Below are 57,671 nucleotides of genomic sequence, written 5' to 3' on the forward strand. Positions count from 1 at the left end.
GCATGAGTAAAACAAGCAGTAAAATCAGAATATAAAATGCACGGTATGGATTTCGCCAGTTTTGCCAGAAGAAGAGTGGTTGATCAGACATTCAGAAGCAGGACAATGTAATAGAAAGGCGCAATATATTAATTCCGAAAGAAATAGCCATTGTTCCATAAGCTATGCCTATGTAGGATAATGACAGAAAAAGCAGCTTATTCTATTACTTTGGGTACCCTGAAATAATCGGCATCTTTTTTAGGTGCATTCAGCAAAGCCCGGTCATGCGGCAAGGGAGGTTTTGCTATATCTTCCCGCATCACATTTACTTCTTCCGACATATGCGTAAGTGGCTCTACATGGGTGGTATCAATCTCATTTAATTTTTCTACCCAGGTGAGTATTTCATTCACACTGTCCAGCATCTCTTTCTCAGAATCCGGGTTGAATTCTAGTCTGGCCAGATGGGCTATTTTCCGAAGCGTTTCTCTGTCTGCTTGCATAAATAAATAAAATGGTGGTGAGAGTAGTAAGAGATAAATGGCTATACAAAGCCATTCTGTTAACAAGTAAACTTATCAGGTATATAACTTATTGTATGTCAAGATTTAACTTTTTCTGCTTGCTCTGTGGCTTTTTCTTGAACAAAGGAATATTTCTTTAACTCATTGTCAATTACCTCATAGGTCATCTGTTTTAACACAGGCATATGCTCTATGGTCATGCCCTGGGTAGAAATAGGCGGATGCACAATAGCTTTAATTTCGTGCCGGCGGAACAACAAGCCACTGTCATCGGGTAGTACATACCAGTTATAGGGAAGGGTAATGGGTACAATAGGTACTTGCTTTTCAATAGCCATGCGGAAAGGACCATCCTTGAAGGGAGTCATCTGTGGTGGATTTTTGCTGACAATTCCGCCTTCCGGAAAAATCATGAGACTGCGGCCTTTATCCAGTGTTTCCAGGGCTTTGTGCATGGTTTTGTAGCTGCTCATCCGGCTGCTGCGGTCTACCGCAATATGCAACCTGGTAAACATATACCCAAATAACGGCAGCTTTGCCAGCGAACTCTTCCCGATAAAAGCATAATAGTGGTCCAGCACCACGCCCATTACGGCAATATCCAGAACAGATGTATGATTAGCACAAAATATATACTGTTGTTGCTTATTAAGCCTGGCCTGGTGAATAACATGAATGGGTAGAAAGCATAGGGGAAAAAATAGTTGCCCCCAGAGCCTGTTCAGATAATGTGCTTTCGGATGCCATTTTTCTTTTTGCAGAAACAGATAAAAAAATGGGTACAGCAGCAAAAACAAGCTTAAAAACCAAAAGTAGCACCAGAATGAATAAATTCTCCTCAGCAGGACCATATCCTTACAAAATTAGGTTTTTTCTCCTGCTGCGCAAAATTTCATTCTAAAAGATTAACGGCCGGCAAACCAAGTGAATGGATAACCAGCTGTAGAAAAGCAAAACAGATAGTGGAGAATTACTCACAAACTACTGGCTTATTTTTCTGCAACCTTCCTTAAAAAATACCCGTATAAGAATAATTGTAAAGTTTTACAGAACATTTTTTTCTCGTAAGCTTTCCAGTATATTTGTACGCAATAGTAATTTTTTTCGCAATTCAAATCCACTAATCGTAACCACTATGAATAACCAGAAAACGCTTTTGAGTTTTGTACTTGGTGCAGCTGCCGGTGTAGCAGCTGGTATGTTATTAGCTCCTTCTACAGGCAGCGATACCAGAAAAAAAATAGTAGACACCGCTAATTCATTAAAAAATGACTTAGGGGGCCAGTTCGGAGATACCATTAACAAATTCTCTGAAATTACTGACTCTGCACTAGCTACTATTACCAGCTACACAGGAAAAAAAGGTGGCAAAACCGGAACTACCGCAGGCCCTAACAAGACTACGACTACTACGTCTACTCCATCTCCAAACCCTACAGGACAATTATAAGATTCCTGTCTGAACCGAAAGAATTAAAAGCCTCCTATATGGAGGCTTTTTTTATTATCTGCCGCCTGCCACTACTTCCAGCATACTGTCGGGCTGCAAATAAGTGTTGGACAGGCGTAGCAAGTCTTGCGCCGTGGTATGCAGGATGTTTTCAATATAATGGTCGAAAAAGTCGTAGGTTAATCCTTCGAAATAAATGGTTTTGAAATTGTCGGCAATAGCAAAGGGAGAATTTAAGGAGCCGGCAAACGAACCGATCATATAATTTTTTACGGTTTGCAGTTCCTCCTCTCCTACTGGCTCTGTTTTTAATATTTCTATTTCCTTATAAATTTCATCTATTGTCAGGCCGGTAAACTCTTTTTTCACATCCGTACCAATCACTAAAAACCCTTCTTTGCGGAGTGTAACCAAGTTAGAGGAAATACCATAAGTAAAACCTTTTTCTTCCCGTATATTTTTCATGAGCCTGGAGCCAAAATAACCGCCAAACACTTCATTCAATACCAGCATCTTAAAATAATCCGGATGTTTGCGGGTAAACAGCCTTTTGCCCAGCCGGATACTGGATTGCAGGCTGCCTTCTTTTTCCAGGGTTTCTTTATTATTGGGTAAGGAAGGCACTACCGGATTTATGAAACTATTGTCCGGAAGTGGTGACGTTACTGGTACCTGCTCAAATGTATTTCTGACGAGTGCAAGTGTATGATCATCAATGTTTCCGCATAAAAGTATATCGCAAGCCTGGCTACGGATAGCAGACTGGTAATATTCCCGCAGCTGCGGTGCTTCTATGTGTGCAATATCCTGTTCGTACAAATTGCGTCCATAGGGGTGCATTTCACCAAAAAGTAACTCCCGGAACCTGGTTTGCGCCAGATAAGAGGTTTTTTCGGTGTTTACTTTTAAGTTCTGAGTAGTTATCTTTTTCAGATTCTGTAGTTCTTTCTCTGGAAATATAGAATCAATCACAATTTCCTGTAGTAAAGGCAGAAGTTTAGGCAGATGCTTTATAACCGTATACAAGGTAACATTTACCCTGTCTTGCCCATGGTTAAATTCAATGAAGGCCCCGTACTGATCCACATACTCATTAATTTGCCGGGCTGAACGTTTGGAAGTACCTTCATTCATCATTTTAATAGTAAAATACGAAGTACCTTTTCCGGTTTCGAACCAGTTACCAGCTTTAAAAATCAATTCAATCCGGATAACCGGCTGCTCTCCTGCATTAAGCCAGTGTAGCTGATAGCCGTTAGCCAGTGTCTGGCTTTGGACCTGGGGCAAATGTACTTTTTCGAGTGTCTGGAAAGCTGGTGGAATACTTCGGTTTAGCATGAGTGAGTTGGAGGTTTACTAGATATATACGCAGATAATGGCATAAAAGTACCAATAGCTCTGTACATTTCAGCAAAACTCAGCGACATTTTACCAAATAATTACTACAAAGGAAGCACTACGCTGAGAAAGCAAGAGGGCTGCATATAAAAAATACCAGTTGAATTCTACGTATTACTTGTTTAGGCGTATACCACTACTGTTTCTACGAGCTTATCGTGGGAAGTCTGGTAATTTTTTTCCCAGTAAAATTGAAAAAAGCCCAGTAACAACAAGGAAGCAGAAGAAGAATAACCGGAGAAACGTTCAAAACTGTTCCACAAGGTAATGGGTTCCCCATTTAACTTTACTACTTTTATGCGTGCCATCCGTTTGCCCGGCGTTTGCCCCTGCCACTTCCAGGTGAACATAGAGAAATAAAACATACCTCCCAGAAAACCTCCAATAAAGGTGAAGACATTATAAATATCTTTGAACGGATGAAACAGGGAAGCGCCCTGTACATACTTCTCCGACATTGCGCCATATTCAGTAGGAGAAAGTATCCCCATAATAATACCGGCCAATACGATCACTGACAGCACTATAGGCGCATAAATGATGAAATAAATATACCAGTTGAGGTGCTTGGTAAGGCGTGTCCGCAGGCTTTGTTCAACATTATATTTTTCCAGTTCCGTATCCAGTCTGTGCAAATTGTAGCGGATAAAAGCAGAACTACGGCTTAATGTTAGCCGGTAGCGCTTATTTACGAATAGAAATACACACAGCACTAGCACACTCAACCACAAATATTGGGTACAGGCCAACACAATCGCCCAGTCTATGGCATAGGCTACCGTTCTCCGCCCGAAAGATGCCAGCCTGATCCCTTGTAGTTTGGAATCTATCCGGGCATGATGTACATCAAAATACTTTTTCATAAGATGGTCTGAATCTGATCTGCTAGTTTACAATTTTTGTTGCAGGAATTCCAGAAAAAAAGCCACACCTTTTTAAGGTATGGCTTTCGTCTGTTAAACTAGTATGTTCCGGTAAAAGCAAATTACCAGGTCCGTGTTTTTAGTAGTTCGTCCATCTGTGCCCTGGTCATTTTTAATTTTCCCGGGTTGGCATCCAGCCACTTGGCAAAATCCGCTTCTATTTCTTTAGACCACCGGGTATCAATCTGTCCTGGAGTATATTTTCCCTCTTTCAGGCGCATATGGCCAAATTCGTCGCGTAAGGTAATTACTTCAGAGGTTTGCACCACGGTTTCTGCCAGGTGGGCAGGCACAAAGAGAATACCTCCTTTTTTGGCCAGTACAATATCGCCAGGCAATACCGTAGCAGGTCCTATTTGTATAGGCACGTTTACGCCCGTCAGCATGGTTTCTGCAATAAAAGAAGGGTGAAAGCCCCGCACAAAAGCATTGAAGCCTTCAATTTTAGATAGTCCTTCTAAGTCCCGCACGGCACCATCGAACACCACCCCGTTTTTAGATTTGGCATAAATAGAATTTCCTAAATTATCGCCAATAAGGGTTCCGTCGGCAATTTTCCCATAGGCATCGGCTACATAGATATCACCGGTGCTTAGCATATCTATGGGCCAGGAATTAGTGCCTCCAATCCGGCCTTCCTTTTTACCATTGGCTATTAGTTTATCTTCTACATCGGGCCTTTTGGGCATGTATTGGGCCGTAAGTGCCCGGCCTACCATTACCTGGTCTGGGTGAATCATTTGCCAGTCGCCGGCAAACTGATTGTTATAACCGGCACCTCTTACCACACTCCAGGCATTCTCCAGCGATACGTCTTTCATTCTTTCCAGAATATTATCCGGCACTTTGGGGCGGCCATCGGGAAACCGCTCGCCTTTCCATTGAGCAGTAAAGCCTGTAATAGACTCTTTGGGTAAGGCAACAGACTGTGCACGCAGGGAGGTTGAAAAAAGCAAAAAGAGAAATACTGTACTAAAAAAGGATAGTTGTTTCATTAACGGATGGTTCATGGTTAATTTATAATGCGGCTAAATTTTTACGCAAATTTACAGGAGTATCCCGAAAGGTAATATCAAGAATGCTTCCTGGTAGAAAAATCTGGCTGGTTTCAAGTAAAATATATCGTCTATCTATTATTGAACCTATCATGATTTTCTTTTGAGTATACCTTTCTAGCCCATTTTTATTCTTTTGCCAGATAAGCATCTACATCTTTCTGCGTGATGGCTAATTTTTTGGGATATTTGGCCACCCAGGCCCGGAATTCATTTTTTATTTTATCTGACCAGTCGCCATGTATTTCTCCGGATGGGTATTTGCCTTGCTGCAAAAGTACCCGTTCAAACTCATCGCGTAAAGCCACCATTTCAGAAGAGGAAACCAGGCCTTCTACCAGATGGGAAGGAATAAAAATTACGCCATATTTATTTGCCAGCACCACATCGCCCGGAAATACAGTAACCTCTCCTATACGGATGGGGGCATTAATAGAGGCAGGAGTCATATCTTTAATGTAGGAAGGATGCTGATCTTTCACCCATCCATTAAAGCCTTTGGTTTCAGATAGTTCCTGCATATCTCTTACTGATCCGTAGAAAATTACGCCTTTCCCTGTTTTCCCATAGATCGCATTTCCCAGGCTGGAACCAATTAAGGTACCATCTTTTACTTTGCCATAGCCATCGGCTACGTATACATCGCCTTTGGTTAATATATCAATGGGCCATATATTAATTCCGCCTTTCTGGGAGCGGCCTTCCGCTTTTCCTTGTGCCCGTACCAGGCTATCTAAATCTGGCCGTGAAGGCATAAACTGGGCAGTAACTACGCGACCAGTCATTACCTGATCAGATTGGATAATAATCCAGTCTTTTTCTACCTGGTTACGGTAACCTTTACGGTCCAGATAGCCCCAGGCTTGCTCCAGGGTAACATTCTGTAAACGTTCCAGCACAATATCCGGCACTTTTGGGCGGCCATCGGGAAACCGCTCGCCTTTCCAGTTGGATGTAAGAGCCGTAACATATTCCGGGGAGGAGCCTACCCGCTGTGCCTGGGCTATTACTCCGCTAAGTATAAAAGCAGCAACTAGTAATATTCTATTATTCATGCGTATATCATTTAGTAATCAAAAAAATGGTGATATTGTAGTTAGTATGTATCCCTTAAAGCGTGGCAATGGATCATCAGCCTATTTGCTCATCGCCTAAGCAGCACATTTACTCAAGTAGTAATCTTTTTTTCTTTTACCACATCTTTTTTCTCATCAACTTCCTCTTTGATTGGTTTGCCCCGCCACCAGGTTGCCAGCGAAGATCCGGTAATATTCATCAGTGGGCCGAATATAGCCGGAGCCAGCCCTACGGTGGCTACTTTACCCATTTGCAGGGCAATGGCTGAGGCTAACCCACCGTTTTGCATACCTACTTCTATAGCTACCGTACGGCACGAACGTTCGTCAAGGCCCACCAAACGGCTAAACCAATACCCAAGGAGATAGCCACAGGTATTGTGAATAAAAGCCACCAGTATTAAAACTAGTCCAATAGCTAACAGGCTATCGCGGCCGGCAGCCGTAATAATAGTGATAATGAAGGCTATTCCGATCATAGATACCAAGGGCATGGCATCGTCCAGCCATTTGGCTTTGCCACTGAGCAGTTTATTAAATAACAAACCTGCGCCAATTGGAATAATCACCATCTTTACAATATCCCACATCATGGCCCATACATCCACGGCTACAAATTCACCAGCCAGCAGTTTCATTAACAAAGGAGTCATTACAGGGGCCAGTAAGGTAGCAATGGCCGTAATAGTTACCGAAAGAGCCAGGTTCGCATTAGCCAGGTAAGACATCACATTAGAAGCCAGTCCGCTGGGAGCCGAGCCAATTAATATTATCCCGGCAGCAATTTCGGGAGGAAAATCAAACACATTGGCTAATATAAAACCTATGCCAGGCATGATGGAAAACTGGCAGATTAAGCCGACCATAACTGCTTTGGGCATTTTAATTACACCAGCAAAATCATTCAGGCTCATAGCTGTTCCCATCCCAAACATAATGATCTGCAAGAGAGGCACAATTAAAGTTTTTAGCTGAAACCCATTTAGTTCCACAAAATACGCAGGGTAAAACATAGCTACAGTAACGGCTGCAAAAATGGAAATAGTGTACGAAAACCCTTTGATGGCAGGAAACTTTCGAACCCCAATAGCCAGTAAAATAAAAAATAGTATACAGAAAGGCCCTACTTCCGTGCGGTATCCCATAGCCAGCATACCTAACACGACTGCCAGGCAAACCAGGGCAGCCACCAGGGCAACTGTATAAAGCTTGTTCGTTTCTTTCATAAAATAAAGGCTAAGCGGTAAAAAATTCCTGCGTTCTCTCCGAACCAACAGACAAAGTATAGAAAGGAATAATGAAATAAAAGATTTCTATGAAAATTTTGACCAGTACAAATAGATTATACAAAGAACGGCATGTCTTTGGTGGCATACTTTTTCATGCCTTCTTCATTGATTTCCACCCCGATACCTGGCTTTTCTGACAGCGGAATAAATCCGTCTTTTACCATCGGGCCATCGAATGTAACAATCTCTTTAAACATAGGGTCTTCGTGGAAATAAATCTGCCACTCCAGTATCAGGAAGTTTGGTACGGAAGCACATACATGGCTGGCAGCCATAGCCCCCAGGTAAGAGGCCACCATGTGCGGGGCAAAGGGCACATAATACAGATTAGCCAGATTGGCTATGCGCTGACCTTCACCTAAACCTCCGGCTTTTTGCAAGTCCGGCATAATAATATCCACGGCTCCAATCTCCAGCATCCGGCGGAAACCATAGGCCAGGTAATGATTTTCGCCTGCACAGATGGGTGTAGTGGTAGAATCGGTGATTAACTTATAGGCCTCCACGTTTTCTGCCGGAATGGGCTCTTCCAGGAACATCAGATTCAGAGGCTCCATCATTTTAGCTACCCGTTGCCCGGTGGTCATGTCGTAGCGGCCATGCATGTCTACACACATGTCAATTTTAGGTCCTATAGCCTCCCGTACAGCTGCCATCTGGTTATACATGCGTTCCAGTTCGCCGGGGCTGGCCGTCCAGTTATAGCGGTCGTATTTGTTCGGATCATTAAATTCATCTATATCATATTTTACAGCTGTAAAGCCCATTTTTACTGCTTCCTTAGCACTATCTGCAAAATGTTTGGGTGTTTTATCGATATCCCGGTAGGTGCCGGTATCGCAATATACGCGAACTCTGTCGCGGAACTTACCACCTAATAACTGGTAAACCGGCAGGCCTAGAGCTTTTCCGGCCAAGTCCCACAGAGCCGTTTCTACAGCAGAAAGCACGGCGATAAACATACCCGACTGGGCACCTTCAAAAAATCCGGAGCGGCGGATGTCTTCAAACAAGCGGTGCACATTTAGGGGGCTTTTATCTTTAATGCGCTGGCCAAACATTTTTACCAGATGATAAGTACCCGGTGTAGCATCTACTGCCTCTCCACAGCCCCAGATATTCTGGTTGGTATATATTTTCACAAACAAGCTATGGCCATTGCGTATGTATCCACATTTAATATCCGTGATTTTCAGGTTAGAAGGCGCAGAGGACATAGGAGTTCTTTCAATAGCATTCTCTAAGCCCTGGCCAAAGCTGCTACTGATCGCAGAAGCAGCCATTGCGGTGGCTAAAGCACTTTTTGTTAAAAAGGAACGGCGGTTATAATTAGTCATTGGGTATAAATTAAGGTCAAGGTTAAGAATAAGTGTATAAAATAATGAAGACGATTTTCTGCAAAGCTGATTACCAGGTGCGGGTTTTCAGCAGTTCCTGAATTTGTTCTTTAGGTACTGGCAGTTCGTTAATATGGGCATTAAGCCAGGCAGAAAAGTCTTTCTCTATTTCTGGCGACCACCTGGTATCTATCTGGCCGGGTGTGTATTTTTGCTCGCGGAGCCGCTGGTGCCCAAACATATCGCGTAACCTGACTACTTCTGACGTTTTTACTACCTGCTCTACCAAGTGAGGAGGAACAAAGGTAACGGCACCATCACGGCCCAAGACTACATCCCCTGGCAATACCATTACTTTGCCAATACGGGTAGGCCGGTTGATGCCTACCAGTGTAGTATTCAGGTTGCCTTCCTGGTTATGGTGCGATGGATGATAGCTGCGGAAGAAGGAAGTAAACGAGCCTAATTCTTTTAATCCGGCAATATCCCGTACGGCCCCTTCATACACAATGCCATTTCCGGTTTTAGCATAAATAGAATTGCCCAGGTTATCGCCAATCGTTGGGCCATCTTCGTGCATACCAAACTGGTCTACTACATATACATCGCCTTTCACCAGCATATCAATTGGCCATGAATTTTGAGATTTGATGCGGCCATCTTTGGTATGTCCTTTTTCATCGGTTACCCGGTGCACATCTGGCCGTCCTGGCATAAACGTAGCCGTCAGTGCCCTGCCTACCAGTACACTATCCGGATTGATGCATTGCCATCCTTCGGCATATTGGTATTTGTAGCCCTTGCCTTTCATGACGGCCCAGGCTTCTTCATGGGTTACTAATTTCATTCGTTTGATTAAATCATCCGGTACTTTGGGCCGGCCATCCGCAAACCGTTCGCCTTTCCACTCAGGTGTTAGAAAAAGCAGTTCTTCTTTGGATATTTGCTGGGCCGAAACAATAAAAGCTTGTATCAGCAGGAAAAAAAGTAAGCGTAAATGGATACTATAGTTCATGATAAGAAAGATTATTACGTAGGTATAGGTTGCTGTTCAATATCCTATTATAGATGCGTAGCATCTGATAAAAAATTCTATGGCCGGATGGCGGTGCCATTCCGTTTTCGTACCTGGGTCCAGTTGTTGAGTTGCTTATCAGGCAGAGGAAATTTGGCTGCCAGCTTTTCATTGATATCTACTCCCAGGCCTGGGGCTTCATTCACATACATATAGCCATTTTTTACATAAGGGCTACCAGGGAATATTTCTTTTAAGGTATCCGAAAAATTTACAGACTCCTGAATACCAAAATTCCAGACAGCAAAATCTATATGTGCATTGGCCGCATGGCCTACCGGAGAAACATCTCCTGGCCCATGCCAGGCAGTGAGTACATTATACCATTCGGCCAGGCGGGCTACTTTCATGGCAGGAGTAATACCGCCAATCTGGGAAATATGAATGCGGATAAAATCGTATAGCCGCTGTGAAATAGGCTCCAGCCATTCATGCGGACTATTAAAAAGTTCTCCCATGGCTATGGGCACCGCTGTTTGCTGACGCAACAATTTAAAGTACCCAATGTTCTCCGGAGAAAAAGGATCTTCAATAAAAAATGGGCGGTACGGTTCTAATGCTTTAATAACATTGATGGCCTCCATGGGCTGGATACGTTCATGAATGTCGTGCAGGATTTCCACATCATCGCCGCATTTTTTTCGAACTTCTTCAAACAACTTGGGCAATATGCGCAGGTATGGACGAACATCCATAAAGTTGTCGTCTTTGTGTCCAAAGCCGGCCTCTTTAAAATCCGGTTTTTGCGCCATATGTAAGGCTCCGTAGCCACCAGGCTGAATGCGTACATGCCGGAAACCCTGGTCCATAAATTTTTGCACATTATCCGCCACCTCTTCCGGCGATTTACCGTCTGCATGTGCATAACAATCTATGCCAAAGCGGCATTTACCACCTAAAAGCTGATAGACCGGCATGTTGGCCCGTTTTCCTTTAATGTCCCACAGGGCCTGGTCTAAGCCACTTAGTGCATTATTTAACACAGGACCATTGCGCCAGTAGGAACTAACGTAGGTGGTTTGCCACATGTCTTCAATATTATCTACATCTTTTCCCTGGCAAAAGTCATTGAGGTAATCGTTAATGGCAGAAACGACCGTATGTGCCCGTTGCCGGAAAGTAGCACAACCCAGGCCATACAAACCAGGCTCGGTGGTTTCTACTTTTACTACAATCAGTTCAATACCATGCGGACAGGTGGTAATGGCCTTTACACTTTTGATTTTAATAGGCGGCATCCCTTTCAGATACGAATGGTTTACTGTGCCATAGCCCGGACTTGCCGAACCCAACATGCCTGATAAACCAGCCACTGAACCCAAGCCTATTTTTTTTAATACGTCACGGCGGTTTTGTTGCTTTGTTGATTCCGGATCAATCATGAATGATGTAGAAAGGTGTAAAATTAATAGAGGATGGATGCAACCGGCCATTTCTTACTTGCTATGTTCCGGTCACATCCATTAGTTTGTTTACTGCTGTTATTTATCCCACCATACACGGGTGTCTAATCTATCCAACCCTTGACGGCTAACTGCTTCCTGATAATTACCAGAGTTTACTGAAAGTTCAGCATCCGGATAGGTAAGCCTGCGGATAAAATCTTCTGAATCAATGTCGTTGCGTAAAGGGTTGGGAGGTAAATTTGGAAAACCACTGCGGCGGAAATTGGCAAAGGCTTCAGGCCCATTCAAGAAAGAGGCAACCCAGTATTGGGTATTGATCTGTTCTAAAGCTTTGGCCGGGTCGAACGGATTTGCCGCCAGATACGCGTCTATGGAAGTAGCAGGAACGGCTGCATCAGCGTAAGCACTCAATTGTTCCATATGTGCTTTAATTCCATTGGTGTATAAAGCGGCGGCATCTCCTGTTACCCATCCACGTACTACCGCTTCTGCCAGCAGCAATTGTGTTTGTGCATAGGTCACCAGGAAATTAGGTGCGTCATTTCTACCCATTCTGTTTCTGTCTAACTGGGAGAAATCATAAAAACTAGCCAGACCTTTGGCCGTAACAACCGAAGCGATTGAGGCATTATCGTAGCCCATAGGCATCCCTATTTGTACCGTAGTATCTCTGTTAATTCTGGCGGCTACCTGTTCTGCACCATTTTTTGCCCCCACATACCTCACCGCAATAGAAGCCAGGCGGGGATCTTTGGCTGCTTTTAAATACTTTACAAAGGTTTCTGTCAGGTAATAGTTATTGGCTTCAGTAGAGTTTAACGTGTTCCCTACGGCATTCATGAAAGCTGCTGTATGACGGATGAACGCATTATCTGCATTAGATTGCATGACGCCAGCTGCAGCGGCTTTGGCTGCGTATGATTGGGCTTTAGCAGCATCTGCTTTAGTCAGGCGCATAGCTGCCCGCAGTAGCAGAGAATAGCCCAAACGCCTCCATTTAGTAATATCTCCGCCATATAATGCATCCTGTGTTTCCAGAGCCTTAGCAGCATCCAGTCCGGCAGAAGCCTGATCCAGTTCCGTTAAGATAGTTTCATAAATATCCTGCTGTGCATCATAGGAAGGGGTTACTACATTATTTAAAAAACCCTGGCCAGCTTCCGTAAACGGAATGTCGCCGTAGGTGTCTGTTAAGATCATGCCGGCATTTGCATGGATAATCCTGGCCATATTGTACAAATTAGAGCGTGCAGGATTATCACGTGTCTTGGCTATCACATCGGCTGTGTTTTTCAACACGTTCCTGTAATAGTTTTCCCACAGGCCACGTGTTACCGGACGGTTATCTTCATTAAAATTTCCTCCGGCAATAACGCCTGAGTTCGGCGACACAATTTGCTGTACTATGGCTAATTCGTAGGGAAGCGTAGTGCCCGGAGGGGCTGTATTCACGATGGCTGTGTTCAGCGAAAACAATGGATTAATAGCGGTAGCCAGGTTTTTATTGGTATTTAATTCGTCAAACCCATTGTCACATCCTGCCAGCATCCCTAAGGCAGTACACAAGCCTAAGATATATTTAGTTGTTTTTCTCATGGTTAATTCATTTAAATTATTGCAGACCAACTCTTCAGGTATAAATTATCTGGTAGCCTATTAAAATTTCACGTTCAGGTTAAAGCCCACACTGCGAGTAGTTGGCAGGCCAGAATGCTCCAAGCCAATCAGGTTATCAGAAGAAAAGCCAAAGGACTCGGGATCAATATTAGGCACCCATTTTTTAAGAATTGCTACGTTGTTGGCTACGGCATTTAACCGGACGCCCTTCACAAAGAAATTTTGTGGAAGCAGTTTTGTAAAATCATAGCCCAGTGTAACCTGACGAAGCTTCCAAAATCCGGCATTGTAGACAAATTCTCCTAACAGGTTGCTGGACCGTACAGTTTCATAAAAGGTTTGAACCGGTGTCTGAACTGCGTTTGTTTCTCCATTTGGATTTACCCCATCGCCTATTACATAGCCCTGTTCACGTCCCACCAGCGTACCTTTATGCAGGCCATGCCGCCATGCGTTAAAGTTGGTAGAAGAAATCATTTTATGGCCCAGTTTAAAATCAATCAGGAAGGATAGGCTAATTCCTTTATAATTGAACGTATTGGTAAAGCCTCCTACCCATTTTGGAATAGCGCTGCCAAAGGCGACCTGATTATCTGTGCGTATAGGACGTCCGGTAGTTGCATCAAAAACACGTTCACCATTTAAGGTTTTGTAGCCATAGGCATATAGCTGCCCGATTGGTTTTCCTACTTCCTGCCGCAGTTCGCCCTCAAAAATTCCCCTGCCCACCGTGATAATCGTATCGCCAGGGTTAGGTCCTAGTTTTAAGATTTTAGTTGTATTATAAGATCCATTGAAGGAAAAATCCCATTGGAAAGAAGCTGTTTTTACAGGAGTTACACTTAATAACATTTCAAGGCCACTGTTTTTACTTTCTCCCACATTGATCAGCCTACGCAGATAGCCGGAAGCATCTGATACTTGTACCTGTACAATCTGGTCGGTTGTAAGCTTATCATAATACGATACATCTAATCCAATGCGGTTTTCAAAAAACCGGAGGTCCAGACCAAACTCCTTTTCGGCTACCCGCATAGGCTTTAGGGCAGGATTGGGAACTGTTTCCGCAGGAATATTTCCAAGCGGCAACGATGCTAATCCAGCCGTATTAGGGAACAAATTAGCATTTATGTCATAGAAAAGAGCGTTGGAATACGGGCTTACATCCAGGTCACTGCCTACTTCCGCGTACCCTGCCCTGATCTTTCCAAATGATAGCCAGTTTGGAAGTCCGGCAAAGGCCTGGGAAAACACAAAGCTACCAGTAATAGAAGGATACAAGATACTCCGGTTAGCTGGAGATAAGGTAGAAAACCAGTCGTTACGGGCAGTCAGGTTTACAAACAATACATCATTATAGGAAACTTCCGCTGCCCCATATAAAGAGTTTACCTTTTTTTCAGTCAGGTCATAGAACGGATTTTTCTGCTGACCATTTCTTGCCGTATAGAGTCCCCGTACCACAAAATTTGTAACCCCTACACTGTTCTGGTCGGAACGCTGATACATCTGGTTTCCTCCAAAAGTGGCATCAATTCCGATCCTGCCAAAGCTACGGCTGGCCCCCAACAAGAAGTCGGCGTTGATTTCCCGGAAGCGGCGGGACTGCTGGGCATACTGCCCGTTCACAAAGCCTGCCGGAGGAGCGCCCAAAGAGGCCATTCCAGTGGGTATATTATAATCCTGGTCACGTGCAAAAAAATCTTGCCCGATTCTGCCTTGCAGGTATAACCAGTCAGTGAAATTGTACCGTGCTGTTATGTTACCAAAAACACGGTCGCGGCGGATGTTCTCAAACCGGTCGTAAGCAGCAAAATACGGATTTGTCCGGTTCCGGAACCTGGAATACACATATTCATCGCCATTGGCATCTTTCCGGTACCTCTCTAGTAAGTCTAAAGGCATGGAGTTAGCCAGGGTATAAATCGTAGTGGGAGTACTCAAATCCTGATCGGCAATGGAAGGAGGATTTTTGTTGTATTCATTCGAGTAATTGATGTTGCCTGAAATGGTGAGTTTAGTCAGCACATTTTGTGTAAAGCCCAGATTAATCGTTTTCCGGTTGAAATTCGAATTAGGCATAATACTCTTGGTATCCAAGTTAGAAAGAGAAAGGCTAAATCCCCCTTTTTCCCCGCCTGCAGAAAGGGTGACGGTGTTCGTCCAGGTATTACCTACTCTATAAAACTTTTTAATCCGGTCTCTTACGGGTTCATAAGGCACTTCTACGCCATCAAATAATACTTGTGTCATGCCTGGCTGGAAGCGTTCTCCAAAACTCCATACACCTGAAGTTGGGTTGGCTGCCGTTGGGCGTACGCCTCCTTCTCCTTGACCGTATTCATATTGAAAATCGGTAAAATCCAGAGGTGTATCTGTCGTAAAATTGGTATTGTATTCTACCCCAATGCCTTGCTGGGAACCTCTGCTTTTCGTGGTAATCATGATTACCCCATCTTTTGCCCGGGCTCCATACAAGGCTGCCGCCGGCCCGCCTTTCAGTACCGTCATCGATTCAATATCATCAGGATTTATACTGGATAGGCCATCTCCCCCATCTGATCTGGACGTGATACCACCGGCGCTGTTGTTATTATCAGAGCTATTGGGATTATACCCTTGATTTGGATTACTAATGGGTACGCCATTCACTACTATTAGCGGGCTATTTTGTCCACCGAATGAGGATTGGCCCCGGATACGGATTTTACTGGTTCCGGCAGGCCCCGTACCCAGCGAGGTAATATTTACACCTGCCATCTTGCCTTGCAGGGCATTCATGAAGTTGGGGGTACGGTTTACATTTATTTGTTCCGGCGTTACACTAGCCACAGCATAGCCTAATTTTTTAGTATCTTTCTTTATACCCAGTGCTGTTACCACTACTTCGCTCAACGATTTAATATCGGCTACCAAGGTAATATCAATCACTGTGCGGTTATTAATTGCCACTTCTTCACTGGTATAGCCTATATAGGAAAAGACCAGTGAGCCATTGCCATCCGGTGCCGTAATACTATACTGACCTTCTGCATTGGTTACGGCGCCTATAGAAGTTCCCTTTACCAGCACGTTTACTCCCGGCAGAGATTCTCCATTTTCCTGAGCTGTTACTTTCCCGGTTATGGTAATAGCTGCCGGAACCTGCTTTAAGGATACCAGCTGCATAATTGAACTGGTAGCGGCTGCACCACCGCTGGTTTGTGGCAATTGCCTAATTTCAGACACTTTGGCACCGCGGCTCGCAGGAAAAATGATGTAGATGCTTTTTTCTACTTTCTTGAATTTTAATCCTAAGGGTTGCAGCAGCGCATCGAGTGATTTATCGAAGTTTCCCTTAAAGTTTGCTTTTGCTTTTTCACTTACAAACAAATTTTGTACAACATCAGCGTCGTAATTGAAGCTTACCGAATACTGTGAAGAGATTTCGGATAACACATTTTTCAGGGATACAGTGTTTTCTGAATTGCCTGGCAAGAGCGTACCCTGCATAGCCTGGCTGAAGGCCAGCTCCTGGGCGGGTGCAATTGAAGGTAAACAGAGAAAACAAGCCCCCCAAAGTAGCCAGGCTAATTTCCGGCAAATTCTACTACAAGTGGTTACAGGTACTGTCATAGATTTAAGGTTAAGGGTTTAGAATAGGGTTTAACTGCTTTCCCTACAGGTTAGCAGGCAATGAGTCACTCGGATTTTATAAGTATAGTCTGGTTGTTTTTCTTCATCTGAATGTTCATAGACTGGCTAAGGATATCAAGGAGCAGGTTCATATCGTGGTTAGGTATTGCTCCTGTGAACCGCCGGTATTTCAAGGCTGGGTCGCTGAAAACAACTTCTACCCCGTAGGTATCTTCCAGCACCTGGGCAATTTCGCGCAGAGATTTTTCATTGAAAATCAGTTTATGGTTCCGCCATGCACTATGCTCTTCCGGATTTACCTGCTTCTTCACATATACTTTTTCGTCAGCCGTAAACTCTACCAGGTCTTTGGGTTGCATAGTTATGGTATCTTGTGCATTGTTTACCGGCTGTAACTGTACTTTGCCAGTATTGAGCACAACCTGCACTTTACCCCGGCGGTTGTTTACATTGAAGGTGGTTCCCAGCACTTCCACATGCAATTGATCGGTATGTACGGTAAACTTAGCATGGCCCCACTCTGGTTTTTTCCGTACCTGGAAGAAAGCCTCCCCGCTAAGCCATACTTCCCGGATATGGCTCTTTGCCCAGTTAGTTGTGTAACGCAGTGTAGAGTTGGCATTCAGGGTTACGACAGAGCCATCGGGCAAGGTAACGATGCGTGTTTGGCCATAGGCTGTATGGATGCTGGTTGCCTGGCGTGTTTGATAAAGTACCACCACCGCTACAAGCAGTATACCTACCAAAACGGCTGCTTTCCAATACATCTGCTGCCGGAATAAATGGGTAATCCGGGTATAGGCAGGTTTAGTAGGTTCGGGTATATGCTTTTGCCTCCTGATCTCCCGCAAAATACTGGCTTTTACCTCTTGCTGCTCCTGTATGGCTGGTTGTACTACATCAAATGACAAAAAGAGCACTAACTCTCTGGCATCCTCCAACGTGCTAATCTTCTCAGGATGCTGCTGCATAAACGCCTGCCAGAACTCATAGCAAGGTTGATCAGGATTTTCTACCCATTTCCGGAAGTAAGGGTCACTGACAAAATCTTCTACGGTATAGGCAGAATAATCCATGGATTGATGCTAAAGCTCTTTGTCTCTTTTGTATGCATAAGAGAAAGCTTTATAGCATTTACCCTCAAAAAATTATAAGTATTTTTATAGGCCGGATGGCTTACTGGCCATTGCTGAATGAATTGCAACTATCTGCAACAAAATGAACAGGAAAGATTTATGTTGGACTAGCCCTATTTTATGAAACCCTCTTGGTAGAAGGTATACAAGGCAGATTATGCCAAGTTTGGAATACTTAATTGCAAGGATGTGCCTTCTCCGGCTACACTGCTGATAGTGATAGTGCCGTTTAGGCGTTCGATGGTTTGTTTAACAATATACAGCCCTAAGCCGGAACCTTCCGACCGCTCTGTTCCTCTGACAAACATCTCAAACACATGGTCTAGATATTCTTGTTTTATGCCTATGCCGTTATCCTGAAAAGTGATGTTTGCCTGCTGTCCGGTAACGATGATATCAATTCTCAAGTAAGGTTGGCTGGCATAGGGATTCATGTATTTGATGGCATTGGAAAGTATATTATTAAACACAATTTCCATTCGCAAACTGTCTTGTTTAAAAGGTGGCCCACTTATCTGGATAAATTTCTCTACTTTGTCATAGTCTTTAATGAAATGTAGCCCCTGTAAGCACTGGCTGATCAGCTCCTGGAAATTAATGAATACAGGTTTGCTATCTATGCGGTTAATTTTTGAGAAGTTAAGCATTGATTTTACAAAGTCATCCAGTTTGTTTACCCGGTTCTCTATAAAATCCAGATGGCTTCTTACCTGCTCAACGTCAGTTTCATTTTTTATCAGAGAAAGCAATCCCAGGATAGAAACCAAAGGCGAACGCAGGTCGTGTGAGGTTTTATACACAATCTGGTCCAGTTCAAAATTACGCTCTTTCAGCTCATGAATGCTTCTTTTTAATTCTTCCTGATGATCGAGCAGCATGCCTTCCTGTATCTGGAGTTCGTTATTCTGGTTTTCAAGTTTGGTATTTAATAGTTTAAGTTTTTCTTCCTCTATTACTCTGTCTGTAATGTCTGTAAAAAAGATGGCCACCCCATCCTGCAAAGGAAAAATCCGGTTTTCGAACCACTTGTTATAAGGAGCATAATATTCTTTAAGCGTAATATGCTTTTTTTCCTTTACCGCTTTATAGTACGCCTCATAAAATGGTTGCCCGATCCCTTCCGGAAACTCCGTCCATATATGTTTGCCAATGAGGTATTCCTGGGTGCGGTTGAAGATGGCAGCTGCCTTTTTATTAACATAGGTGTAACGCCAGCTGGAATCCAGGGCTACAAATGCATCGGCCATACTCTCTAGTACATCCTGAAATTGAATGTAGGTTTTACTGGACAGCTTATGCAGCTGGGCCTGCAGTTGGATTTCTTTAAACATCACTATTCCGCCATCGGCGTACAACAGCGGAAAATAGGTGATCTCAAAAAACTCGTATGTCTGGTTATGCTGGAAATTGATGGTACTGATAGTAGAGCTGTTTCCCTGAAGGACATCATAGAAGAAAGTATTAAAATTCTCCTGAAAAAGGACTGGCATACAGCTATCGGTTACCTTACAGCCTACCACATCCTTAGCAGGTAACTGAAAAAACTGCTCCATCTTGTTATTCCAGGCAGTTACCTGAAAATCTGTATCAAACGCAAGTATGCCCTCGGGAGCACTGTTAATTAAAAGTTGATTTATTTCCAGATTCATACCTTTCTAGGAATAGCTGGTTTACATACTAGTCTACACCTATACAAGGTAAAAAATTTAACCTGCTAACCTACAGTTACTGGCTGGTTACTTCATAAAGCGGGAATACCTTATAGAAAAATACTTCTTAGATGAGGCGCTGTAGAGAACAGGCAGGCCTAATTAGATGGTGGCCAGTTTGCGGATACTTCCCTTTAATACGTCCAGGGCGCGGTAAATAAGGGTACGGGCATACTTTACTTCCTTCATAGAAAGTAATTCGGCTATGTGTTCGTAATCCATGTTTTCATAAAAGCGTAAAAACACCGCCTCTTTTTGCCTTTTGGTTAACGAGTCAAAAGCCTGCTGCAAACGTTCCTGGTTTTCTTTAGATATCTGGCTGGTAATCAGCAGGAATTCATGCGAAAAAGTTACTTCAAAATGGTACTCTTCATCGGGTTCCTGGCTATGGATATATTTTGTTTGCCGGCTTAGTTCTTTTATTAATCTTCTCCGCAAACAGGTAAACAAGTAGTATTTTACTGAAGTAACTGTACTTAGTCCGGATCTTTTATGCCATAGCTCTACAAACACATTCTGTATACAATCTTTCACCAAGGCTTTATCCTGGCAGATACGCATGCCATAATTATACAGCTTTGGAAAATATTGGTCATAAAGGTGCTCAAAAGCAGCTTCGCTGCCATTTTTCAGGGCGAGCCATGTCAGGGCATCTTCTTTGGAGGAATGGTTTGTATGCATATCATTTTTCTCCTAAGAGTATACAGGTTGTAATACTACCGGCAAATTAGTAAGCCAGCAACGCGGCCTGATACCTACAGGCTGCTTCTCTTTTTTGTGATTGGACGAGGCCTGTTATCTCTCCAAAAAATCACTGTTTTCCGCTGGCTAAATAGGCATTATAAAACAAATTATTATTATTAGGAATATTATAAAATTTAAAAATATAATACAAGAGATCAGTAGATTTATTTATAAAATGTTTGTCAAATTGGTGCAGCATGCCAAATAAGCACTATGAAAATATCTATTCGTTTTGAACAAAACGGCACATCCCTTCCACAGAAAAAAGGAAGAAACCATTTGTTATCAGGCTTCCGGGCTTAGCTAGTGGAGCACATAATTAGCAGGACTATAGCAGAAACTGCGTGAGAGATAATTAAAACTTCACTCAGCCATAATATTCAATTTATATTAGCAGGCTATTTTTAGGGTATAAATGGAGACATGATCTATAGCAATAATTCTTGTACCTAACCTTCCATAGCCATGAACATAGCTAGCAGCACCCGCCAGTTTTTTCAGGAAAGAGTATTTCTCCTCCGGCTTGCCATACGTTATGCACCACTTAAGCTGTATATCAGGCGTGTATTTCATTTATTTTAGTGCCTGTCAGTCAGCTATGCAAATTTTAAACAAGCCGTATGAAACTATTATATGCCCTGCAAGGCACCGGTAACGGACATTTGAGCCGGGCACGCGACATTATTCCTCTTCTGGATAAAAAAGCGGAACTGGATGTACTTATTAGTGGCACGCAGGCAGATATTTCTCTGGATTATCCGGTAAAATACCGATTAAACGGCTTAAGCTTTGTGTTTGGCAAAAAAGGCGGCGTAGACCTTAAACAAACCTTGCTGAGAGCCAACAGCCGCAAATTTATCAGTGAAATTACCAAACTACCTGTTAGCCAGTACGATCTGATTATTAATGATTTTGAGCCGGTATCTGCCTGGGCAGCTAAATTAACAGGTAAACCTTGTATTGGGCTGAGCCATCAGCGTGCAGTCCTTTCTCCTTTTGCTCCCAAACCTAAAGAAGATGATCTGGCAGGCAGGCTTATTCTAAAAAATTATGCGCCCGTGCCGGCTGGCTACGGGTTTCATTTTGAAGCATACGACCCAACTATCTATACGCCAGTTATCCGCCAGCAAATCCGCAAGGCACTCATTCAAGACAAAGGGCATTATACCGTTTATTTACCTGCCTATGACGATGGCCGTTTGTTTAATTTTTTAAGCCGTTTTAAGCAGGTCCGATGGGAAGTATTTTCAAAACATAATAAGTCGGCATTTACACTTGGCAATGTATCGGTGCGGCCTTTGAACAATACCGCCTTTATTGAAAGCATGGCAGCTAGCCGGGGTATTCTGTGTGGTGCCGGTTTTGAAACACCAGCTGAAGCCTTATATCTGCGGAAAAAATTGTTGGTTATTCCCATGAAGAATCAATACGAGCAGCAATGCAATGCAGCCGCCCTGAAAAAAATGGGCGTACCGGTGATAAAAAAACTTCATGTCAAATATACAGATGCTATCTATGAATGGCTGGAGAGTCAGACAATTATAGAGGTAAATTATCCGGATATTACTCAACAAGTTATTGATACTATTTTGCATACCCACCTGCCACTTTCTACCCCTGCTCTACCAGAGTACCTCTGGGATAAACCGCTACGTATAAAGCCTGTATAGTTACCTCCAGCATGATTGACCGAACGCAGGGTTCTGCAGAGCCTATACCAGAAAGCATACTACACAAAAAGCAATTTGGCACCGATTTTATATGGGGAGTTTCCACAGCGGCCTATCAGGTAGAAGGAGCCTACCAGACAGATGGTAAAGGACTCTCTATCTGGGATGTTTTCAGTAATAAAAAAGGCAATACCTATCTTAACCAGCATGGCAACACCGCCTGCAATTTTTATCACTGCTACCAGGACGACCTGCAGCTTATGCGGGCCCTACATATTGCTAACTTCCGCTTCTCCATTGCCTGGTCAAGGATAATGCCTGGCGGTGTGCATCCTGTTAACCCTAAAGGAATAGATTTCTATCAATACCTGATTGACCACTGTCTGGAGTTAGGCATTGAACCATGGGTAACGCTCTATCACTGGGATTTGCCGCAGGCTCTGGAGCTAAAAGGCGGATGGACAAACCGGGATGTAGTAAATTGGTTTAGCGAATATGTAGAGGTTTGCATCAAACATTTTGGTGACCGGGTAAAGCACTGGATGGTATTGAATGAACCTATGGTATTTACCGGGGCAGGGCATTTCCTGGGAATTCATGCACCAGGCAGACGATGGATGAAAAATTTTATTCCGGCGGTGCATCATGCTACGCTTTGCCAGGCAGCAGGTGCCCGCATACTGAAAGAGTGGCAGCCCAAAGCACAGGTAGGTACTACCTTTTCTGCATCCTACATAGAACCTCACCGCAACACTGAAAAAGACCAGAATGCCGCCATCCGGATAGATGCCTTGCTGAACCGCCTGTTTCTGGAACCTGCGCTTGGCCTGGGATACCCTGTAAAAGAGCTACCCTTTCTGCAACGGATAGAAAAATACATGAAACCTGGCGATGAAAAGTTGCTCTCCTTTGATTTTGATTTTATTGGCCTGCAAGTATACACCCGTGAAATCGTATCGCATACCTGGCTTATGCCCTTCATCCAGGCCGATCTTGTGAAAGCTACTAAACGGAGTGTACCTACTACAGTAATGAACTGGGAAGTGTATCCGGAATCTATCTACCAGATGCTGAAACAATATGCCAGATATGGTTTGAAAAAAATTATTGTAACTGAAAATGGCGCTGCTTTTACGGATGTAGTCCAGGGTGGCCAGGTACATGACAAACAAAGACTTAACTATTTACAAGATCACATTCGCCAGGTCCTCTGGGCTAAACAAGAAGGTGTGCCGGTTGACGGTTATTTTGTGTGGACCTTTACCGATAATTTTGAATGGGCTATGGGATATCATCCAAGATTCGGCCTGGTGTATGTAGATTTTCCTACACAACAGCGTATTATTAAATCCTCAGGGTACTGGTATAGAGATTTTTTGAAAAGTTAATTTATAGCAGCAACTGTATGCTATATATTAGTTACCCGCACTATAACCCATATTCTGCCAATAAATAAACCAGTGCAGTCATAGCTCCGGCGCCAAGTTCCAGCTCCCGTTTATTTACCTTCTCAAAAGTATCTTCTGCTGTATGGTGAACATCAAAATACCGCTGAGGATCTGGCACAAATTCCATTAGAGCGGTACCTAGTGGCTTCAGAGGACCAATATCTGCCCCTCCCTCGCCCGCACCTATATCGGAAATACCATAGGGTTTCAATAAAGGTATCCAGGCTGCCATTTTTGCTAACTTTTCCGGCGTGGTATCTGCCGAAAATTCTCTGGGAGTAAATCCCCCTCTATCTGACTCAATGGCCACTATATGTTTGTTTCCTTCTTTGGCAGCTAGTTCTGCATACTTGGTCCCCCCACGTAACCCATTTTCCTCATTCATAAACATAACAGCCCGTATTGTCCGTTTAGGCTTTATGCCTAACGATTTCATCACCCGCAGCACCTCTATAGCCTGTACACAACCAGCACCATCGTCGTGAGCTCCTTCGCCTAAATCCCAGGAATCCAGATGACCACCTACAACAATTATCTCTTCCGGATGCTGGCTTCCTTTTATTTCGCCAACTACATTATATGAACGTACATCTGGCAATATCTGGCAATGGGTCCGGAAATGAAACTGCAAATCTGTTTGCCCTTTAATCAAACTGCTCAGTAAGTCTGCATCGTTGGTACTAATGGCTACAGCTGGTAATTTTGGTAAATCGGCTGCATACCGTAAAGCACCTGTATGTGGTACATCATCCAGGGAAGTAGTCATTGAGCGGACGACTACCCCTACAGCTCCATATTTTGCCGCTTCTGAAGCACCGGAACTACGCTGGTTTACTGCTCCAGAATAGGCTTCAAACGTATCAAAATGGGTACTACTCAATGCTCTGTTAAAAAATACAATTTTACCACTTATGGCCTTCTTTCCTAATTTAGCCAATTCCTCAAAGTTCTTAATTTCTACGATACCTGCCGTAAGCCCCGCCGGACCAGTGCCAACTGCGTTTCCCAAAGCACATACATTTACCTGTTTAGTCCCTATACTTTTAGCATTTATAATGGCTGCGTATTCTTTTTCACCACGTACCCAATGAGGAACCATTACTTCTTGCAAATAGACCCTGTCTAAGGCAAGTGTATCCATTAGCTGACGGGTAAACTCTACGGCTGCAGCCGCTTCCGGAGAACCAGAGAGCCTAGCACCAATATGTTTAGATAAATACCGAAGCCAGTCGTAGGTTTTGCTATGCGTAAGCGTTTCAGAATAAATCTTTTGAATTACCTCTTCGTCTTTCTGTTGTGCATTAGCAGAGATACTACAGAAAAATGCAATCAGGGCTACTATATATTTCATTAGTCGGGCAATAATTTTTTTGCTGAAAGTTAATACAATATTTATTTCATATAAATAAAACTACCTGGTATTGCTGTATGCTCATCTTATTAGTGCTACAACAATGCATATGCTATATATAAACGCCATAATAGCATACCAGTGTTAATGATATAATACCAGACTGTTAGTGAAAATACAACCAATGCCTCAGCTGCTCTTACAAAAACGCTAGGCTGATCCAAAAACTAGACCTGCGAAGAAACAGGTCTGCTATCTGTTAGTAATAATAATTGTAATGAAATCTTACCTTCGGTATTCGCTGCTAAGTTGGAGTAAGTTTGGAGTAAGAAGTTAAAAAAGACGACAAAAAGGCCTGTTTTTGTTTATTTCCACTAGTTATAAGTAGTAATGGCTTAGTTATCCGCCTTTTTTTGCGTGTATCCTCAGGTGAGTAGACTATAGAATTTGAACAAAGTAGCCCTAAAAGTTACCTCTGTATGCTGCTATTGTATAAAGGGAAGCTGGCTCCCTTTACGAATCTTATGATACTATTAACTACGAAAACACATGTCCCCGACTTATAAAAGTAAGCTGTATCCACTTAGCCGGGCAGCTCTCCTGTTTGCATTGGCCTCTGGTATATATGCCTGTGATGTTAAAGAACCTGCACAGCCTACCGGCAAGACTCCGGATTTACAGGTAAGTGAAAGTTTTAATTATACTACCACTACTGACGTAAGTATTTCTATTGCGGCAAAAGATAGCCAGGGTAAAGCTGTAGCGATGTCCAATATCCAGATTTTCGACAAAGATCCACAGGAAGGAGGAAGTTTGCTCTTACAGGGAGGGATTGATAAAGCCGGTAAGTTCTCAGGATTTACGGCTATACCTTCCTATATAAAAGAGGTTCTAGTAGTGAGTAACTATGCAGGAATGTTAGACAAAGTAGTAGTGCCGGTAAGCAACAACAGCATTCAATATACTTTCAGTCCGGTAAGTTCAACCAGCGGAAGCAGGCTTGCCTCCACAGCCAATGCCCGTACAGAAGCCGGTAAATTTACTTATTTAGGTAACTTTAACAGTCTGGGAGTGCCGAATTATCTTTCTCTTCCTAATGAAGTAGTAAGTGCAGGCTTGCTTACGGCTATTAACAATAGTTTACCAGAAAAAAAGAAAGTAAACCCGGATTATCTGGACCCTAAACTTTCATTGGATATGCCGGTAGTAAAAGATGCTTTTATTACTATAACATTCATAAGTGAGGCAGCTTTCAATAAAAATGCACTGGGGTATTATACATATCCGCTAAATGCGCCTCCTACCTCTATTAGTCAGATTACTAAAAAGACCATTGTTTTCCCAAATGCGTCTTTTACAGGTAGCGGGGGTGGGCTAGCTTCGGGAAATAAAGTTAAACTACCCGAGAAAATCCCGGCAGGTACTGGCATTGGATTCTTCATTGTAACCAAAGGATGGAATGGGACAGAAGTTTCTGAAAACCAGGAATTACTTTTTTCTAACCCTGCCCTGAATGCCGGCGCCGAAGGTAAAAAGCAATACAATGTACTTTTGAACTATAATAGCAAGTATATTCTGGCCTTTGAAGACATGCGCCGCGAGTACGGATCAGATGAAGATTTTAATGATGTAATTTTCTGTGTAACAGCTGATGTACCCAATGCCGTAGATGATAACAACATACCACCGGTAACAGATGTAGTAGATGATAAAGATAAAGACGGTACGCCAGATAAAGACGACCAGTACCCCGATGACCCTACTAAGTCATATAACAATTCTTCTGTAGGCACGTTAGCTTTTGAAGATTTATGGCCCAACAAAGGCGACTTTGATATGAATGACCTGGTGGTGAACTATAAACATGTAATAGTGACTAATAGCCAGAATAAGGTAGTAGAGATGAATTCAACCTTTGATCTGCTGGCTATTGGGGCTCGGTATAAAAATGGATTTGGCTTTGAAATGACTAAACTTACGCCTTCCCAGATAAAAAGTATAAGCAGTTCTCACAACAAGACTATTTTGGAAAGCGGACAGGAAAAAGCCACAATCCTAGTATTTGAAAATGCTTTTGACCTGATACCTCCCGGACAGGATGCCATGATCAATACGTATATGAAAATGCCTAAAGTAGCCTGTACAAGCATAACTCTTACCACTACTTTTCATGGAACACTTAGTATGGAAGATCTGGGAGCTGCTCCTTTCAATCCTTTCCTGATTGCTGACCAAAACCGCGGATATGAGGTACACTTGCCAGGATATGCACCTACTTCCAAAGCAAATGCCTTACTTCTGGGCACAAAAGATGATGGTAGCAAACCAAGTAATGGCGTTTATTATAAAACAAAAGAAGGGATGCCTTTTGCCTTGCATTTGCCAGTAGGACAGTTCCAGTATCCTATAGAAATGGCGGCTATTACTGATACTTACTTGAAGTTTTCACCATGGGCAATCAGTAACGGAAGTTCATATGCCGACTGGTACCTAAGCCAGGAAGGCTACCGGGACGCCAATAAAGTTTATACAAAGTAACGTATCCTTCTTAAAATAAGCTTACAAGCCTGCTAATGTATAGCAGGCTTGTAAGCTTATTTATCTACCCTTGTCAACGCCACATTTTCCACAGGTTTAATAATAAGTGGTACTTTTTCAATTTTAACCGAACTGGTATCCAGGCCAAACCAACGGTCTTCCGGAGTGGTAAATCCTTTGATAAAAAAATAGGCTTCCATAATTAACCGCTCGATAAAAGGCATTTCATTTTCATAGGATAAAAACTTCTCCAGTACCACAAAGCGGAAGTCGCCAGTTACATTCTGCTTGTTCAACGATTCATAACGGCTGGTAACATCTACCTCGCCATTTTTCACCATATCTTCTATTACTTTCCGGAAAAACAGATTTATGCGAAGAGCTACCCGGAAACCTAGTTTAAAGTGAACACGGATTATATCATCAGTTGCTAGTGTCTGCACACTGTATTCCATCGTATATGGATCATCTACTGTATCTACATGCACAAACCAGTAGATATCTGCCCGCTTAGGCCGCTTCTGAAAAATAGAGTAAATAATTTTAGATTCAATCTCCTGCTGCCTGGAAGCATTAGTCATAAAAACTAAATGTGTGGCATATTTTGGCACACTCAAATCACTGCTCAATTCTTTTAACTGGGGAATATATGCTTGCAGAGGTACATACTCAGTTAATCGTTGTTTAATTTTATTTGCCCGCAACCATATATACATCACCATAACCAATGACAGCCCTATAGCCAGCGATACCCAGCCCCCATGCGGAAACTTAATTAGGTTAGCGATCAGGAAAGACAACTCGATAGTTAAGTAAACAACTAGAAACAAACCTGCTGCCCAGAGAGGAAAGCGGCGTGTATACAAGTAATAGAACATGAGCAAGGTCGTCATCAGCATAGTTACCGTAATAGCCAGGCCATAAGCTGCCTCCATATTCTCTGATCTTCTGAAATACAATACGATGCCTATACACCCTGCCCAAAGTAACTTATTTACACTGGGTACATATACCTGCCCCTTAGAAAGGGTCGGATAAAGAATCCGCACTTTAGGCCATAAGTTGAGACGGATTGCCTCTCCAATGAGCGTAAACGAACCGGAAATCAATGCCTGGCTGGCAATAATAGCAGCTAGTGTGGCAATGATGATCCCCACTATGAGAAACCAAGAAGGCATAATAGCATAAAAAGGGTTTTGCTGCAAATTTTGGCCATTTTGTGTAATTAACCAGGCCCCCTGTCCAAAGTAATTCAGCAGCAGGCAGGTTTTTACAAAAACCCAGCTCACCCGGATGTTGCCCCGGCCACAATGCCCAAGGTCGGAATACAAGGCTTCTGCCCCGGTAGTACATAGAAATACGGCACCCAATAGCCAGAAGCCTCCCGGGTATACCGTTAGCAATTGGTAGGCATAGTATGGATTGGCAGCTTGCAAGATTTGCGGATGTGCCAGAAGTGAAATAATACCTAGCAGGCCTAGCATCAGAAACCAAATCAGCATCATTGGCCCGAAAGCCTTCCCAACAAACTTAGTCCCAAAGCCTTGTAACAAAAATAGCAGCGTAAGAATACCAATAATAATAGGAATGGTCTGAATATCGGGATACAAGATTTGCAGCCCTTCAATGGCAGAAGACACAGATATAGGGGGAGTTATAATACCATCAGCTAGCAGGGCACTTCCTCCAATAATTGCCGGAATCGTCAGCCATTTTGCATGGCGCCTAACCAGGGCATATAAAGAAAAGATACCCCCCTCCCCCCGGTTATCTGCCCGAAGCGTAAGAATTACATATTTGAAAGTAGTTTGCAGAGTAAGAGTCCAGAATATACAAGAAATACCTCCATAGACCAGGTCTTGCTGGATACGCCCCCGTTCACCGATAATGGCTTTAAGTACATACAAAGGAGAAGTACCAATATCTCCGTAGATAATACCTAACGCAACCAGTAACCCGGCGGCACTTATTTTAGAGAGATTTTCTGCATGGGAATGATGAATTTTGGTATGGTCTGGCTTATTTGACGTCTCCACAGATGTAATGACTGCCATTGTTAAAATAATGATTAGTGGCTAAAGGAAATATAGATACAGAACTTGATTCCCTCTACCGTATACTTATTTTATAAAATAAAGGTGTCTCGTTTTCCATAATTTATTGGCGCAATTGGATAAATATCAAAACCAATCTTCTTTGTATTTTAATTTCTTTATAACTTCACGCTTGAGTGAGTTTTATGGGTTCAACTTCTCCTGTTTACTGAAAGTTTTATACGTATTTAGTAAAAAACAGCACATAAAGCAAACCCTCTCAAAGGCTGATTAAGAAACACATTTATATATACACAGCAAACACTTTTTACTAGATATGAGCAAAACAGAGGTTGTTTTAGGGATTGACATTGGAGGTACCAATACAAAATTAGGCTTTGTTGACAGGGAGGGTAACTGTCTGGTAGCAGCCACTATGCCAACAGAAGCATTAACAGAAGTTGGTCCTTCCAAAGAAGTAGAGCTTTTTCTTCAGCGGTTATATTCGACAGCCGATGGAATGTTTGCCAAAATTTCAGATACCTGTGTAATGAAGGGAATTGGCATGGGCGTACCCAATGGCAACTATTATAAAGGTACCGTAGAAATGCCACCAAACCTGAACTGGAATGAGATTGTTCCACTCGCATCTATTCTAGAAAAGCATTATGGGGTGCCCGCTGCTCTTACCAATGATGCCAATGCAGCTGCCTTGGGAGAGATGAAATTTGGCGTAGCCAAAGGGATGAGAAATTTTCTGGTAGTTACGTTGGGTACCGGATTGGGAAGTGGATTTGTGGTAAACGGAGATATTATGTATGGTGCTGATGGATTTGCAGGTGAACTAGGCCACGTAACCGTGAACCCTGAAGGACGTATGTGCGGATGCGGAAAAGTAGGCTGCCTGGAGACCTATGTCTCAGCTACCGGAATCCGCCGCACAGTGTATAAACTACTGGCCGACCATACCGAAGATAGTGAAATGCGCCGTATTAGTTTCGATGACCTTACCGGAGAAATGATTACAGAAGCCGCTTTACGGGGCGATAAAATAGCTATTGAAGCATTTGACTATACCAGTAAATTATTAGGGCTTAAACTCGCCGATACAGTGGCCATTACCAGCCCCGAAGCTATTATTTTGTTTGGTGGATTAACCAGAGCCGGAGCACATTTACTGAAACCTACCCATAAGTATATGGAGCAATACATGATGCCTATTTTTAAAGATAAAGTAAAACTACTGGTTTCTGGCTTAACCGGAGCAAACACTGCTGTGTTGGGAGCCAGTGCACTTATCTGGAATGAACTGGATAAAAGACCTCAGTTATAAGTAAACTTATAGGCATACGACAAAGCGTATGCCTATAAGCCCCTTTGTACCTGTAATTGCATTTTAGCTATTCTATCTTCCAGCTTCTCAGAACTTAGCCGCTGACGCAACCGGTCTATCATTATCGGAAAGGCAAAAGGGGTTGCCTTCTCTGTATATCGTATCTGTATCTGCTGACTGGCTATCCGCTCAAGCGTTTGTTGCAACCTATCTTGTTCCAGCTGGACATGTAATACCTCCTCATAGGCCTGCTTTACAAGTAAATTATCTTGCTCGTGCTGTTGAAATACATCAAATAATAATTGCGAAGAAGCCTGCAGATGTTTACTGCTGATAAGTTTACCGGGAAAACCCATAAATACCAACCCTGAAATAGCGGCTACTTCCCGGAAACGCCGCTTAGCCATTTCCGTTTCATTTACACTTTGCTCTATATCAACTTGTAAATTTTGTGTAGTAAAAACATTTTGCTGTAATGCTTCTTCAATGGGTATTTCTATATCTGACAGCAGTTCAAACCCGTAATCATTCATGGCTATTGAAAAAGAAATAGGCTTTATTTTACTGATCCGGTAAGCTACCAGGGCAGATAACACCTCGTGTACCTGCCGGCCTTCAAACGGATAGACAAATACATGATGGCCTTCCCGGCTTTGGAGTACTTCTATAAGTAACTCGTTTCTGGCAGGTAACAACGACCGTTTTTGCTGTACACGCAGCAGCGGTTGTAATACTTGCAGTTCCACCTGGCTTGCCTTTTGTTCGCTGGCTTCCTCCAGTTTCTGGCGAATTACCTGCGAAAGATCTGATGAAAGTGAAAGCCGGCTGCCACTCCATCTGGGAATAATCCCTTTACCGCTGGTGGCTTTGCGTACCCATACAGTCATTTCGCGTATGCGCACAAACTCCAGATTTTTACCGCCAAACCAGAATACATCTCCCGGCTCCAGCCTGGAAACAAAGGATTCTTCGATCGTACCCAGATCTGTACCTTTTAAGTATTTTAAGCGCAATACAGGATCACTTACAATAGTGCCAATAGAAAGCCGGTGTCGCATAGCCGTTTTTCTGGATGCCACATGGAACAAACCATCTTCCCGGATATCTACTTTAGAGAATTCATCATAAGCACCTAAGCTTTTACCACCAGTTGTAATAAAATTTAGTGCCCATTGCCATTCAGTTTCAGTAAGGTTACGATAAGCATAGGTAGATCGGATTTCCTGCCAAAGCTTATCTTCATAAAAACCATCTCCTACCGCTATAGTTACCAGGTATTGCACCAGTACATCCATAGGTTTGGAAAGAGGCAAACGGTTTTCTGTATACTTTTTTCGAATCGCCTCTTGTAAGGCTGCGCTTTCTATCAGTTCCAGAGAATAGGTAGGCACAAAATAAATTTTACTCAACGAACCCGGCTGGTGGCCACTTCTTCCGGCACGCTGCAGGAACCTGGCCACTCCTTTAGGGCTACCTATCTGGATAATGGTTTCCACTGGCTGAAAGTCCACCCCCAAATCCAGGCTGGACGTACAAACTACCAGCTTAAGTTTAGCGGTGGCTATAGCTTCTTCTACCCAATCGCGGGTAGCCCGGTCCAGTGAGCCATGGTGCATAGCTATGGCGCCTGCCAGTTCCGGCGCTTCCAGCAATATATGCTGGTACCATATTTCTGTTTGTGCCCGGGTATTGGTAAATAACAGCGTAGTTTGGCTTTGCTCAATAATAGGAATCAGTTTGGGAATCAGTTTCAACCCCAACTGGCCGACCCAGGGAAACTCCCGAACATCGTCTGGCAGAATAGATTCTATGTGTAGCGGCTTGTAAATATCGGCCTTAATAATAACTGCCTTGTTAGGTTGTGGCATACTATAGTTTTCAGCCATCCTCCTGCTACGATGCCTATTTTCAGGAAAATTTACCAACGCATTGGTTTGCGAATCCGGCTCTGCCGGTGTACCTTGCAACACCTGCAACGCTTCCTCCAGATTACCAATAGTAGCCGACACACCCCACGTTTTTAAAGGTATTGCATCCGGATTGTGCATTTGCTGCATAGCTCTTAGCCTGCCAAGAGCCAGTTCTGTCTGCACACCTCGTTTGGTTCCCAACAATTCATGCCATTCGTCTATAATAATGCCTTTTAGCGATTGAAACAATTTATTACTCTCTTTCTGGCTCAATAGCAGATGCAAACTCTCCGGAGTCGTGATTAAACATTCAGGCAGGTTTTTCTTTTGTTTTTGCCGTTCATGGCTGGATGTATCAGCGGTACGCAAACCCACTTGCCAGGCAATAGTTAGTTCGTCGCATACGGCTTGCATATTTTTTTGCAAATCTTTAGCCAGCGCCCGTAACGGTGTGATCCAGAGAATTTGCAGGCCATTTTTACGGGGCATCCAGTAATCTGGCTGCCTTTGCATAAACTCTATCAGACAGGCAGCCCATAAAGCAAGGGTTTTACCACTACCTGTGGGAGCATTTAACAAACCACTTTTACCAGCTAGATAGGCCTGCCAGGTTTCTTCCTGAAAAGGAAAAGGTTTGCGGCCATTGGACTCGAACCACTTCAAAAGTAACTCATATGCAGGCGATAACGATTGCTGAGGTAACATCATTCGTTTATTGAAAATAAAAGCAAAACAAGCGCCTCAAGAGGACACAAAAGTGAAACGCAGGGTTCGAATAAATGTTCAAATGATACAATTCAGGCAACGAAAAGCGAATATATACAGGGGAGTTGTTTGCAGGTATTTACAGGCAGCTAATATAAATGGCTCCCTGCTAGTAGCTGGCTAAAATGAATAGTTACCAGAATCATACATCGTTCATGAGTCTATTGTTCTGTTATCAATATACCTGCAATCAGCCGGACAATGTCTGCCATGTAAATGAAAGTACTCACCAGGCACCTATCCGCAAGAGTAGCTTTTCAAGAGACATGTACTGGCTGTTTTTCTATGCCACATTAATGATATCTTACATACATGTGTATGACTCTTTTCATAGCTTAACAGGTGGTATTCCCGCAGCTTTGTACTTTAGTATGTTTATAGCATCCTGTCAGATATATGCGCAAGACTTTCGTACGTTATACATTCTCTTTAAGCTGGTTACTACTATGGCTGTTGTTGTTTGCTCAGTGTGCAGACAAGACAAAAGCAGTAAGTATAGTAAAAACGCCTCCCGCAGAAAGCAAACGAGACCGCAATGCTGCTGATGCCCATTTGTTCATACAGCAACAAGTGGAGAAACTACTAATGGGGGAAGGCATTGCTATTGCCAACGATAGTATCTTTTCTACGAATGTGCTACCCAAATTTTATGAGAACCGGACTTTTCAGCCTGTATGGCTGGATTCTATATATGTAGAAAGCATACTTGGTTTACTATCCGATGCTGATAAAGAGGGTCTACAAAAAGAAGATTATCATTTTACCTTACTGCAGGAATTAAAAAAACAATTAGCTACGGAAGGTCAAAATTACAGTCTTTTGCTGGCACAATTCGACTTATTGCTCACAGATGCCTTGTTTCACTACAGCTATCATCTTTTGAATGGCAAGGTTCCACCCAAAGCATCTACTTCTACATGGAATTATCAGGCACATATGGAAGGCGATACGCTGGCTCAAACCATGCAGAAAGCGATTGATACCTATCAGGTGGCAGCAGAACTGGAGAAATTAAAACCACAGATACCTAATTACAACGCCTTAAAAAAGAACCTTGCTATTTATAGAGAACTGGCAAAAAAGGGTGAATTCCCTAAAGTCCCGGCTGATTCGGTGCTGCAATTACGTACCACCCGTACAGCTATTGCCAAGGTCCGGAAAAGGCTGTTTATGGAAGGGTTATGTTCCGATACTCTAGGTATTACGCCAGCCGGTGCCGATTATTATGATGATAGTCTGCTGGTAGCTGTCAAACGGTTTCAAGTGCTGCATGCTTTGCAAGCAGATGGCATATTAGGCAAAAGCACCCTACAGGAAATGAATGTATCGGTAGAAGACCGGATTGGGCAGATCCGGGCTAACCTGGAACGCTTACGATGGTCTACCGGAAGCCTTACGCCAGATTTTATTGTAGTAAATATTGCAGGGTTTGAGCTTTATCTCTACCATAACAACACCCTCAGCTGGACAACCAATGTCATGACTGGCGCTGAGAAAACGGAAACGCCTGTATTTAAATCTACCATTCATTATCTGGTGTTTAACCCTACCTGGACTGTGCCCACCAGTATTGTCAAAGCTACTGTTATTCCCAGTATCCGGAAAGATTCAACCTACCTGAAAGCTAACCAGTATCTGGTACGTGACTTAAAAGGGCAGCTTGTAGACCCGGATAGCATCAACAGCAAAAAAGTATCCTCCCGGAATTTTCCGTATACGGTTATTCAAACGCCGGGAGACCATAATGCCCTTGGCCGCGTAAAGTTTATGTTTCCCAACGAGCATGCTATTTACCTGCACGATACACCCAGTAAGCACCTGTTCGAAAAAGCAGACCGGGCTTTCAGCCATGGCTGTATCCGGGTACAAAACCCGATGAAGCTGGCCGAAATCCTTCTGGCCGACTCCCTAAACTGGAATCAGCAAAAACTGATGGAAGTGGTAGCCACCAATACTACCAAAACCGTAATGCTTAAAAAGAGAATGGATATTTTATTAATGTACTGGACGGCTGGCATTGATCCGGCGACTGGGGCGGTAAAATTCTACCGGGATATTTATAAGCGGGATAAACAAGTATTGGAAGCCTTAAACAAATTGGATAACACATCTCTTCCTTTCCTGCCCACCATTCTGCCTGTAATTATGGTAGTGGCCACAGCTGAACCTGCTGGTGTATAGTTTGTTCTTTTGACTATAAGTATAGCTTATATTACCCATTTAGTAGGATTAATAGACAGCTCATAAATGCATAAGTTAAATCATACCTGAGAAATTTAGAAGTTTCAACAAGAGAAGCAGCTATTTTACAACAGAAGAATTGTGCTTTCTACTCCTTATATTCTTGCCTAGTACTAATTGCTGATGTATTTTTTACTGGGCGCGCGATAAATAGCAGTATTAATAGCAAAGCCCAAATACCGGCAAGTATCCAATTGCTAGTATTGGTTGTTCCAGATGTTATAGTACTAACTGCTGTGTTGGTGCATTCGAAAGCAATATTTGCTCCCCAGTGAATACCAAAAGCCAGCCATAGAGATTTAGTTATCCATACTGCATAAGCCAGTACCATTCCCAGCAAAAACAAATAGCATAATACAGCTAGGCCATCATCCAACCGCCATATATGATTTAGGACATAGATCACAGAAGAGAGTAGTATCCATACAAATGTTTTCAGAAATTTACTTGTATGCGCATATAAATAACCCCGAGTGAGAATATCTTCGGCTATGGAGGGGATAGCAGTCATCAACAGAATAAAAGGTAGCTGACCAATTAGAACAGAAATTGAATTGACAGACGCAATTTTTTCATAACCCAGAATTATTGACAAGCCAAAAGCTACTGTAAAAAATATTGTTCCAAACAGCAGACCGGCTAATAAATTTGTTATCCATTTACCTTTGAATGAAAGGCCATATCCGTTAAGCTCTTGCCATCCTTGAGCTTTAGCCAATAAATAAGCTATTACCAGGAAACCTATTTTACATATGGCCATTAGCCAGAAAGCAGAAAAGAACTCTGGAAGATGATAGATAGAAAAAAGTATCAGAAATCCTATAAAAAAAGATGCAGCTTTGTTTTGCACCATATTAGACTTTTTGGCAATTTAAATAGAACTAGCTATAGCACCACCTCAAATTTACGGCAACATCAATTTATATTGCAAAGTGTGCTATATGGTAATAATTAAAAGGCAGATTCCTTTTTGCAAATTAAACTTCATTTTAATGCTTAGCTGGAAGTTATTTTGGGATTCGTCAGGGTGATTATACCCATACTTGGCAACTTAAAACCATCTAGCAGTATTTTTGTCAGTAAATACTTCAAAAGACAGGGAGACATAGGAGATAAACGTAGAACTCTGGCTAATATCATACAAAAAATGGTCATAAACCCTTTAGCCGCTTCTGCTGTGTGCGCAAGGTTAAGATGTTTCTTATATAAGTAAAGCAATAATGTAGAGGTAAGGATGAGCCCTATTACAATAGTATTGCCTTTGAGCTTGCTTCATTGCCTGCCAAGTCTTTGGCTTTTACTATGAACTTACTTCCTGATTTTGTAGTAGCGGCAACTGGTAGTATAAACTGGGTAAGCGAGGTAAAGCCAATCCGTTTACCATTCTGGTAAATATCATAACCTAACAATTTTCCATTATCTGTAGATTTTTGCCATTGCAGCAACTGGCCATTAGCTACCTTTTTAACTTGCACATTGGCTGGTGCAGCGGGAGGCGTTTTATCTGGCCGTAAGCGTTGCAGGCAATTCATCAGCGAGCGGCTTTCGTGGTAGCAGGCTTTCCAGGCATGTCCTTTGGCCGCAGTCTTCCGGTCGGGCTCTTTGTCTATACCACCATCGTACCATCCGCCATGGGTTTTATCAAGCATATATTGCTGCACATAATCCCATTGCTTCTTAAACTTCTCCATATACTGGTGTTTGTCGTTCGGGTAGGTATCGGCCATTAAAAGTAATGTATTCAATGCTTCTGCCTGTGTCCACCAGTTTTTGGCATCGTGCACAATGGTAATTTTGTCTTGCCCTTTCAGGTAATATCCCCGGTCGTAGAAGCCTCCCGCTTTTTCATCCCATCCGTTTTCCAGTGCATGATCTACCATTTTTTTAGTGATCCGGACAGTTTTTTCATCGTGCTTTAACCCTAAAATATGGGAAGCTTCCAGCATCAGGTATGCTGTTTCTACATCGTGGCCGAACGAAACATGGTCTAACCCATAGTTGGCTTTACGGGCAGTTTCAGAAGAGTCGCGGTAAGAAACTGGCTTCCAGTCAGGCGTTAGAAACAGGGTCAGATACCCTTTGTCTGTTACAATAGTGTCGCGGATCAGGGTAAGCATTTCCTGAAGGCGTTCCCGTACCAGTTCATCCGGCCATACACTATATAATTCTGCAAACGCTTCCAGCAAGTGAATAGAACTATTCTGGTCTTTATAGCCCACTTCTTTATTGTTGGCAGAAGGTGTAAGCACAGGCTTTCCTTCCATACTTAAATGTTGAAAATATCCTTTTTTTACAGGGTCGTGGCTGTGTTTCTCCAGCCAGGCGAAAGCTTGTTTGGCCAGGTTCAGGGCGGTGGTGTCACCGGTGGTCTGATAGTAGGCAGCCAGGGCATAAATGCCAAACGCATTGCCATAAGCTGTTTTCAGTTCATCCATGCGGGGCTTGCCATCCCGGCTTACCCAGGTATAAAAACCTCCGTTTTTTTTATCCCACATGGTATTTTTCAGGAATTCGTATCCATGCCTGGCAGCTTTAAGGTAAACCGGATTTTGGGGATATAGCTGCGCAGCTTTGGATGGTGTCCAGGTGTGGCGTGCCTGGGTTACAATCATTTTATCCTGCGGGCCCGTAAGTTTCCAGTCGTAAGTGAAGCTACTTAAAAATCCACCCTGCTCCTCGTCTATTGTGCGGGGAAAAAACTTCGTTAATAAATCCTCTTGCAGGGATTTCTCCATTTGCCTGGCAATTTCCTGCTTTTCGTCAGGAGTGGATGGCAGAAATGCTGTTGAAAAAAATGCCAGTAAGATGAGCGGAAAACGAATGAGCATAATTTGTAGTTAATTTATACCATACAACCGTATGATGATTTTCTTCTGAAAAAGTGACTTAAACATACAAAAAATAAACTGCTACAAGCAAGTTTGCCAGAGCAGTTTATTTGATAAAAAACCCGAAACCAAAATAAATTAACTCCAAATACGGTCCCAGGAACGGAGTTCGTCCCACTCTTTGGTGGGTTCGAAATATCCCTCCCCTTTTCTTAAATGTTTTTTTACTACCTCTTCATTCAGTTCTACACCGATCCCTGGTTTTTCAGGCACTTTTACAAATCCGTTCTGTACAATGGGTTTTTCAATGCCGGTTACCAGGTCGTCCCACCAGGGAGTATCAATGGAGTGATGTTCCAGGGCCAGGAAATTCTGTGTAGCAGCTGCACTATGTACTGTAGCTAAAAACGAGATGGGAGAAGCTGCATGATGAATGGCCATACCCATTCCATGCTCCTGGGCATAATCGCCAATTTTCTTTGTCTCCCATATGCCACCTGCACTTCCCGGATCGGGATGCACAATGTCTACGGCCCGTTGCTCAATTAAATTTTTAAAGCCTTCTTTCAGGTAAATATCTTCACCGGTAAGGGTAGGCACATCTATTGCCTGGGAAATTTCTTTCCACATATCGGTATATTCCCAGGGCACCATATCTTCCAGCCAGGCCAGGTTGTATTTAGTAAAGGCTTTACCCAGCATGATATTACTGTTGATCCCCATATGGCCTAAGTGATCGATAGCCAAAGGTAGGTCGTAGCCTACTTTTTCACGTACAGCCGCTACAAATTTTTCCATTTCTTCTACACCCTTCTGGGTAATTTGCACACCAGTAAAGGGGTGCATGGTGCGGCCGTAGCTATCATAATTGGCATCCCAGTCTTTTAATTCGCCATGTGGCAATGCATTGGTAATGGTACCCGGAATGTGTTTAACCATTCCAATATTGACATCCATTTTTAAAAACGTAAAGCCCTGATCGGCTCTGCCCTTCATACGTTTAGCAAACTCACCTGGGTCATTTACTCTGGGTGTATCGGCATACAGCCGAACTTTGTCGCGGTACTTGCCCCCCAGCAACTGATATACCGGAACATTATAGGCTTTTCCGGCCAAATCCCATAAGGCCATTTCTACGCCGGAAACCCCACCACCTTGCCGTCCGTGAAAGCCAAATTGCTTGAGTTTGCGGAATAATCTTTCTACACTACAGGGATTTTCGCCCAGAATACGGCTTTTCAAAAACAAGGCATACCGTTTGTCGGCACCGTCGCGTACATCGCCCAGGCCGTATATTCCCTGGTTGGTATCTATGCGCAGCAAGGGAACGTTACCGACCTGTGCAATGCGCATATCAGTAATCTTAAGTTCGGTAGGGTTAGAATACCGGTTTACTTTGTGGGTCGTATGGGCAAGTTGGTCTTCCAGGGGCAAGGTTAATAAACCGCCCAGACTCAAGCCACCCAGACCTGCTTTTTGAAGAAAAGAACGCCTGCCCACTTTATCTTGCTCAACAGTTAATTGATCCTCTGAAACCTCGTTTGTGTGAATAACAGGAGATTCTTCAGGCTCTCTTAATTTACTCAGCAGATTCAGTACTTTCTTATTCATGGCAGAAGGATAGTTGGGTAAAGGATACTTAGCCGTTTGCTGGTAACGCTAAAAAATGGTGCGTCTACCAATAAGAGTACATACCTATTAAAATACCCTCAAAAGATTTTACTTTTTTACCCGTAGCAGCAGATTTTGTAGAGAAATCTTTAAATATGTATTAAATCCGTTAGTATCAAATACTCTCAGGTAATATGCTATAAAAACAGCCTTTCCCTGAAAAAAGAAAGGCTACCTTGAAGGTAGCCTTTTTGCAAAAGTGTATATGTGTAAAAGTGTATATTTAAATGAACTATTCTAGATCTGTTAACTGACTGGCAGTAAATCCTGGCGGTCAGATTTTTGTTCTTCCTGGTGCTGCCACATATCGATAAACACCGGGCTGTTGTAGCGCAGCTTTTCGAAAGTACCTTCTTCAATCACATGGCCGTTCTTCAATATATAGATATAATCGAATTGGGTAAGCAAATGCAGGCGGTGTAGCGAAGAGATAACAGCTTTATCACTGAAGTTTTTAAACAACTTTTTATATAATAGCATCTCTGTCCGGGGATCTACACTGCTGGTAGGCTCGTCCATAAGTATGATCGAACTGCTGCGGGCTGCAAGAATACCTCTGGCTAATGCCAGACGCTGCTTCTGCCCACCCGACAGATTAACCCCTTTTTCCTGGATATTGGTATATAAGCCATTAGGCAATTGCTTCACAATATCTGTAAACTGGGCTATTTCACATACTTCGAGCACTTCCTCTTCAGTAAACGGCAAGCCTAAGGTAATATTGTAGAAAATAGTATTTTCAAATATTTCTGGCTCTTGTGGAAACAAGGTTACCGTATCGGCAATACCTTCAAAGTGCGGATGTAGTTTGCCATCTACTTCCAGCTGAACGCCATTTTCGGGAGCATATAATCCTCGTAACAAAGCAAGTAAGGTACTTTTTCCGCTACCACTTTCGCCAATTAAAGCAATCCGTTGGCCACGTCTGATCCGCATATTCAACCCGTTCAGCCCACCAGATCCTTTTTTTACGCCGAAAGAATCGGTTCTGGTAAAATTCAGCTGGTTTATCTGGATGTTTTGCCAATGTTCCGGAAGCGTACTGGTTTCCGGGCGGTGATGCTTCTCATACGCATCTTTGATATTAGCTACGGATTGTACATCTGTATTGTACTGAGTTACCTGCGTATAATAATGTGCTACATCATTGAACACACTGGAAAATTGGTTTACATAGCCAATCAGAGTTACTAATCCGCCAATCAGAAAAACCTCTCCGGGAACCCAGTTTTGAAAGACATAGCCAAATACAATAACCGCATAAATAACGCCTACCAGCATCTGCGCCACAAACCACTTGGTTTCATTGATGACAATATTACGCTTGAAAGGCACAAAAACAGCCATTATCTTGCCCATTAAGCCAGCTTCCATACTTTTTTCCAGCCGCAGGGTAATAACGGTTACAATATTGGAAAGGCTATCGAACAAATTGGAGGTAACTTCATGATCCCGCTCATTAATTTCCTTCAAAGATCTAATGAAAGGCTTATCAAATTTAAAAATTACCCATATAGTAAATATTCCTATTGCCACCCCGATAATGCCGAATAAAGGCGAAAAATAGATCATGGCCGAGAAGGAGAAAATGAACTTGAAAAATGCATGCAGGTAGACAAATCCGCTCTGAAAAAAGTTTTTCAGCGACTCATACGCCTTGCGGGTACGGTTGATGGTAGCCCCACTATGATGATCCTGATGCCACTTTACCGGCAAGTGTAATACCTGATGATAAGTTTCACTGAGAAAGTTACGGCTTACATTAAAAGCCAGTTGCCGTTCCATGACTCTGGCCGGCCCATGAAAAGCCCATTCTGCCAAACGCAACCCCAGAAAAGCCCCTATATACATCCAGGCATCGGATAACACATCCGCACCTTTCGTTTGTATAGAATTGATAAACCAGCCATACAAAATAGGATGAGAGGCAGCTATGATGTTTGCTGCGATAAACATGCCATACACCAGCAAAAAACGTTTCCGTTCATGCCGGGCATATTGCCATGCTGTACGCAGCATAGATATATAGGGATTAGTACTTTTTAAAAAACGCATCGGAAAGTTTTTGATTTTATTTGTTTGTTGGCTGCTTTTACCGTTGGTAACCTATCTGACTTAAAAATATGAATGCTAAAATTAATCAGAGGTAAGCTATTCTGTAAAGCAAAAATAAGAAAAGCAATAGCTAAGCAGCTGCCAAAACTGTTTTTAAACTTACATACCAGGGCATTGCCGGATATTTCTATAACTTAAAGGGAATACTATGTAAAAAAGCAAAACATACCTGGTATAATCCAAATTACATCTGTGTAATAAGTGGTAGGTATTGCTAAAACAAAGGCAGGGTGTAGATCTGGAGAATAAAAGGTAACCGCAGCTAAACCCATTTGTACAACGTGTACATGTAATGCCGGGAATAACTTAGCCAGTTAATGCGTATACAGCCCCTTTTTTATTACTTTTACTACGTATCCTTATACTGTTTGAGTATATTTTTTCCTGCTCAACTTCCTACATACACATGATATGCTCACCTATGTTCCACATCTTCTAACGAGCCGGTTAGTGCTGCGGCACTTATCCCTGGAGGATAAAGAACAGCTCTTGCCCATTTCATTTTACAATGGAAAACCGCTGCATACGCTGGATGAAATAGTAGAAAAGCTTCGGAAAATAGATGCAGACATTGATGCCGGAAATACGATTCATTGGGGAATTGCCTTAAAACCTGAAGGAACAATAATCGGGACTATTGGCTTTTACAGAGGGTTCCGGGACAATACTGGAGAGATTGGCTATGTGCTCAATGAAAAATTCAGAGGACACGGATTTATGCAAGAGGCGATAAAAGCAGTGCTACAAGTTGGTTTCAACCAGCTGCTACTGGATCAGGTTATTGCTTATACCGGCCTGGATAACACAGCCTCTAGTAAAGTGCTACAAACAGCAGGTTTTACCGAAACTGCCTCAGACCAGGATCAGTACAGAAAATGGATTATATATAAGTGATTTGTTAAAAATTATACTCTCCGTACTCCCTGCTGAATTCTTCTGCTTTAATAGCCGGATTCAATTCCAGGTTATGAAATTCATAGTGAGCAAACAGGCCCTTCTCATCATACATCTTCTGCACTATTGGCAGAAAGCTTTTTTTATCAATGTAGAGTAACGTTTTACGGGCATAAGCATTAGGAACTTTTATCTGCTGCCCTGGCTTTACGTCATCATAATCGTCTATGTCAGGGTTTATTTCTTTAATCATGTAGTCGCTGACAAATAGCTTCTTGGCAATAATAGGCAGATCCTCGCCAGCTTGTACCGTGTAGGAGATGTATTGGTAAGGAGTATAGTCTATAAGAATTTTATAGCACTCACGGTCCTGGAATTTTGTATCTCCCTGATATAAGAAGTATTGATTAAATTGATTACCAGACTTGCCGGCTATGTTTCCCACGACACCTGCTATATAATCAAAACCTATTTCGTGTACGGTGTGATGATTGTTTTTGCGGATAACCGATCCAAAAGGAGACAAATTAACAGCTATATACGGAAATGAGGTAGGTTTTACCAGAACTTTGCCGCTATTTTCATTTTCAATCCAGAGCACCTCTGTGCCTTTGCTGGGAGAATGCAGATAAGCATAGGTTTTCCGGGGAGTATGCAGGTATTTAACATCCTGCTCACCGGTTAGCATTTTGCCTCCTACCCGTTCCACTTTTTTAAATTTAAATTTCAGGGTTTCTACCTCCTTTGCTGCTGTCAGCATATTATCAACAATTTTTTTGGGAGATAAATCCTGGCCGTGAAGCAAATTAACCAGACAGAGGGACAGAGATAGAAGAAAAACTTTGAACATAAGCAGATCAGATAACGAAGGCAATAATGAAAAATAGCAAACCCGGTAACAAGTAATAACGGTTAATACGGAAAATCATTGCATAAATACATTTTATTTCCAGATTAGTGTATTAGCATCTGTACCACAAAAAACAAGCCTTAATCCTAACAGGCCATAGCCTATTATGCTTTAACAGATAATGAATAAAAGGCCTGCTAATAGCCTGCTATATTCTTTATGCAAAAACCTGACATTTTGGTAAACTATGGCAGGTTTTTAAAATTAAATATATTTTACCTACTAGCTGTTTTTTTACAACGTAGCCATGTCAATGACAAAACGGTAGTGTACATCGCCTTTCAGCATGCGTTCATAGGCTGTATTAATATCTTTCATAGCAATTACCTCTACATCAGATGTAATATTGTGTTCGGCACAGTAATCCAACATTTCCTGAGTTTCGGCAATGCCTCCAATTAATGAGCCAGCTACTCTTCTGCGCTTAAATATCAGGTTGAATGGCATGAGTTGAGGTGCTTCGGGTGGTACGCCTAGCAAAATCATGGTTCCGTCTAAACGAAGCATGCTGATGTAGAGATTGATGTCGTGTTGTGCGGATACGGTGTCAATAATAAAATCGAAATAGTTTTGTACGCCTTGTAAGGCTTTTTCATCTTTAGTAACTACAAATTTGTGAGCACCTAACTCTTTAGCATCTGCCTCCTTAGATGGTGAGGTACTTAACACGGTAACTTCTGCACCCATAGAAGCAGCTAACTTCACAGCCATATGGCCCAAACCGCCCAAACCTAATACGGCTACCCGGTGTCCTTTGCTTACTTTCCACTGCCTTAATGGGGAATATGTAGTAATGCCGGCACACAGCAGTGGAGCTACGCCTTCCAAAGGTAGTTTATCGGAAATACGCAGCGTAAATTTTTCATCTACTACAATATTGTTAGAGTAACCGCCGTAGGTAGGCGTTTTTCCATCCATTTCCACACTATTATAGGTACCCACCCAGTGCACTTCGCAGTATTGCTCCTGCCCTTCTTTGCAACTGGAACACGTCCGGCATGAATCTACCAAACAACCAACCCCCGCCAGGTCGCCAACTTTAAAGTTTTTCACCTGGGTTCCTACATTAGTTACTCTTCCAACAATTTCGTGGCCGGGCACCATCGGAAAAATGGCTCCGCCCCATTCGTCTCGTGCCTGGTGCAGGTCTGAGTGGCAAACGCCGCAGTAGAGAATTTCTATCATAACATCGTGCGGTCCTACATCGCGTCGTTGGAAATTGAAAGGACCTAGAGGAGTTTTTGCATTCTGGGCCGCATATCCTTTGGATTGTATCATGTTTTTTGTTGATGTGGTTTGTAAATTTAACAGGCTTCAAGTTAACAAAATCCGTTCATATTTGACAGATGGCTATTTTGTGGAAGGCATTTATTCATGCAATTGTTTTAAAGCCAATTTGTAACAATCAGCATATTTTTTTCACAATAAAAGGACTGGGATTTCTGCCAGTCCTTTTTAGTATGATGTTTATAGGGATTGTAGAAGCTATTTATGCTTCCTTCACGGACAATAAGGCACCTGATTTTATTTCTTCTACGACCTGCGGATCAAGCAATGTGGAGGTGTCGCCTAAATTAGATACATCTCCTTCAGCAATTTTACGCAGGATACGCCGCATAATTTTACCCGAACGGGTTTTTGGCAATCCGCTGACAAACTGTATTTTATCTGGTTTGGCAATTGGCCCAATAATGCGGCTTACGGTCATTAAAATATCTTTCCGGGTAAGCTCTTCATCGTTTAAGTGGGGAGTGCAGATAACAAATGCATAGATTCCCTGTCCTTTTACCGCATGCGGATACCCTACCACAGCCGATTCAATTACATCGGAATACATATTAATGGCATTTTCCACTTCTGCTGTGCCAATACGGTGACCAGAAACATTGAGTACATCGTCAACACGTCCGGTGATGCGGTAGTAGCCATCTTCATCTCTGAGGCAACCATCGCCAGTGAAGTACAAGTTTTCGTAGGTAGAAAAGTAATTCAGGCGGCAGCGTTCATGGTCGCCGTAGGTGGTACGCAACATGCCGGGCCATGGAAATTTAATGCACAGGTTTCCGCTTACGCCATTGCCTTGTACTTCTTTTCCGTTTTCGTCAACCAGTATGGGTTGTATACCAGGCAATGGTAATGTGGCATAACCTGGTTTGGTAGGCGTAATACCGGCAATCGGAGCAATCATAATGCCGCCGGTCTCTGTTTGCCACCATGTGTCTGTAATCGGGCATTGTTTTTTTCCAATATGTTCGTCGTACCAATGCCAGGCTTCTTCGTTAATAGGTTCTCCTACAGAGCCTAGTTTAGTTAGTGAACTTAACTCTTTGCCTTTTAGGGGGTCAAGCCCAAAGCTCATTAGAGAACGGATAGCCGTAGGAGCTGTATAAAGAATGTTTACTTTGTATTTATCCACAATGTCCCAGAATCTTCCGGCATCGGGCCAGGTAGGAATTCCCTCAAACATCAACGAAGTGGCTCCAGAAAGCAACGGGCCATACACAATATATGAATGGCCGGTAATCCAGCCGATATCTGCCGTACAAAAATGTACTTCACCAGGATTGTACTGAAACACATTCTGGAAGGTATAGGCCGAATACACCATATAGCCGCCACAGGTATGGACAACCCCTTTGGGTTTCCCCGTAGAACCGGAAGTATACAGGATAAACAGCATATCTTCGGCATCCATTTCTTCTGCAGCACATTCAGTCATGCCCAGGGTTTCTACTTTTTTTATTTCATCTTCCCACCAAACATCACGGCCTTTGATCATTGAAACCGGCGTACGGCTTCGGGTGAGTACAATCACCCGTTTTACCGATGGACACTGTACCAATGCATCATCAATCACTGATTTAAGCTGAATTTCCTTGGTACCCCTGTATCCACCATCACTCGTAATTACCATCGAGCATTGAGCATCCTGAATACGGTCGGCAATGGACTGGGCTGAAAAACCTCCGAACACTACCGAGTGGATGGCTCCGATACGGGCGCAGGCAAGCACAGCAATAGCCAATTCGGGTACCATAGGCATGTAAATACAAATGCGGTCGCCTTTTTTGGCACCGTTGTTTTTCAGCACATTGGCAAACTGGCAAACTTTAGTATACAGCTCCCGGTAGGTAAACTTGCGGAAATGCTCTTCGGGGTCATTGGCTTCCCAGATCAGGGCTGTTTCATCGCCCCGCTCATTCAGGTGCCGGTCCAGGCAGTTTTCGGTAATATTCAACTTGCCGCCTTGAAACCATTTAATACTGGGCTCACGGAAATTCCACTCCAATACGTTATCCCATTTTTTGCGCCAGGTGAAGCTTTCTGCCTGGTCAGCCCAGAAGGCTTCCGGTTGCGCTACACTTTTCTGGTAGGCAGCCTGATACTCTTCCAATGAATTAATCTTCTGTATCATGATTAGTCAATAATAAGTTCAATAGGGGTATATGCAGATTTAATTGTAAAAAATGTATAGTAATTGCGTGCACAAGTTAAAAAATAAATGGCTAATAGGCTAAATTTTGATGCTTCGTCTTTGATCTCTACGAATGTACTTATAACAAGACTATTTCCGTTCAAAGGCCAATTTTATGTCTATTATCCACTTTTCTACTTAATTCAATTTCCTCTGTATAAAATGTAGCTACTTTAATGCATTAATACACTTGAAACATGGCTCTTAACTAAGGCCATGTTTCAAGTAACGATTGTGAAGGTTGGTTGTGGATGTTGGCCGACCTTCTTTAATTATTGATCTTCAATTCTTTTTCAATATCAGCTAAATAAATTTTGTCCATAATATGCGTATATAAATCTAAGCACTTGTACCCCTTCAAATAATAGCTCTTAGCCTTTTCCATATTTTCTTTATATTCTTTACTCTTCTTTTGCTTTTTATAGATTAATCCCAAATAATAGTAGGGTTCAGCCAAATAATCATTAATTTCTATGGATTTTTTCAAACAATCTATTCCGCCATTCAGATCGCCAATCTCCATTTTTAAGACACCTAAATGCAAATAATCATAAGGCATCGGAGAATAATCTTTTTGAGTTAGCTGATTTTGAATTATTTCGTTGGCTCTATGTTTATCACCGATCGCCTTGTAGCATAAGGCTTTTGCAACATTTAAATGGTAATCGCCATTGGCTGAGTATCCTATATCATAGCTTATAATTGAATCTAATCTTTCAAAATCAAGTATTGCGCCTCTATAATCCCTTAAGAATTGGTATCTACACCAACCTCTATATCCTAAATGCCCCTTTGGATTTAATTCTACAGCTTTGTCAATTAGTTTCTTCCAAGTAATAAAATCACCTCGCTTTAAATAGGGAACTGCTTTTTCAAAATAGGCATAATCCAAACTTGGACAAAGTTCAATCGCTTTATCAAATTGTAGTTGTGACCTCTTTGTTCCTTGACTAGCCTCAGCTTCTGTAGCCAGTATGCAAGCTTTATAACAGGACTCATCGTTATTCATCTTATACACATTGCAATTAGGCTGGCAATAGGCATGAGCAGGAACAAATAAAATAAGGAAGTAAAAAAACTTTTTCATGGCATAATCTCCACTAGCTTTCCTTTTTCAATTTTAAAAGTCAGATATTGATAATAATCGTATGTCTTTCCTTGGTATTGGCCAACAATCCAACCGTCCAATTGTTTGGTAAGCTTTACGAGTTGACTTGTTAAGTACTCATTAAATACTTTTGCCTGGTAATCTTTGTCCATTCCTTGAAGCCTATACCTTCCTGTTTGACCTTTGCAATTGACAATAAACCTAATTGTCAGAAATCCAGATTCTACTTCATGCTCTTTTACTTTTAGTTTATTTATAAAATGTTCAACTATTCTTGCCTTTTCTCCATTATATTGAAGCCCTTTAGCAAAGTTGTAATATTGCCATACATTATTCTGGTCACACAGCGTAAAATTCGGGTCATCAATTTTTGGATCAAAATGAATGTCGCCAACTTGTAATGGATAATCGGTTTTATTGGCAACTTCCTGTCCGCAAGAATATAGGGCTACCAAGAAGAAGGAAATTAACATTATGTATCTCATGGGTCTACTTTATCTGAAAAAAGTTGACAACAATCGGAAACACAGCTCAACTTGATTATCACTCTGTAATATTTACCCCACGTGTATCTTTAATGTACAAAGACCCAATAATGAAAGTGATTAGTGCTACACCAATTGGGTAAGCCAGGCCTGCATAAATATTTCCTGTTTCGGCTACTACATAGGTAGCAATAAAAGGAACCAACCCACCGAAAACACCATTTCCTACATGGTAGGGCAACGACATAGACGTATAGCGGATACGCGTTGGAAATAACTCTACCAGGTACGCAGCAATAGGTCCATACACCATGGTCACAAAAATCACTTGAATAAACACTAGCAAGGTTAGCATAAATACATTCGGATTAACAGCTTGCATGACGGCGGGTATTACACTGCCATTAGCCCCAATAGTAGCCGACGAAACTTCTTTAATGGGACCGGCAAAATGGTGCATAGCCTGGTAGATAGGAATGTAGGAAATAGCGGCTATGAGGCAGCCAGCCATCATAATTTTTTTACGTCCGATGCGGTCAGAAAGGCTGCCAAATACAACAAAAAATGGCGTTGAAAATATCAAGGCTACACCTATAATCATGTAGCAGGTCATATAGTCAATCATTAGTACCTTCTCCATAAAGCTGAGTGCATAAAACTGCCCAGTGTACCACACAACCCCTTGGCCGGCTGTGGCCCCAAAAAGCGCAAGCAGTACCATTTTTAGATTTTCTTTGTTGGCAAAGCTTTCTTTCAATGGATTTTTGGAGGTTTTGCCTTCTGCTTTCATCTTCATGAACAATGGCGATTCGTGCAAACGTGCCCGGATAATGTAGGAGCCTACCACTAGTACTAAAGAGAGCAGGAATGGCAAGCGCCAGCCCCATTCTTTAAACGCCTCATCTCCTAGGCCAAGTCTGGTAATTAAAATAACCCCAATCGAAATGAATAAGCCCAACGTAGCAGTCGTTTGAATAAAACTGGTATAATACCCCCGTTTTGCATCCGGAGAATATTCCGCCACATAAGTAGCAGCTCCACCATATTCACCACCCAGAGCCAGACCTTGTAGCAGGCGCAACAGCACCAATATAATAGGAGCCAGCACACCAATGGTTTCATACCCGGGTAATATACCGATGGTAAACGTTGCTCCCCCCATCAGAAACATAGTTATTAGGAAAGTATGTTTCCGGCCAATCAGATCGCCGAGCCTACCGAAAACCAGGGCACCAAAAGGCCTGACAATAAAGCCTGTAGCAAAGGTAGCCAACGTAGAAAGATAGGCTACCAGATCGTTGCCCTGGGGATAGAATTTAGCAGCAATAAAGGAAGCCAGACTTCCAAAAATATAAAAGTCGTACCACTCAATAACTGTTCCGGCAGACGATGCCAGAATTACCTGCCATATACTATTACTGTCTGCTTTTTTAGAAATGCCATGGGGCGGTATGGTTGCGGTTCCTGTGGATTGTTTAGCCATTCTGGGGGTTGGGTTAAAAAGTGAATAAATTATCTGAAAATTTTAATTAATGCCAAACTTTATTGGATTTTTTTATGAAAGAAGGCATCAATAGACAGAGGAAAAAAGATTTCCGGTACTTCAGACTCTTAGTAAAACTAGTAAGTATCTCAGAGAGATATAGGTTAGCTTCTTACAGATGAGGGGTGGTTAAAATACTTGGGCAAACAGGAATGTATCAATGGTTTTTATGGCTTTTGCTAACCTTTCTTTATAGTTTCCGGAAATAATTTCAAAAGGCACGTTCCAGTTAACTAATTCGTTGTGAAAAAAAGTATGCATTTCGGCCCGGTTGTCTGGCCGGTCGCGGATACCATCGGGTTCCCAGGGCAGGTCTATATCGGTTAGTAAATACAAATCAGCCAGGTGGTGAGGAATCTGTTCAAGCAGCCATGGGGGGCAAGTGCCGTTGTATGCCTGGCTATATACTTTGGTTTCCAGTAAGTCCGTATCGCAAATGAGGAGCCTGTTGGCTTTTTCTAGTGTTTTTTGTTCCAGTTTCAATTGACCCAGGGCTATAGGAATTACATCCTCCAGCGTAAGGTCTCTTTTTTTTTCCTCCTGATAGATACGGGAATACTCCGGGACCCATACAGTATGATAATGGTCAGCCAGTTGCTGCGCCAGGGTAGTTTTACCAGTAGATTCCGAACCAAACAATACCACTTTCCTGATCATAGATTATCGGTTACGAGTACTCATGCAGCTTTTTTTGTAAGGAAAACAGGGGACTTGGGCTTGCACACCTCCATTGATTTATATTTTTACGCCTTCTCTACTTTGCAGCATACTCCGCCTCCACAAAATATATCCCATGGTAGCCAAAACCAGATACGCGATATAGAGTAAGGAAGTGAGGTGAAGACCGCGGAAGAAAAATAAAGGTATATAAATAATATCCACCATAATCCAGAGAATCCAGCTTTCAAGCTTCTTTTTGGCTTGTAAGTATACAGCTACCAGGCTGAAGGCGGTATTAAACGAATCCCAGAAAGGTTGTGCCGCATCGGTAAAGGTAGAGAAATAATAATAAGCGGCTCCCGTAGCCAATACTCCTACTGGAAGCAAAACACCTAGTTGCTGCCGGCTGGCATTTGTTACTTTCAGTTCTGTCTGGTTTTCTCCGCCATACAACCATTGGTACCATCCATAAGCATTCAGAAATACATATACCACCTGCAACCACATATCTGCATAAAACCGGGCGTTATACATAATAAATATGTACAAAAAGCAGCTAATAATTCCCAGTGGCCATCCCCAGATATTTTCTTTGGCATTTAAGTATACACAGATGAATCCGGTAATGACACCGGCTATCTCCAGCCAGTTCTGTCCGATATAGTGAATAATTTCTTCCAATTGATTGTAGAAAAGGCTTTGAAAAATTAACTTATATGTGAGTAGTAGTTAGTATCCGTAAAGACTGTAAATTCCTAAGTTCTCCCAACTCTCTGCCTGCCGATCAAGGTTAGTAACCAGTTTTATTAATTTGGCTACAGAACACTACTTAACAGATGCTAACCCTGCAAGTTAAGGGCTTATTCTCATATACAGACATGCTTATACAGCTTAAACAATTTATTTGTGGGTTAGTACAGCCAACGGAGGAAGAATGGGAGGCTTTAGCATGCAAACTACGGCCAGTTACGCTGAAGAAGAAAGAACACTTTCTTCGGGAAGGAGAAGTATGTACCAAATATGGATTCATTATGAAAGGCTGTGTCCGGCTGTATTTTCTGGTAGATGGAGAAGAGATATGTAAGGACCTGTTGTTTGAGAAAACCTTCACCGGTTCCCTTGCCAGTTTTACTTTACAGAAACCTGCCCAATTCAATGTAGCCGCCATAGAAGAAACCTCCCTGCTAGTGATTTACCGCAGTGATTTGCTGGAATTATTTGAGAAGTATACCTGCTGGCAAAAATTTGGCAGGCTGATGGCTGAAGGCTTGGCCATCCGGAAGGAGATGCGGGAAATATCTTTTCTAAAAGATTCGCCGGAAGAACGGTACCGCAAACTACTGGCTGAGCAACCGATGGTACTTCAGCGGGTACCCCTGCATTATGTAGCCTCCTATCTGGGTATGAAACCCGAAACCCTTAGCCGGATACGCAACAGAATTTCCCGCCCCGCTATTTCTTGATTTTGGTCAAGGGTTAGAAGTATACATAGCTTTTACTTTGTATAAAAAAAGTCATGCAAGCAACTCTGACACAAGAAGTACTACATAATCCACATACTGGCGATAAATTGATCTTTCTACAAGATGCCGCCAGCACTGGTGGAACATTTCTGGAGGTGGAAGCTATTTATCAGCCGTCCAAGGAATTTGCGCCAGAACATTTTCATCCTTTCCAACAAGAGGAGTTTACCGTATTGTCAGGGAAATTGATGACCAACATTAATGGCACTATCCGGGAATATACAGCCGGCGAAAGTTTTACCATTCCTGCCGGAACACCACACGGTATGTACAATGCCGGCACGGAAGAAGCACGGTTCCGGTGGAAAATATCCCCTGCCTTTGGCACCGAATTATTCTTTAAAAAAGTGTATCAGGCAGCCAATCAGCCGAAACAGCCAGGGTTAGCCGATATGTTATGGATAATAAAAGATTTTCAAAAAGAAATAGTTTTTACTAAAATTCCTCCCCGTCTGCAACCGTTTATTTTCAGGTTTATTTTACCTTTATTGAGGAAAAGAAGGTAAGCATATCCTTTTTTCAAATACATTTTATGCCTGAATACCTGGAAGTTTTTGATGAATATAACCAATCGTTGCAGCGTACCAAACTACGCCGCCTGGTACATGAAGAAGGCAACTGGCACCGCACAGCCCAGGTGTATGTATTGAATGATCAAAATAAATTGCTTTGCAACTTGCGTAGTCCGCTGAAAGATGTATTTCCACTCCTATGGGATGTAAGCATTGGGGGACATCTGGAACCTGGAGAAACGTATGCGGCCTGTGCACACAGGGAACTGGCTGAAGAACTAGGTATTTTAGTAGAGCCATCTGCTATACATTTCGTAACTCAGATAAAAATCGATGGCAAAGATGAAATAGCTCAACTCATAGACCGGGAACATGCAGGTATATTTGTGTATAAAACCACACTTCCTGCCCAGGCCTTCCACTATCAACAAGAAGAAATTGTAGAGCTAAGGTATTTTCCGCTGCCAGTAGTCAAGCAAAACCTGCTATCTGCTATTCCAGAAATCTCATTTATTCCTTTGCAAAAGCAATTTCTGGAGACTATTCGGATGGTTGAAAAATATCTGGGAATAGAAGAATAAATCTATCTTCTGATACAAAAGAAAACCAACAAATCGACTACGCAAAAGTATTATTCCATAGCCTACTTGTTCACTCATTTATTCTTCCTCATTATATGCCACATCCCAGGTATGATCTGCCAGAAGAGTTACTTTGGCTATAAAACGGCTGAAGCTAACCGACCGTCCCCATTCATGCGGAGCCACCATAGAAAGCAGGTCCGAGCCATCTTTGCGTTCGTATAAATAATACGTGTGCCCAATCAAGGGTTCAAAACCCATATCCGCTGAGTAGATTCTTTCCGATACTTCTACCCTTCTTTTTAGTTCATTTGCCTGCTCTGCTAATACTTGCATTTGCTTGTAGAGCTGGCTCATTTGCCTTTCGGTTTGCTGGCGCATGGCTACCACAGCCCGGCCTTTAATCTTGCCTTTATCTTCCGGCTTAATTACAGCACTTCCCACCGTATGGGCATACGGAAGCAAACCTGGATTTTCGGCTACTTTATCTTTATCTATTGGATTCTCCATACAATTCATTTTGTCATTCATTTTAACAGCAATCCTATAAGAATGTTCCAACCAACGAAAACTTTATATAACGTATAGGGTTTATACAAACTCAACCAATATAGCCCATCATCGTATGGCTTACTAACAGGGCTTTGTGGTCTCTACGGTGTAATAAGTATTTTAGACCGAATGTTTAGTTGAAAACTACAAGCCATAAATTATTTATTATATTTCCTTTTTTTAACCCGTATTGTGATGAAGATAGCACTCGACTGGACACCCAATGTAATGCATACCGGCTTATTTGTTGCTAAATCTAAAGGATGGCTGGACCTGCAGTTTATATCCCCGGCTGTAGATGAGTACACCGTAATGCCTTCCGATAAAGTAATAAGTAATTTGGTAGATTTCAGCATAGGTCCCCCTGAAAGCCTTATCAGCCACCATCTGGAAAGCGAACATCCGCAGCTTTTGGCAATAGCTCCTATTTTATCCCGGAATACATCAGCTATAGCTGCTTTGCGTGAAAAAAAGATAGATACAGTAGCTAAATGGGCCGGAAAAACATATGCTTCCCTGGGTATTCCTTTTGAGCAGCAGATGATTCTGGAAATAGCCCGGCAGTATTCGGATGATATGCACGTACATGTTACCAGCCCCATGAAACTCAATACCTGGACTATGCTGCTGAATGGAGAAACCGACCTCACCTGGATATTTTTGCCGGTAGAAGGGGCAGAAGCTGCCTACAAAGGAGTAGAACTAAACCTATTTAAGCTGGAAGATGCTGGCATCCCCTACCCAGCTTGTCCGCTAATTAAAACAAGCCGCAACCTGGCCGAAGCCGATCCGCAAGCCATTGAAAGTTTCCTGAAAGAAGCCAAGCGAGGCTATGAGTATGCGGTAGATTATCCGGAAGAAGCAGTCAATATTTTACGCAGAAACTCGGAAAATAACTTTACAGAAGACCCACGTTTGCTGCTTCACTGCCAGAAGGAGATAAACAGTCATTTCTTAGATAGCCATAAACAATGGGGTAAACTTTCAGAACAAGCTATTCAAAACTATAGTAACTGGCTTTACGACAAAAATATAATCAACCGGCCATTATCAGCTGAACATATGTGTTATCAACGGGCTGCCTTAAAAGTTTAATCTACAAATCGTATCGATTATACAATCTGTGGGGATGTAGAAAGTACAGTAGCCCTTTACAAGCAATAAGGCTGTGAAATAACTAGAAAATTTTGCAATTTTGAGCTGCATCCATCCATAGCCAGGTTCTGTGTTCTTTTCGCCAGCATATGCTCGTTTTTTACTTCTCATCGGATTGTTCTGGGGTGGGTTGAGCATACCTTGTTCCGCTCAGGAAGTATGGACAGGCGTTACATTACGGGTAAAACCTATTAAACGGGTTAATGTTGAAGCGGAGCAGCAATTCCGTTTTCAGAATAACTTTTCAACCCTTTATAGCCGCTTTGTGGAATTGGGTGTAGGATACGACATTACCAGCCGCCTGAATGTGCATGCTGCTTACCGACATACCAACCGGACTACGGTAGAACGGGTAGACGACGACCGCCGGCGCATCTCAGCAGAAGCTTCTTATACCATTGGCAGCGACAACACAGCATTTGCCCTGGCTTACCGCATCCGTTACCAGGCTGCACAGGAAACATCCGGCGAAGAAAACCGGGATAAATATATCCGTAACCGGCTAGCCCTCAACTATAACCTGACTAAACGGGTAACGCCATATGCCTCCACAGAGCTTTTTTATAAATTAGCTCCGGCCAACGAAATACGGGGATTCTGGTTTACCATGGGCCTCAAAAGCAAAATTGGCAAAGCAATAGGACTCAATACATTTTACCGGATAGAAAAAGAATTAAATGTGAAACGTCCGCAAACCAACTTGATTGTAGGCGTCATGCTAGCCTACCGGCTGAAACTTTACAAAAAAGCTTCTTCCGACGATGATATGCCTATTGGAGGATATTAGCAAGCATATATAAATTGTCGGAATTTATTTCCGTCTCCGGTATTTTCCAGTCAATAAATACACTTACTCCATCCGACAAAACACTCAAATCTATTGATAATCAGCCATTAAACAAATATATTGATTTTACTGTAAACAAGTAAGGCGAGTTGAAATAAATTTCTCATAAGCTGTAACCTCACAAGCACACTTATACTCTAATGTTCTGTGCATGACAATGAAAAAGATCTGGCTTTGATTGATCGCATCCTGGCAGGAGATCAATTTGCTTACCGGGCTCTCATTAACCGGCATAAGGAGTATGCTTTTACGGTTGCTTACCGCATACTCGGCAGCCGGGAAGATGCCGAAGAAGTAGCCCAGGATGCATTCATGAGTGCATTTCGTGCCTTAGGCAGTTTTAACCGGGAAGCCAAATTTACCACCTGGTTTTACCGCATTGTATTTAATGCCGCTGCCGGGCACAAACGCAAGAGAAAGCTAGTAGCCGAAGGCCTAGAAGATTTCCAGCTGGCCCGCCTGGGTTTCACCGACGCTGGCGACGAAGTGAGATTACAGGAACAACGGATGTACCTGCAAAAAGCCATGAATCAGCTACCCCCCGATGATGTTACCATGCTGACCTTATTCTATTTGAAAGAGTTTTCTCTGGAAGAGATTGAAGGAATAACCGGCATTTCGGTAAACACGGCCAAAGTAAAAATTCACCGGGCTCGTAAAAGGCTGGCTGACGAATTGAACCGATTATTGAAACACGAAGTAAACACCCTGTTATGAAACACTTAACAGACGAAGAACTTTTTCGCCTTTTAGATGGCGAATGTTCCGCAGAAGAAAAACATACCTTTGAAGCGCATCTGCATACGTGTGCGGCTTGCATGGCCTCATACAAAGATCTAAGAGCCATAGATTTGCAGTTGCAGCAATTACCCATCGAAAGCCCATCCCTTGACTTTACAGAGAAGCTGATGGATAAGCTACAGGTAGCTCCGGTGCTGCAACGGAAATCACAGTGGAAAACCTATCTGCTGATGCTGGCACCTTTTGGGGTAGTTTTTGTATTCTCTATGCTACTGTTTGCCGGGTATGCTGCCGGTTGGCTGACTTTTGGCTCTGGTACGGAGACTATACCTTTTCAATTTCAGCTACCTTCTGTTAACTTGCAGCCTTTGCTGGAAAATTCCTGGCTGGTTAATCTGTTCTTACTGGTGAATACCGCACTAGCC

At 42.6% G+C, this 57,671-nt stretch carries 47 protein-coding genes (2 of these 47 running past the window's edge); 14 read left to right on the plus strand and 33 right to left on the minus strand.

Features of this window, described 5'->3' with window-relative positions:
* The 3 genes from Q0590_RS00460 to Q0590_RS00470 form a co-directional block, all read right to left on the minus strand.
* On the minus strand, nt 1–91 hold the start of the coding sequence (locus tag Q0590_RS00460; protein WP_302035499.1) for a tetratricopeptide repeat protein. It extends 2,957 nt beyond the left edge of the window; the window shows 91 of its 3,048 coding nt (coding positions 1–91); the start codon lies at nt 89–91; the stop codon falls past the left edge of the window.
* Nucleotides 92–197: 106 nt separating this feature from the next.
* On the minus strand, nt 198–485 hold the full coding sequence (gatC, locus tag Q0590_RS00465) for an Asp-tRNA(Asn)/Glu-tRNA(Gln) amidotransferase subunit GatC (RefSeq protein WP_302035500.1): 288 nt from the start codon (nt 483–485) through the stop codon (nt 198–200).
* A 98-nt stretch (nt 486–583) separates the two neighbouring features.
* Nucleotides 584–1,297 (minus strand): lysophospholipid acyltransferase family protein, encoded by a 714-nt coding sequence (locus Q0590_RS00470; protein ID WP_302035501.1) that lies wholly within the window; start codon nt 1,295–1,297, stop codon nt 584–586.
* Nucleotides 1,298–1,641: 344 nt separating this feature from the next.
* Between Q0590_RS00470 and Q0590_RS00475 the strand changes: the two genes are divergently transcribed.
* Nucleotides 1,642–1,956, plus strand: coding sequence for a YtxH domain-containing protein (locus Q0590_RS00475; protein WP_302035502.1), 315 nt, complete (start codon nt 1,642–1,644; stop codon nt 1,954–1,956).
* Nucleotides 1,957–2,010: 54 nt separating this feature from the next.
* Here the strand turns inward: Q0590_RS00475 and Q0590_RS00480 are convergent, their stop codons facing one another.
* The 14 genes from Q0590_RS00480 to Q0590_RS00545 form a co-directional block, all read right to left on the minus strand.
* Nucleotides 2,011–3,294, minus strand: a complete 1,284-nt coding sequence (locus tag Q0590_RS00480; protein WP_302035503.1) for a M16 family metallopeptidase — start codon at nt 3,292–3,294, stop codon at nt 2,011–2,013.
* A gap of 182 nt (nt 3,295–3,476) precedes the next feature.
* Nucleotides 3,477–4,217: an RDD family protein gene (locus Q0590_RS00485; protein ID WP_302035504.1), complete on the minus strand. Its 741-nt coding sequence runs from the start codon at nt 4,215–4,217 to the stop codon at nt 3,477–3,479.
* A 122-nt stretch (nt 4,218–4,339) separates the two neighbouring features.
* Entirely contained in the window at nt 4,340–5,287 is a 948-nt protein-coding gene (locus Q0590_RS00490; RefSeq protein ID WP_302035505.1) for an RraA family protein, read from the minus strand.
* A 173-nt stretch (nt 5,288–5,460) separates the two neighbouring features.
* A complete protein-coding gene (locus tag Q0590_RS00495) occupies nt 5,461–6,387 on the minus strand; it encodes an RraA family protein (RefSeq protein WP_302035506.1) in 927 nt (308 codons plus the stop codon).
* Nucleotides 6,388–6,500: 113 nt separating this feature from the next.
* Complete coding sequence (locus tag Q0590_RS00500; protein ID WP_302035507.1) at nt 6,501–7,634, minus strand: bile acid:sodium symporter family protein; 1,134 nt, start codon at nt 7,632–7,634, stop codon at nt 6,501–6,503.
* A gap of 116 nt (nt 7,635–7,750) precedes the next feature.
* The gene (locus Q0590_RS00505; RefSeq protein ID WP_302035508.1) at nt 7,751–9,034 is read right to left on the minus strand and encodes a mandelate racemase/muconate lactonizing enzyme family protein; all 1,284 of its coding nucleotides are present in this window, start codon (nt 9,032–9,034) and stop codon (nt 7,751–7,753) included.
* Between the two features lie 70 nt (nt 9,035–9,104).
* Nucleotides 9,105–10,049, minus strand: a complete 945-nt coding sequence (locus tag Q0590_RS00510) for an RraA family protein (RefSeq protein ID WP_302035509.1) — start codon at nt 10,047–10,049, stop codon at nt 9,105–9,107.
* A gap of 77 nt (nt 10,050–10,126) precedes the next feature.
* Entirely contained in the window at nt 10,127–11,491 is a 1,365-nt protein-coding gene (locus Q0590_RS00515) for an enolase C-terminal domain-like protein (RefSeq protein WP_302035510.1), read from the minus strand.
* 99 nt (nt 11,492–11,590) lie between these two features.
* Nucleotides 11,591–13,111, minus strand: coding sequence for a SusD/RagB family nutrient-binding outer membrane lipoprotein (locus Q0590_RS00520; RefSeq protein ID WP_302035511.1), 1,521 nt, complete (start codon nt 13,109–13,111; stop codon nt 11,591–11,593).
* Between the two features lie 60 nt (nt 13,112–13,171).
* Nucleotides 13,172–16,300 (minus strand): SusC/RagA family TonB-linked outer membrane protein, encoded by a 3,129-nt coding sequence (locus tag Q0590_RS00525; protein WP_302036272.1) that lies wholly within the window; start codon nt 16,298–16,300, stop codon nt 13,172–13,174.
* Nucleotides 16,301–16,812: 512 nt separating this feature from the next.
* The gene (locus Q0590_RS00530) at nt 16,813–17,844 is read right to left on the minus strand and encodes a FecR family protein (protein ID WP_302035512.1); all 1,032 of its coding nucleotides are present in this window, start codon (nt 17,842–17,844) and stop codon (nt 16,813–16,815) included.
* Nucleotides 17,845–18,059: 215 nt separating this feature from the next.
* Complete coding sequence (locus Q0590_RS00535; protein WP_302035513.1) at nt 18,060–19,553, minus strand: PAS domain-containing sensor histidine kinase; 1,494 nt, start codon at nt 19,551–19,553, stop codon at nt 18,060–18,062.
* Between the two features lie 162 nt (nt 19,554–19,715).
* Entirely contained in the window at nt 19,716–20,294 is a 579-nt protein-coding gene (locus tag Q0590_RS00540; RefSeq protein WP_302035514.1) for an RNA polymerase sigma factor, read from the minus strand.
* 453 nt (nt 20,295–20,747) lie between these two features.
* Nucleotides 20,748–20,930: a hypothetical protein gene (locus Q0590_RS00545; protein ID WP_302035515.1), complete on the minus strand. Its 183-nt coding sequence runs from the start codon at nt 20,928–20,930 to the stop codon at nt 20,748–20,750.
* Nucleotides 20,931–20,977: 47 nt separating this feature from the next.
* Between Q0590_RS00545 and Q0590_RS00550 the strand changes: the two genes are divergently transcribed.
* Together Q0590_RS00550 and Q0590_RS00555 are read left to right on the plus strand one after the other, a co-directional pair.
* A complete protein-coding gene (locus Q0590_RS00550) occupies nt 20,978–22,027 on the plus strand; it encodes a glycosyltransferase family protein (RefSeq protein ID WP_302035516.1) in 1,050 nt (349 codons plus the stop codon).
* An 11-nt stretch (nt 22,028–22,038) separates the two neighbouring features.
* Complete coding sequence (locus tag Q0590_RS00555; RefSeq protein WP_302035517.1) at nt 22,039–23,415, plus strand: GH1 family beta-glucosidase; 1,377 nt, start codon at nt 22,039–22,041, stop codon at nt 23,413–23,415.
* A 40-nt stretch (nt 23,416–23,455) separates the two neighbouring features.
* Here Q0590_RS00555 and Q0590_RS00560 read toward each other — a convergent pair whose 3' ends face one another.
* Nucleotides 23,456–24,826 (minus strand): M20/M25/M40 family metallo-hydrolase, encoded by a 1,371-nt coding sequence (locus Q0590_RS00560; protein ID WP_302035518.1) that lies wholly within the window; start codon nt 24,824–24,826, stop codon nt 23,456–23,458.
* A 549-nt stretch (nt 24,827–25,375) separates the two neighbouring features.
* On the opposite strand from Q0590_RS00560, the gene Q0590_RS00565 reads away from it, so the two are divergent.
* Nucleotides 25,376–27,364 carry an LruC domain-containing protein gene (locus Q0590_RS00565; protein WP_302035519.1) on the plus strand — a complete coding sequence of 663 codons (1,989 nt, stop codon included), beginning with the start codon at nt 25,376–25,378 and terminating at the stop codon, nt 27,362–27,364.
* 56 nt (nt 27,365–27,420) lie between these two features.
* On the opposite strand, the gene Q0590_RS00570 is transcribed toward Q0590_RS00565, so the two are convergent.
* Nucleotides 27,421–29,418, minus strand: a complete 1,998-nt coding sequence (locus Q0590_RS00570) for a KUP/HAK/KT family potassium transporter (RefSeq protein WP_302035520.1) — start codon at nt 29,416–29,418, stop codon at nt 27,421–27,423.
* A 316-nt stretch (nt 29,419–29,734) separates the two neighbouring features.
* Between Q0590_RS00570 and Q0590_RS00575 the strand changes: the two genes are divergently transcribed.
* Nucleotides 29,735–30,730 (plus strand): ROK family protein, encoded by a 996-nt coding sequence (locus Q0590_RS00575; protein ID WP_302035521.1) that lies wholly within the window; start codon nt 29,735–29,737, stop codon nt 30,728–30,730.
* Between the two features lie 32 nt (nt 30,731–30,762).
* Here Q0590_RS00575 and Q0590_RS00580 read toward each other — a convergent pair whose 3' ends face one another.
* On the minus strand, nt 30,763–33,348 hold the full coding sequence (locus Q0590_RS00580) for a ligase-associated DNA damage response DEXH box helicase (protein WP_302035522.1): 2,586 nt from the start codon (nt 33,346–33,348) through the stop codon (nt 30,763–30,765).
* A gap of 453 nt (nt 33,349–33,801) precedes the next feature.
* On the opposite strand from Q0590_RS00580, the gene Q0590_RS00585 reads away from it, so the two are divergent.
* Nucleotides 33,802–35,586 (plus strand): L,D-transpeptidase family protein, encoded by a 1,785-nt coding sequence (locus Q0590_RS00585; protein ID WP_302035523.1) that lies wholly within the window; start codon nt 33,802–33,804, stop codon nt 35,584–35,586.
* 148 nt (nt 35,587–35,734) lie between these two features.
* Here Q0590_RS00585 and Q0590_RS00590 read toward each other — a convergent pair whose 3' ends face one another.
* The 4 genes from Q0590_RS00590 to Q0590_RS00605 form a co-directional block, all read right to left on the minus strand.
* A complete protein-coding gene (locus Q0590_RS00590) occupies nt 35,735–36,364 on the minus strand; it encodes a CPBP family intramembrane glutamic endopeptidase (protein WP_302035524.1) in 630 nt (209 codons plus the stop codon).
* A gap of 526 nt (nt 36,365–36,890) precedes the next feature.
* On the minus strand, nt 36,891–38,474 hold the full coding sequence (locus tag Q0590_RS00595; protein ID WP_302035525.1) for an AGE family epimerase/isomerase: 1,584 nt from the start codon (nt 38,472–38,474) through the stop codon (nt 36,891–36,893).
* A gap of 138 nt (nt 38,475–38,612) precedes the next feature.
* Nucleotides 38,613–40,085, minus strand: a complete 1,473-nt coding sequence (locus Q0590_RS00600; protein ID WP_302035526.1) for a mandelate racemase/muconate lactonizing enzyme family protein — start codon at nt 40,083–40,085, stop codon at nt 38,613–38,615.
* 306 nt (nt 40,086–40,391) lie between these two features.
* Nucleotides 40,392–42,164 carry an ABC transporter ATP-binding protein gene (locus Q0590_RS00605; protein WP_302035527.1) on the minus strand — a complete coding sequence of 591 codons (1,773 nt, stop codon included), beginning with the start codon at nt 42,162–42,164 and terminating at the stop codon, nt 40,392–40,394.
* A 507-nt stretch (nt 42,165–42,671) separates the two neighbouring features.
* Here Q0590_RS00605 and Q0590_RS00610 point away from each other — a divergent pair.
* Nucleotides 42,672–43,154 (plus strand): GNAT family N-acetyltransferase, encoded by a 483-nt coding sequence (locus Q0590_RS00610; RefSeq protein WP_302035528.1) that lies wholly within the window; start codon nt 42,672–42,674, stop codon nt 43,152–43,154.
* Between the two features lie 4 nt (nt 43,155–43,158).
* On the opposite strand, the gene Q0590_RS00615 is transcribed toward Q0590_RS00610, so the two are convergent.
* The 8 genes from Q0590_RS00615 to pnuC form a co-directional block, all read right to left on the minus strand.
* A complete protein-coding gene (locus Q0590_RS00615; protein ID WP_302035529.1) occupies nt 43,159–44,004 on the minus strand; it encodes a DUF1571 domain-containing protein in 846 nt (281 codons plus the stop codon).
* 294 nt (nt 44,005–44,298) lie between these two features.
* Entirely contained in the window at nt 44,299–45,342 is a 1,044-nt protein-coding gene (locus tag Q0590_RS00620; protein WP_302035530.1) for an NAD(P)-dependent alcohol dehydrogenase, read from the minus strand.
* Nucleotides 45,343–45,553: 211 nt separating this feature from the next.
* Nucleotides 45,554–47,479, minus strand: coding sequence for an acetate--CoA ligase (gene acs / locus Q0590_RS00625; RefSeq protein ID WP_302035531.1), 1,926 nt, complete (start codon nt 47,477–47,479; stop codon nt 45,554–45,556).
* Between the two features lie 328 nt (nt 47,480–47,807).
* Nucleotides 47,808–48,626, minus strand: a complete 819-nt coding sequence (locus Q0590_RS00630) for a tetratricopeptide repeat protein (RefSeq protein WP_302035532.1) — start codon at nt 48,624–48,626, stop codon at nt 47,808–47,810.
* A complete protein-coding gene (locus Q0590_RS00635; protein ID WP_302035533.1) occupies nt 48,623–49,132 on the minus strand; it encodes a hypothetical protein in 510 nt (169 codons plus the stop codon). The genes Q0590_RS00630 and Q0590_RS00635 overlap by 4 nt, the downstream gene beginning before the upstream one ends.
* A gap of 58 nt (nt 49,133–49,190) precedes the next feature.
* On the minus strand, nt 49,191–50,615 hold the full coding sequence (locus Q0590_RS00640; RefSeq protein WP_302035534.1) for an MFS transporter: 1,425 nt from the start codon (nt 50,613–50,615) through the stop codon (nt 49,191–49,193).
* Between the two features lie 189 nt (nt 50,616–50,804).
* Nucleotides 50,805–51,332: an AAA family ATPase gene (locus Q0590_RS00645; protein ID WP_302035535.1), complete on the minus strand. Its 528-nt coding sequence runs from the start codon at nt 51,330–51,332 to the stop codon at nt 50,805–50,807.
* 78 nt (nt 51,333–51,410) lie between these two features.
* On the minus strand, nt 51,411–52,016 hold the full coding sequence (gene pnuC / locus Q0590_RS00650; RefSeq protein ID WP_302035536.1) for a nicotinamide riboside transporter PnuC: 606 nt from the start codon (nt 52,014–52,016) through the stop codon (nt 51,411–51,413).
* A gap of 197 nt (nt 52,017–52,213) precedes the next feature.
* Between pnuC and Q0590_RS00655 the strand changes: the two genes are divergently transcribed.
* The 3 genes from Q0590_RS00655 to Q0590_RS00665 are packed head-to-tail and all read left to right on the plus strand — an operon-like array spanning nt 52,214 to nt 53,951.
* Nucleotides 52,214–52,798 carry a Crp/Fnr family transcriptional regulator gene (locus Q0590_RS00655; RefSeq protein ID WP_302035537.1) on the plus strand — a complete coding sequence of 195 codons (585 nt, stop codon included), beginning with the start codon at nt 52,214–52,216 and terminating at the stop codon, nt 52,796–52,798.
* Nucleotides 52,799–52,851: 53 nt separating this feature from the next.
* Nucleotides 52,852–53,364, plus strand: coding sequence for a cupin domain-containing protein (locus Q0590_RS00660; protein ID WP_302035538.1), 513 nt, complete (start codon nt 52,852–52,854; stop codon nt 53,362–53,364).
* Nucleotides 53,365–53,390: 26 nt separating this feature from the next.
* Nucleotides 53,391–53,951, plus strand: a complete 561-nt coding sequence (locus Q0590_RS00665; protein ID WP_302035539.1) for an NUDIX hydrolase — start codon at nt 53,391–53,393, stop codon at nt 53,949–53,951.
* 78 nt (nt 53,952–54,029) lie between these two features.
* On the opposite strand, the gene Q0590_RS00670 is transcribed toward Q0590_RS00665, so the two are convergent.
* On the minus strand, nt 54,030–54,461 hold the full coding sequence (locus Q0590_RS00670; protein WP_302035540.1) for a DUF2452 domain-containing protein: 432 nt from the start codon (nt 54,459–54,461) through the stop codon (nt 54,030–54,032).
* A 237-nt stretch (nt 54,462–54,698) separates the two neighbouring features.
* Between Q0590_RS00670 and Q0590_RS00675 the strand changes: the two genes are divergently transcribed.
* The 4 genes from Q0590_RS00675 to Q0590_RS00690 all read left to right on the plus strand — a co-directional run.
* Complete coding sequence (locus Q0590_RS00675; RefSeq protein WP_302035541.1) at nt 54,699–55,598, plus strand: ABC transporter substrate-binding protein; 900 nt, start codon at nt 54,699–54,701, stop codon at nt 55,596–55,598.
* Nucleotides 55,599–55,728: 130 nt separating this feature from the next.
* Nucleotides 55,729–56,445 carry a DUF2490 domain-containing protein gene (locus tag Q0590_RS00680; protein WP_302035542.1) on the plus strand — a complete coding sequence of 239 codons (717 nt, stop codon included), beginning with the start codon at nt 55,729–55,731 and terminating at the stop codon, nt 56,443–56,445.
* Nucleotides 56,446–56,652: 207 nt separating this feature from the next.
* Nucleotides 56,653–57,222 (plus strand): RNA polymerase sigma factor, encoded by a 570-nt coding sequence (locus Q0590_RS00685; protein ID WP_302035543.1) that lies wholly within the window; start codon nt 56,653–56,655, stop codon nt 57,220–57,222.
* Nucleotides 57,219–57,671 carry the 5' portion of an anti-sigma factor family protein gene (locus Q0590_RS00690; RefSeq protein ID WP_302035544.1) on the plus strand. It continues 69 nt past the right edge of the window, so the window shows 453 of its 522 coding nt (coding positions 1–453); its start codon is at nt 57,219–57,221; the stop codon falls past the right edge of the window. Before Q0590_RS00685 ends, Q0590_RS00690 begins: the two co-directional genes overlap by 4 nt.

The sequence above is a fragment of the Rhodocytophaga aerolata genome (assembly GCF_030503435.1).
Classification (GTDB): Bacteria; Bacteroidota; Bacteroidia; order Cytophagales; family 172606-1; genus Rhodocytophaga; species Rhodocytophaga aerolata.

Bases quoted from the DNA above. Each gene is read 5' to 3' on its own strand.
- gatC (WP_302035500.1), bottom strand. From the start codon at position 485: ATGCAAGCAGACAGAGAAACGCTTCGGAAAATAGCCCATCTGGCCAGA.
- Q0590_RS00475 (WP_302035502.1), top strand. From the start codon at position 1,642: ATGAATAACCAGAAAACGCTTTTGAGTTTTGTACTTGGTGCAGCTGCC.
- Q0590_RS00480 (WP_302035503.1), bottom strand. From the start codon at position 3,294: ATGCTAAACCGAAGTATTCCACCAGCTTTCCAGACACTCGAAAAAGTA.
- Q0590_RS00485 (WP_302035504.1), bottom strand. From the start codon at position 4,217: ATGAAAAAGTATTTTGATGTACATCATGCCCGGATAGATTCCAAACTA.
- Q0590_RS00490 (WP_302035505.1), bottom strand. From the start codon at position 5,287: ATGAACCATCCGTTAATGAAACAACTATCCTTTTTTAGTACAGTATTT.
- Q0590_RS00495 (WP_302035506.1), bottom strand. From the start codon at position 6,387: ATGAATAATAGAATATTACTAGTTGCTGCTTTTATACTTAGCGGAGTA.
- Q0590_RS00500 (WP_302035507.1), bottom strand. From the start codon at position 7,634: ATGAAAGAAACGAACAAGCTTTATACAGTTGCCCTGGTGGCTGCCCTG.
- Q0590_RS00505 (WP_302035508.1), bottom strand. From the start codon at position 9,034: ATGACTAATTATAACCGCCGTTCCTTTTTAACAAAAAGTGCTTTAGCC.
- Q0590_RS00510 (WP_302035509.1), bottom strand. From the start codon at position 10,049: ATGAACTATAGTATCCATTTACGCTTACTTTTTTTCCTGCTGATACAA.
- Q0590_RS00515 (WP_302035510.1), bottom strand. From the start codon at position 11,491: ATGATTGATCCGGAATCAACAAAGCAACAAAACCGCCGTGACGTATTA.
- Q0590_RS00520 (WP_302035511.1), bottom strand. From the start codon at position 13,111: ATGAGAAAAACAACTAAATATATCTTAGGCTTGTGTACTGCCTTAGGG.
- Q0590_RS00525 (WP_302036272.1), bottom strand. From the start codon at position 16,300: ATGCAGCTGGTATCCTTAAAGCAGGTTCCGGCAGCTATTACCATAACC.
- Q0590_RS00530 (WP_302035512.1), bottom strand. From the start codon at position 17,844: ATGGATTATTCTGCCTATACCGTAGAAGATTTTGTCAGTGACCCTTAC.
- Q0590_RS00535 (WP_302035513.1), bottom strand. From the start codon at position 19,553: ATGAATCTGGAAATAAATCAACTTTTAATTAACAGTGCTCCCGAGGGC.
- Q0590_RS00540 (WP_302035514.1), bottom strand. From the start codon at position 20,294: ATGCATACAAACCATTCCTCCAAAGAAGATGCCCTGACATGGCTCGCC.
- Q0590_RS00545 (WP_302035515.1), bottom strand. From the start codon at position 20,930: ATGAAATACACGCCTGATATACAGCTTAAGTGGTGCATAACGTATGGC.
- Q0590_RS00550 (WP_302035516.1), top strand. From the start codon at position 20,978: ATGAAACTATTATATGCCCTGCAAGGCACCGGTAACGGACATTTGAGC.
- Q0590_RS00555 (WP_302035517.1), top strand. From the start codon at position 22,039: ATGATTGACCGAACGCAGGGTTCTGCAGAGCCTATACCAGAAAGCATA.
- Q0590_RS00560 (WP_302035518.1), bottom strand. From the start codon at position 24,826: ATGAAATATATAGTAGCCCTGATTGCATTTTTCTGTAGTATCTCTGCT.
- Q0590_RS00565 (WP_302035519.1), top strand. From the start codon at position 25,376: ATGTCCCCGACTTATAAAAGTAAGCTGTATCCACTTAGCCGGGCAGCT.
- Q0590_RS00570 (WP_302035520.1), bottom strand. From the start codon at position 29,418: ATGGCAGTCATTACATCTGTGGAGACGTCAAATAAGCCAGACCATACC.
- Q0590_RS00575 (WP_302035521.1), top strand. From the start codon at position 29,735: ATGAGCAAAACAGAGGTTGTTTTAGGGATTGACATTGGAGGTACCAAT.
- Q0590_RS00580 (WP_302035522.1), bottom strand. From the start codon at position 33,348: ATGATGTTACCTCAGCAATCGTTATCGCCTGCATATGAGTTACTTTTG.
- Q0590_RS00585 (WP_302035523.1), top strand. From the start codon at position 33,802: ATGCGCAAGACTTTCGTACGTTATACATTCTCTTTAAGCTGGTTACTA.
- Q0590_RS00595 (WP_302035525.1), bottom strand. From the start codon at position 38,474: ATGCTCATTCGTTTTCCGCTCATCTTACTGGCATTTTTTTCAACAGCA.
- Q0590_RS00600 (WP_302035526.1), bottom strand. From the start codon at position 40,085: ATGAATAAGAAAGTACTGAATCTGCTGAGTAAATTAAGAGAGCCTGAA.
- Q0590_RS00605 (WP_302035527.1), bottom strand. From the start codon at position 42,164: ATGCTGCGTACAGCATGGCAATATGCCCGGCATGAACGGAAACGTTTT.
- Q0590_RS00610 (WP_302035528.1), top strand. From the start codon at position 42,672: ATGCTCACCTATGTTCCACATCTTCTAACGAGCCGGTTAGTGCTGCGG.
- Q0590_RS00615 (WP_302035529.1), bottom strand. From the start codon at position 44,004: ATGTTCAAAGTTTTTCTTCTATCTCTGTCCCTCTGTCTGGTTAATTTG.
- Q0590_RS00620 (WP_302035530.1), bottom strand. From the start codon at position 45,342: ATGATACAATCCAAAGGATATGCGGCCCAGAATGCAAAAACTCCTCTA.
- acs (WP_302035531.1), bottom strand. From the start codon at position 47,479: ATGATACAGAAGATTAATTCATTGGAAGAGTATCAGGCTGCCTACCAG.
- Q0590_RS00630 (WP_302035532.1), bottom strand. From the start codon at position 48,626: ATGAAAAAGTTTTTTTACTTCCTTATTTTATTTGTTCCTGCTCATGCC.
- Q0590_RS00635 (WP_302035533.1), bottom strand. From the start codon at position 49,132: ATGAGATACATAATGTTAATTTCCTTCTTCTTGGTAGCCCTATATTCT.
- Q0590_RS00640 (WP_302035534.1), bottom strand. From the start codon at position 50,615: ATGGCTAAACAATCCACAGGAACCGCAACCATACCGCCCCATGGCATT.
- Q0590_RS00645 (WP_302035535.1), bottom strand. From the start codon at position 51,332: ATGATCAGGAAAGTGGTATTGTTTGGTTCGGAATCTACTGGTAAAACT.
- Q0590_RS00655 (WP_302035537.1), top strand. From the start codon at position 52,214: ATGCTTATACAGCTTAAACAATTTATTTGTGGGTTAGTACAGCCAACG.
- Q0590_RS00660 (WP_302035538.1), top strand. From the start codon at position 52,852: ATGCAAGCAACTCTGACACAAGAAGTACTACATAATCCACATACTGGC.
- Q0590_RS00665 (WP_302035539.1), top strand. From the start codon at position 53,391: ATGCCTGAATACCTGGAAGTTTTTGATGAATATAACCAATCGTTGCAG.
- Q0590_RS00670 (WP_302035540.1), bottom strand. From the start codon at position 54,461: ATGGAGAATCCAATAGATAAAGATAAAGTAGCCGAAAATCCAGGTTTG.
- Q0590_RS00675 (WP_302035541.1), top strand. From the start codon at position 54,699: ATGAAGATAGCACTCGACTGGACACCCAATGTAATGCATACCGGCTTA.